60 protein-coding genes (2 of these 60 running past the window's edge) are annotated in these 55,807 nt (G+C 61.4%); 29 read left to right on the forward strand and 31 right to left on the reverse strand.

Going from position 1 to position 55,807, the window contains the following annotated elements:
- A protein-coding gene (locus QXU72_07320) for a radical SAM protein (GenBank protein ID MEM0495048.1) crosses the window boundary here: on the reverse strand, positions 1-639 show its 5' portion. Its footprint begins 321 nt before the window's first position; the window shows 639 of its 960 coding nt (coding positions 1-639); it begins with the start codon at positions 637-639; the stop codon falls past the left edge of the window.
- A gap of 90 nt (positions 640-729) precedes the next feature.
- Here QXU72_07320 and QXU72_07325 point away from each other — a divergent pair, with 90 nt between their 5' ends.
- Positions 730-1,746 carry a Gfo/Idh/MocA family oxidoreductase gene (locus tag QXU72_07325; protein ID MEM0495049.1) on the forward strand — a complete coding sequence of 339 codons (1,017 nt, stop codon included), beginning with the start codon at positions 730-732 and terminating at the stop codon, positions 1,744-1,746.
- Between the two features lie 2 nt (positions 1,747-1,748).
- On the opposite strand, the gene QXU72_07330 is transcribed toward QXU72_07325, so the two are convergent.
- Positions 1,749-4,568, reverse strand: coding sequence for a DEAD/DEAH box helicase (locus QXU72_07330; GenBank protein MEM0495050.1), 2,820 nt, complete (start codon positions 4,566-4,568; stop codon positions 1,749-1,751).
- Between the two features lie 58 nt (positions 4,569-4,626).
- Between QXU72_07330 and QXU72_07335 the strand changes: the two genes are divergently transcribed.
- On the forward strand, positions 4,627-5,400 hold the full coding sequence (locus tag QXU72_07335; protein MEM0495051.1) for a hypothetical protein: 774 nt from the start codon (positions 4,627-4,629) through the stop codon (positions 5,398-5,400).
- On the opposite strand, the gene QXU72_07340 is transcribed toward QXU72_07335, so the two are convergent.
- A complete protein-coding gene (locus QXU72_07340) occupies positions 5,397-5,720 on the reverse strand; it encodes a 30S ribosomal protein S25e (protein ID MEM0495052.1) in 324 nt (107 codons plus the stop codon). The genes QXU72_07335 and QXU72_07340 overlap by 4 nt on opposite strands.
- 47 nt (positions 5,721-5,767) lie before the next feature.
- Positions 5,768-6,847 carry a DNA repair and recombination protein RadA gene (radA, locus tag QXU72_07345; GenBank protein MEM0495053.1) on the reverse strand — a complete coding sequence of 360 codons (1,080 nt, stop codon included), beginning with the start codon at positions 6,845-6,847 and terminating at the stop codon, positions 5,768-5,770.
- A 121-nt stretch (positions 6,848-6,968) separates the two neighbouring features.
- Here radA (QXU72_07345) and QXU72_07350 point away from each other — a divergent pair, with 121 nt between their 5' ends.
- Positions 6,969-7,505 carry a hypothetical protein gene (locus tag QXU72_07350; GenBank protein MEM0495054.1) on the forward strand — a complete coding sequence of 179 codons (537 nt, stop codon included), beginning with the start codon at positions 6,969-6,971 and terminating at the stop codon, positions 7,503-7,505.
- 23 nt (positions 7,506-7,528) lie between these two features.
- Entirely contained in the window at positions 7,529-8,557 is a 1,029-nt protein-coding gene (locus tag QXU72_07355) for a hypothetical protein (protein MEM0495055.1), read from the forward strand.
- Here QXU72_07355 and QXU72_07360 read toward each other — a convergent pair.
- Genes QXU72_07360 through QXU72_07375 form a run of 4 tightly spaced genes read right to left on the reverse strand, consistent with a single transcriptional unit; the run spans position 8,545 to position 10,889 of the window.
- Positions 8,545-9,042, reverse strand: coding sequence for a hypothetical protein (locus QXU72_07360; GenBank protein MEM0495056.1), 498 nt, complete (start codon positions 9,040-9,042; stop codon positions 8,545-8,547). The genes QXU72_07355 and QXU72_07360 overlap by 13 nt on opposite strands.
- Positions 9,032-9,982, reverse strand: a complete 951-nt coding sequence (gene radA / locus QXU72_07365) for a DNA repair and recombination protein RadA (GenBank protein ID MEM0495057.1) — start codon at positions 9,980-9,982, stop codon at positions 9,032-9,034. The genes QXU72_07360 and radA (QXU72_07365) overlap by 11 nt, the downstream gene beginning before the upstream one ends.
- A gap of 5 nt (positions 9,983-9,987) precedes the next feature.
- Positions 9,988-10,539, reverse strand: coding sequence for a hypothetical protein (locus tag QXU72_07370; GenBank protein ID MEM0495058.1), 552 nt, complete (start codon positions 10,537-10,539; stop codon positions 9,988-9,990).
- Positions 10,536-10,889: a hypothetical protein gene (locus QXU72_07375; GenBank protein MEM0495059.1), complete on the reverse strand. Its 354-nt coding sequence runs from the start codon at positions 10,887-10,889 to the stop codon at positions 10,536-10,538. The genes QXU72_07370 and QXU72_07375 overlap by 4 nt, the downstream gene beginning before the upstream one ends.
- A 108-nt stretch (positions 10,890-10,997) precedes the next feature.
- Here QXU72_07375 and QXU72_07380 point away from each other — a divergent pair, with 108 nt between their 5' ends.
- The 5 genes from QXU72_07380 to QXU72_07400 all read left to right on the forward strand — a co-directional run bounded on the left by QXU72_07380 (position 10,998) and on the right by QXU72_07400 (position 14,892).
- Positions 10,998-11,579 carry a phospholipase D-like domain-containing protein gene (locus tag QXU72_07380; protein ID MEM0495060.1) on the forward strand — a complete coding sequence of 194 codons (582 nt, stop codon included), beginning with the start codon at positions 10,998-11,000 and terminating at the stop codon, positions 11,577-11,579.
- 10 nt (positions 11,580-11,589) lie between these two features.
- Positions 11,590-11,889 (forward strand): transcriptional regulator, encoded by a 300-nt coding sequence (locus QXU72_07385; GenBank protein MEM0495061.1) that lies wholly within the window; start codon positions 11,590-11,592, stop codon positions 11,887-11,889.
- Positions 11,876-13,261 (forward strand): thiamine-phosphate synthase family protein, encoded by a 1,386-nt coding sequence (locus QXU72_07390; protein ID MEM0495062.1) that lies wholly within the window; start codon positions 11,876-11,878, stop codon positions 13,259-13,261. Before QXU72_07385 ends, QXU72_07390 begins: the two co-directional genes overlap by 14 nt.
- Before the next feature lie 195 nt (positions 13,262-13,456).
- Complete coding sequence (gene alaXM / locus QXU72_07395) at positions 13,457-14,179, forward strand: alanyl-tRNA editing protein AlaXM (GenBank protein ID MEM0495063.1); 723 nt, start codon at positions 13,457-13,459, stop codon at positions 14,177-14,179.
- 41 nt (positions 14,180-14,220) lie between these two features.
- Complete coding sequence (locus QXU72_07400) at positions 14,221-14,892, forward strand: class I SAM-dependent methyltransferase (GenBank protein ID MEM0495064.1); 672 nt, start codon at positions 14,221-14,223, stop codon at positions 14,890-14,892.
- Here QXU72_07400 and QXU72_07405 read toward each other — a convergent pair.
- The gene (locus QXU72_07405; protein MEM0495065.1) at positions 14,864-15,898 is read right to left on the reverse strand and encodes an NAD(P)/FAD-dependent oxidoreductase; all 1,035 of its coding nucleotides are present in this window, start codon (positions 15,896-15,898) and stop codon (positions 14,864-14,866) included. The genes QXU72_07400 and QXU72_07405 overlap by 29 nt on opposite strands.
- 2 nt (positions 15,899-15,900) lie before the next feature.
- A complete protein-coding gene (locus QXU72_07410) occupies positions 15,901-16,158 on the reverse strand; it encodes a hypothetical protein (protein MEM0495066.1) in 258 nt (85 codons plus the stop codon).
- Positions 16,159-16,251: 93 nt separating this feature from the next.
- Here QXU72_07410 and QXU72_07415 point away from each other — a divergent pair, with 93 nt between their 5' ends.
- The gene (locus QXU72_07415) at positions 16,252-17,598 is read left to right on the forward strand and encodes an L-lactate permease (protein ID MEM0495067.1); all 1,347 of its coding nucleotides are present in this window, start codon (positions 16,252-16,254) and stop codon (positions 17,596-17,598) included.
- Between the two features lie 85 nt (positions 17,599-17,683).
- On the opposite strand, the gene QXU72_07420 is transcribed toward QXU72_07415, so the two are convergent.
- From QXU72_07420 to QXU72_07435, 4 genes are read right to left on the reverse strand one after another with little or no spacing between them, the layout of a single operon-like run.
- Entirely contained in the window at positions 17,684-18,406 is a 723-nt protein-coding gene (locus QXU72_07420; protein MEM0495068.1) for an ABC transporter ATP-binding protein, read from the reverse strand.
- Positions 18,407-18,409: 3 nt separating this feature from the next.
- Positions 18,410-19,156 carry a hypothetical protein gene (locus tag QXU72_07425; GenBank protein MEM0495069.1) on the reverse strand — a complete coding sequence of 249 codons (747 nt, stop codon included), beginning with the start codon at positions 19,154-19,156 and terminating at the stop codon, positions 18,410-18,412.
- A gap of 16 nt (positions 19,157-19,172) precedes the next feature.
- Complete coding sequence (locus QXU72_07430; protein ID MEM0495070.1) at positions 19,173-19,460, reverse strand: PDGLE domain-containing protein; 288 nt, start codon at positions 19,458-19,460, stop codon at positions 19,173-19,175.
- Positions 19,461-19,465: 5 nt separating this feature from the next.
- Entirely contained in the window at positions 19,466-20,080 is a 615-nt protein-coding gene (locus tag QXU72_07435; protein ID MEM0495071.1) for an energy-coupling factor ABC transporter permease, read from the reverse strand.
- A gap of 141 nt (positions 20,081-20,221) precedes the next feature.
- On the opposite strand from QXU72_07435, the gene QXU72_07440 reads away from it, so the two are divergent.
- Positions 20,222-21,121, forward strand: a complete 900-nt coding sequence (locus QXU72_07440) for a UbiA family prenyltransferase (GenBank protein ID MEM0495072.1) — start codon at positions 20,222-20,224, stop codon at positions 21,119-21,121.
- 17 nt (positions 21,122-21,138) lie between these two features.
- On the opposite strand, the gene cyoE is transcribed toward QXU72_07440, so the two are convergent.
- Positions 21,139-22,002 carry a heme o synthase gene (gene cyoE / locus QXU72_07445; protein MEM0495073.1) on the reverse strand — a complete coding sequence of 288 codons (864 nt, stop codon included), beginning with the start codon at positions 22,000-22,002 and terminating at the stop codon, positions 21,139-21,141.
- A 37-nt stretch (positions 22,003-22,039) separates the two neighbouring features.
- A complete protein-coding gene (locus QXU72_07450) occupies positions 22,040-22,684 on the reverse strand; it encodes a hypothetical protein (GenBank protein MEM0495074.1) in 645 nt (214 codons plus the stop codon).
- A gap of 78 nt (positions 22,685-22,762) precedes the next feature.
- Here QXU72_07450 and QXU72_07455 point away from each other — a divergent pair, with 78 nt between their 5' ends.
- Complete coding sequence (locus QXU72_07455; GenBank protein ID MEM0495075.1) at positions 22,763-24,016, forward strand: MFS transporter; 1,254 nt, start codon at positions 22,763-22,765, stop codon at positions 24,014-24,016.
- Here the strand turns inward: QXU72_07455 and QXU72_07460 are convergent.
- The gene (locus QXU72_07460) at positions 24,013-24,819 is read right to left on the reverse strand and encodes an NAD+ synthase (GenBank protein MEM0495076.1); all 807 of its coding nucleotides are present in this window, start codon (positions 24,817-24,819) and stop codon (positions 24,013-24,015) included. The genes QXU72_07455 and QXU72_07460 overlap by 4 nt on opposite strands.
- A gap of 50 nt (positions 24,820-24,869) precedes the next feature.
- Between QXU72_07460 and QXU72_07465 the strand changes: the two genes are divergently transcribed.
- The 8 genes from QXU72_07465 to QXU72_07500 all read left to right on the forward strand — a co-directional run bounded on the left by QXU72_07465 (position 24,870) and on the right by QXU72_07500 (position 32,716).
- A complete protein-coding gene (locus QXU72_07465; GenBank protein ID MEM0495077.1) occupies positions 24,870-25,145 on the forward strand; it encodes a hypothetical protein in 276 nt (91 codons plus the stop codon).
- Between the two features lie 86 nt (positions 25,146-25,231).
- Positions 25,232-26,506: a 2,3-bisphosphoglycerate-independent phosphoglycerate mutase gene (apgM, locus tag QXU72_07470; GenBank protein MEM0495078.1), complete on the forward strand. Its 1,275-nt coding sequence runs from the start codon at positions 25,232-25,234 to the stop codon at positions 26,504-26,506.
- Between the two features lie 55 nt (positions 26,507-26,561).
- Complete coding sequence (locus QXU72_07475) at positions 26,562-27,269, forward strand: hypothetical protein (GenBank protein ID MEM0495079.1); 708 nt, start codon at positions 26,562-26,564, stop codon at positions 27,267-27,269.
- Between the two features lie 55 nt (positions 27,270-27,324).
- Complete coding sequence (locus QXU72_07480) at positions 27,325-28,221, forward strand: hypothetical protein (GenBank protein MEM0495080.1); 897 nt, start codon at positions 27,325-27,327, stop codon at positions 28,219-28,221.
- 45 nt (positions 28,222-28,266) lie between these two features.
- Positions 28,267-28,548 carry an acylphosphatase gene (locus QXU72_07485; GenBank protein ID MEM0495081.1) on the forward strand — a complete coding sequence of 94 codons (282 nt, stop codon included), beginning with the start codon at positions 28,267-28,269 and terminating at the stop codon, positions 28,546-28,548.
- Between the two features lie 2 nt (positions 28,549-28,550).
- Positions 28,551-29,762: a molybdopterin molybdotransferase MoeA gene (locus QXU72_07490; GenBank protein ID MEM0495082.1), complete on the forward strand. Its 1,212-nt coding sequence runs from the start codon at positions 28,551-28,553 to the stop codon at positions 29,760-29,762.
- A complete protein-coding gene (locus QXU72_07495; GenBank protein ID MEM0495083.1) occupies positions 29,755-31,707 on the forward strand; it encodes a molybdopterin biosynthesis protein in 1,953 nt (650 codons plus the stop codon). Before QXU72_07490 ends, QXU72_07495 begins: the two co-directional genes overlap by 8 nt.
- Positions 31,708-31,759: 52 nt before the next feature.
- On the forward strand, positions 31,760-32,716 hold the full coding sequence (locus tag QXU72_07500) for a hypothetical protein (protein MEM0495084.1): 957 nt from the start codon (positions 31,760-31,762) through the stop codon (positions 32,714-32,716).
- 21 nt (positions 32,717-32,737) lie between these two features.
- On the opposite strand, the gene rbsK is transcribed toward QXU72_07500, so the two are convergent.
- Entirely contained in the window at positions 32,738-33,688 is a 951-nt protein-coding gene (gene rbsK / locus QXU72_07505; GenBank protein MEM0495085.1) for a ribokinase, read from the reverse strand.
- 78 nt (positions 33,689-33,766) lie between these two features.
- Here rbsK and QXU72_07510 point away from each other — a divergent pair, with 78 nt between their 5' ends.
- The gene (locus tag QXU72_07510; GenBank protein ID MEM0495086.1) at positions 33,767-34,747 is read left to right on the forward strand and encodes a nucleoside hydrolase; all 981 of its coding nucleotides are present in this window, start codon (positions 33,767-33,769) and stop codon (positions 34,745-34,747) included.
- A gap of 21 nt (positions 34,748-34,768) precedes the next feature.
- Here the strand turns inward: QXU72_07510 and QXU72_07515 are convergent, their stop codons facing one another.
- The 4 genes from QXU72_07515 to QXU72_07530 are packed head-to-tail and all read right to left on the reverse strand — an operon-like array spanning position 34,769 to position 37,948.
- The gene (locus QXU72_07515) at positions 34,769-35,599 is read right to left on the reverse strand and encodes an ABC transporter ATP-binding protein (GenBank protein MEM0495087.1); all 831 of its coding nucleotides are present in this window, start codon (positions 35,597-35,599) and stop codon (positions 34,769-34,771) included.
- Entirely contained in the window at positions 35,589-36,455 is an 867-nt protein-coding gene (locus QXU72_07520) for an ABC transporter ATP-binding protein (protein ID MEM0495088.1), read from the reverse strand. The genes QXU72_07515 and QXU72_07520 overlap by 11 nt, the downstream gene beginning before the upstream one ends.
- A 6-nt stretch (positions 36,456-36,461) precedes the next feature.
- Positions 36,462-37,307: an energy-coupling factor transporter transmembrane component T gene (locus QXU72_07525; protein MEM0495089.1), complete on the reverse strand. Its 846-nt coding sequence runs from the start codon at positions 37,305-37,307 to the stop codon at positions 36,462-36,464.
- 47 nt (positions 37,308-37,354) lie between these two features.
- The gene (locus tag QXU72_07530) at positions 37,355-37,948 is read right to left on the reverse strand and encodes a hypothetical protein (protein ID MEM0495090.1); all 594 of its coding nucleotides are present in this window, start codon (positions 37,946-37,948) and stop codon (positions 37,355-37,357) included.
- Between the two features lie 435 nt (positions 37,949-38,383).
- Here QXU72_07530 and QXU72_07535 point away from each other — a divergent pair, with 435 nt between their 5' ends.
- The 8 genes from QXU72_07535 to QXU72_07570 all read left to right on the forward strand — a co-directional run bounded on the left by QXU72_07535 (position 38,384) and on the right by QXU72_07570 (position 47,346).
- Positions 38,384-39,358 (forward strand): hypothetical protein, encoded by a 975-nt coding sequence (locus QXU72_07535; protein MEM0495091.1) that lies wholly within the window; start codon positions 38,384-38,386, stop codon positions 39,356-39,358.
- The gene (locus QXU72_07540; protein MEM0495092.1) at positions 39,355-40,332 is read left to right on the forward strand and encodes a ribose 1,5-bisphosphate isomerase; all 978 of its coding nucleotides are present in this window, start codon (positions 39,355-39,357) and stop codon (positions 40,330-40,332) included. The genes QXU72_07535 and QXU72_07540 overlap by 4 nt, the downstream gene beginning before the upstream one ends.
- 59 nt (positions 40,333-40,391) lie before the next feature.
- Positions 40,392-41,723: a type III ribulose-bisphosphate carboxylase gene (gene rbcL / locus QXU72_07545; GenBank protein MEM0495093.1), complete on the forward strand. Its 1,332-nt coding sequence runs from the start codon at positions 40,392-40,394 to the stop codon at positions 41,721-41,723.
- Positions 41,724-41,830: 107 nt separating this feature from the next.
- Positions 41,831-43,159, forward strand: a complete 1,329-nt coding sequence (locus tag QXU72_07550; GenBank protein MEM0495094.1) for a M20/M25/M40 family metallo-hydrolase — start codon at positions 41,831-41,833, stop codon at positions 43,157-43,159.
- Between the two features lie 44 nt (positions 43,160-43,203).
- Entirely contained in the window at positions 43,204-44,625 is a 1,422-nt protein-coding gene (locus QXU72_07555; GenBank protein MEM0495095.1) for an alpha/beta hydrolase, read from the forward strand.
- A gap of 61 nt (positions 44,626-44,686) precedes the next feature.
- Positions 44,687-46,231 carry an oligosaccharide flippase family protein gene (locus QXU72_07560; protein ID MEM0495096.1) on the forward strand — a complete coding sequence of 515 codons (1,545 nt, stop codon included), beginning with the start codon at positions 44,687-44,689 and terminating at the stop codon, positions 46,229-46,231.
- Between the two features lie 57 nt (positions 46,232-46,288).
- Positions 46,289-46,597, forward strand: coding sequence for a transcriptional regulator (locus QXU72_07565; GenBank protein ID MEM0495097.1), 309 nt, complete (start codon positions 46,289-46,291; stop codon positions 46,595-46,597).
- Between the two features lie 74 nt (positions 46,598-46,671).
- A complete protein-coding gene (locus tag QXU72_07570; GenBank protein MEM0495098.1) occupies positions 46,672-47,346 on the forward strand; it encodes a metal-dependent hydrolase in 675 nt (224 codons plus the stop codon).
- Here QXU72_07570 and QXU72_07575 read toward each other — a convergent pair.
- The 9 genes from QXU72_07575 to QXU72_07615 form a co-directional block, all read right to left on the reverse strand.
- Positions 47,343-48,467 carry a radical SAM protein gene (locus tag QXU72_07575; GenBank protein MEM0495099.1) on the reverse strand — a complete coding sequence of 375 codons (1,125 nt, stop codon included), beginning with the start codon at positions 48,465-48,467 and terminating at the stop codon, positions 47,343-47,345. The genes QXU72_07570 and QXU72_07575 overlap by 4 nt on opposite strands.
- An 87-nt stretch (positions 48,468-48,554) precedes the next feature.
- Entirely contained in the window at positions 48,555-49,796 is a 1,242-nt protein-coding gene (locus tag QXU72_07580) for a hypothetical protein (GenBank protein MEM0495100.1), read from the reverse strand.
- Between the two features lie 87 nt (positions 49,797-49,883).
- Positions 49,884-50,318: a glycosyltransferase gene (locus QXU72_07585; GenBank protein MEM0495101.1), complete on the reverse strand. Its 435-nt coding sequence runs from the start codon at positions 50,316-50,318 to the stop codon at positions 49,884-49,886.
- 16 nt (positions 50,319-50,334) lie between these two features.
- Positions 50,335-50,604: a hypothetical protein gene (locus tag QXU72_07590; GenBank protein ID MEM0495102.1), complete on the reverse strand. Its 270-nt coding sequence runs from the start codon at positions 50,602-50,604 to the stop codon at positions 50,335-50,337.
- A gap of 236 nt (positions 50,605-50,840) precedes the next feature.
- Positions 50,841-51,806 carry a glycosyltransferase family A protein gene (locus tag QXU72_07595; GenBank protein MEM0495103.1) on the reverse strand — a complete coding sequence of 322 codons (966 nt, stop codon included), beginning with the start codon at positions 51,804-51,806 and terminating at the stop codon, positions 50,841-50,843.
- A 144-nt stretch (positions 51,807-51,950) separates the two neighbouring features.
- Complete coding sequence (locus QXU72_07600; GenBank protein MEM0495104.1) at positions 51,951-52,553, reverse strand: hypothetical protein; 603 nt, start codon at positions 52,551-52,553, stop codon at positions 51,951-51,953.
- Positions 52,522-52,890 carry a glycosyltransferase family A protein gene (locus tag QXU72_07605; GenBank protein ID MEM0495105.1) on the reverse strand — a complete coding sequence of 123 codons (369 nt, stop codon included), beginning with the start codon at positions 52,888-52,890 and terminating at the stop codon, positions 52,522-52,524. Before QXU72_07605 ends, QXU72_07600 begins: the two co-directional genes overlap by 32 nt.
- Before the next feature lie 446 nt (positions 52,891-53,336).
- A complete protein-coding gene (locus tag QXU72_07610) occupies positions 53,337-55,274 on the reverse strand; it encodes a hypothetical protein (GenBank protein ID MEM0495106.1) in 1,938 nt (645 codons plus the stop codon).
- An 81-nt stretch (positions 55,275-55,355) separates the two neighbouring features.
- Positions 55,356-55,807 carry the 3' portion of a sugar phosphate nucleotidyltransferase gene (locus tag QXU72_07615; GenBank protein ID MEM0495107.1) on the reverse strand. The gene runs 358 nt beyond the window's last position, so the window shows 452 of its 810 coding nt (coding positions 359-810); the start codon falls outside the window, past its right edge; it ends in the stop codon at positions 55,356-55,358.

Genomic DNA, 55,807 nt, shown 5'->3' on the forward strand with positions numbered 1-55,807 from the left:
CACCACGTGCCTGGCGCCCGCGGCCGCTACGGCTTCTAAGACCTCCTTCACTGATTCTGGGGCATCGTTAAGGCCTGGGATTAGGGGGTCGACCCTAACCACTACCGGGATGTCGTTCTCAGAGAGTTTTTCAACAGCCCTGAGCCTCCGCCCTGGGGGTGGTGCTCGCGGCTCTAGCCTGGCGGCCAGCGACTCGTCCAGCGTGGTGATCGTCAGCGAAACCACGCTGGGGCCTCTCGCCAGCAAGTCCACATCCCTGATGACGAGGTCTGACTTCGTGACCACCTCGACCACGTAGCTGCCTGAAGCTAGCTCCAGCAGCCTCCTCGTGTAGCCGTGGGTAAGCTCTAGCGGCTGGTAGGGGTCGCTGCTGCTCGAGATGTTCAGTATCGAGCCTCGGGGCACTTTTCTCAAGTCTTCCGCGGCGAGCCTCAGGAAGTTGGCTTTAGGCCTGGGCTCGAAGAACCGCTTGATGTAGCTGCTAGCGTAGCAGTAGAGGCAGCCGTGCGCGCAGCCCGTGTACGGGTTGACAGTGTACTTGAAGGGGCATGTGCACAGGCTGGTGGCGCGCCACGGGTCGAAGGGCTTGAGGTAGCGGGGGGTTCGGGGCATCTTGCGGAAAGCGGCGTTCCGGCTCAACTAGTTTTCTCCCGCGCAGTGTCTCGACTTTTATTTATCCATTTTGAGGGTAGTTTAAAAGTAGTTATATGGAGTTTGGACACGGTTGCCATGAGGCCGATTGGAGCGGCTGTAGTCGGGCTGGGCAGGATCGGTAGAGTTCACGCCGAGATCATCGCTACGAAGCTGAGCGGTGCCCGCCTCGTCGCGGTCTCCGACGTGATCGAGAGTTTCGCGCGGGAGGTTGGTGAGAAGCTCAAGGTGAAGTGGTACACCGACTACGATAAGCTTCTCAAGGATCCTGAAGTGGACGCGGTGTTCATCACTACTCCAACTTACCTTCACGGGGAGATGATAGTCAAGGCTGCAGAGTCCGGGAAACATGTGTTCACCGAGAAGCCTATCACGGTGACGAAGCCCGAGGCCGTTGAAGCCGTGAGGGCTGCAAGGAAAGCGGGAGTGAAGCTGATGGTTGGCTACATGCGCAGGTTTGACGACGCTTACAGCGAGGCTAAGAGGAGGATAGAGCAGGGGGCGATCGGGAAGCCGCTAGTATTCGTTAACGTTGCCCGCGACCCGGCTCCACCGCCCGGCTGGGCTGCAGACCCGAAGCTCAGCGGGGGGATATTCCTCGACATGCTCAGCCACGATTTCGACATGGCGCGCTTCCTCCTAGCTTCCGACGTGAAGAGCGTGTACGTTCTGGGCGGCGCGATGCTGTACGACGAGATACGGCAGAAAGGGGATCTCGACGTGGTCACTGTAAACTTCGAGTTCGAGAGCGGCGCATTCGGCATGCTGCACGGGAGCAGGAAGAGCGTTTTCGGCTACGATCTACGGACCGAGGTTATGGGCACGGAGGGCACGGTATACGTGGGGTCTCAGGTGGACCCCAACCTCGCTGTAGGGTCTAAGGAGGGGCTGGTCTACAGGGGTGTGCAGTGGTTCTGGGCGAGGTTCTACGAGGCTTACGTGCGGGAGGATCAGGCGTTCGTAGACTCTATCGTTAACGATAGGGAGCCTCCCATAACCGGTGTGGATGGGCTGCGTGTCGTGGAGATAGCCGAGGCGTGCTGGCAGAGCTGGCGGGAGAAGAGGCCTGTGGCCGTCGAGAAGACACCGGTGTAGACCTAGTCCTCCCAGTACTTTCGGTTTTTTGTGTAGTTGAGCTCAGCTTCTAGGATGTTCCTCAAGAGGTCTTCTTCGTCCGAGCTCTTGGAGAGGATGTTCCTCGCGGTGGAGGGGCCGATACCGTGCCCAGCCAGTGCTAGCACAGCCCTGTAGCCGTAAGACATGTAGAGGTTGGCCGACTGCCTGACCTTCTCGACGAGTTTTTTCTCCTCCTCGCTCAGCACCCCTCCTCTCCTCCACTTCTTGAAAGCGGTGATCGCGCTTAACTCGTAGCTCCTTAGCACGGCGAGCGCCCTCGAGCCGCACTTCGGGCAGGAGCCTACGCTCTTAGCGTCAGCTACCTTCACCTCTGCCTGCCACTCGTTGCACAGCGCGCAAAACAGCACGACTTTAGAGCTCTCAAGCCTGCGCTTCACCGCCATCAGCACGGCTTCTACCGGTATGCCGGAGGCCATGATGCCGACCCTGACCGCGGGCTTCTCGAAGATGAGCTGGGAGAGGGGGCTGAGCTCAGGTGTCTCGGCTATCACGAAGAGGCCTCTCGAAACTTTCTCCGCGAAGCGCTCTACGCTCTCGAGGTCGAAGTGCTCCACGAAGCAGCTCTGGAGAGCTTCCTCGTCAGCCGGGGTCCCCCTCAGCCTCTTCTTCAGTATTTTTAGGTTGATGTTCAGCTCTTTGAGCCTCCTCCTGTCTATGACCCCCACCCTACCAGCCGTGTGTAGGAGCTCGAGCTCGTAGGCGTAGCTTTCTCTCACAGCCTCCCCGCAGTTAGCGAGAGCTAGCTGCAGCCCGCTCTTAAGGATGCTCTCTAGGTCTGCTCGAGAGAGCGGTCTCTGAGCGATCAGGAGAACCCTGTAGGGGTCTGAGAAGTACTTTACTGTCACTCCGAGTGCGGCGCGCGCAGCGTAAGCGAGCAGGATGGCCAGCAAACTGTTCCCCCGTGTGCCGAGGTACGAGTGAACGACGACGAACACCCTGCCTTTCTGCCGCGTAACCTCGATTGTCGGGTAGTTCTCGTGGGGTACGAAGCCGAAACCCCGCACTTGCTTCTCCAGGAGGCTTACGAGCCTGCTAAACCCCTGCGGCGGCAGCATGTACTCCTTGCGAAGCTTTTCGAGTTTCACCGGGTCGCCTAAGGCCTCCGCCACTCTCCTGTAGAGGGAGCCGACCTCTCTCGCGGCTCTCCACTCCACTGGGAGGGACGCGCCGGTCCAGACCGGAGGCTCCCCGAGCTCTTCGAAGAGCTCGCGCACGATCACCTTACCGCTCTCCACGTCGACATCTTCTACGAGCCACGTGCGCCCCCCGAGGATTACCGATTTCCCGCGGTCTAGGAGGGAGGCGAAGGAGTAGTCCAGGTGCCCGATAGTCCTGCGCGACGCGGCGTCAACTACTTCCAGCGAGGGTGTATCGGGGATCATGGAAGCCGAGCTGAAGTAGTAGCTGATCGTCCTCCTACCCATCTTCACGTGCTCGCCGTCGAAGCGTAAAACCCCCAGCTGCTCAAGGAAGCGGAGCAGCCGGGCGAGCCTGCCCGCGGAAAGGTTCTCGTAAGGGTGGGCTCTGGTCACGATCCGGTAGAGCTTCTCGAAGGGGAGAGGCCCGTGCTCCATGATAAGCCCTGCCACCTGGTGCGCCAGCACGTCGAGGGGCTCCTGGAAGAGCCGGGGCTGCTCCAGGTTCTTCCTCAGAGCTCTCCTCGCCAGCACCGCAGCCTCCACCATGTCCTCGAGTCCCAGCGGGATCACAACGCCCCTGGAGGTCTCGTGAAGCTTGTGGCCCGCCCTGCCTACGCGCTGTATGAGCTTCACGGCTTGCTTCGGTGAACCGTACTGCACGACCAGCTTCACGTACCCTATGTCTATGCCCAGCTCCAAGCTTGAAGTCGCTACAACCGCTTTCACAGCTTCACTCCTGAATAGGTGCTCAGCTTCCTCTCGCTCTGCGCGCGAGAGGCTGCCGTGGTGGACGCGAACCTCGAGAGAGTAGTCCTTAGAGAGCACTCTCCCGAGGAGCTCCGCCGTGTCGCGCGTGTTTGTGAACACCAGCACTCCACCGCTCTTCGCGAGCTCTGCTATTTTCGCTGCAGCCTCGCCGAAAGGATCGAGTGCCTCGCCGTCGCTAGACGCCGGCGGCTCCTCGATGGATATAGCGAAGCTCTTCCTCTCCTCCCACTCGACCACCTTGCCCGGTCTGCTGCCGACGAGGAAGCGAAGGGCAGCGTGGGGGTCCCGGAGCGTGGCGGAAAGCCCGATGACGCGGAGCTTAGGCGCGATCAAGCGCAGGCGCTCAAGCGCTAGCGCCAGCTGGGTCCCCCGCTTATCGTCGAGGAGTTCGTGGAGCTCGTCTACGACTACCCACTTCACGTTGCGCAGAGCGGGCCTAAGCTTCTTGTCGACGAGAAGGTACTGGAGCGTTTCAGGAGTCGTGATCAGCAGGTGTGGTGGCTTCTCGGCTATCCGCCTCCTAGCAGATTGCGGCGTATCACCGTGCCTAATCTCTGCGGAGAAGCCGAGGAGCTCTACCAGCTCCTTCACCCTGTAGTGGATGTCCCTGTTCAGCGCTCGAAGAGGGGTCACGTACAGGGCGTTCACAGGTTCTCCCCCATCCTTCAGCAGGGCCTCCAGGATCGGCAGGAGAGCAGCTTCTGTCTTGCCGGAGCCTGTGGGAGCCACGAGCAGCAGGTTCTCGTAAGCTCTCGCGAAGTCCAGGCTCGCCACTTGCAGGGCGTTCAGCTGCCTGTAGCCTAGCCTTCTCAATGCCTCTCTGAGCCGCTCGGGGATGTCGGCAGCGTCCACCGCCAGCCAGGGAAACGACACGGGAGGCCTGGCGCGCGCAAACGTAAATATCTTGGCTTGCCCGCAGACCTAGCAGGGCATGGCAGAGTTCGAGGGTTACCGGAGCGAGCTCATCGAGTTTGTGAAGCGGAGCGGCAGGGTGTCTGCTGAAGACCTCGTGAGGTGGGCTAGGGACAAGGGCCTGACTATGCTCACCCTCTACATCCTGGTGGAGGAGGTGCTGGAGACCGGGGAGCTGAGGGGAAGCGGTGATAAGCGCGTGATCGACGAGATCTTCAACCTGGAGATACCCTCCACTCTGGAGCCGGCCCAGCCCGCTCCCCAGCTTCAGCAGCCCGCGCTCACGAAGAGGGCGCCCGCAACCTCGCATGCCGAGAGGAGGGAGAAAGCAAGGGGGCGGCGGAGAGCTGTAGCTGAGCGAGGAAGCTTGCTGAAGTTCATCGCCCAGGAGCGTGAAGAGCAGCCGCTGCCCGAGAAGGGTTCTGCCGAGCGCCCGGAGGCCGAGGAAGTTGGGGAGGGTGGCGTGCAGCAGGAGCCCGTTGAGACTTCCCTCGAGCTGGCAGCTGAGCTTAGAGAGCTTTTAGCAGACGAGGACTTAGTAAAGGCTGTAAGGTACCTGGAGCGCTACTGGAGCGTCGGCAAGCTGAGGCTGATAGAGGACTTGGAGAGTATGGGAGTTAAAGACCCGAGGCGTGTTCTCGAAGATCTTCTGAGAAGAGGGCTAGTAGAGGTCGTGGAGCCCGGTATCGACGGAGCGGGTGTGGTGAACGCTAAAGAAGAGCTTCTCGCGCTCGCTAAAAGAGTTCGGCCTAGCTCTACTCAGCTCTCAGAAGTCTTTCGAAGGAAGGATTAGGATGAGGCGGGCACGTATATCGGGACGCGGTGGTTCAGGTCGTAGGGGACCAGCACCCCCCGCGCTGCCAGCTCCCTGAGGACCCTCTTCGCCCTGCTGATGGTGATCCCGAACCTGCTGCTTACCACGTAAGGAGTCACGTACTTCATTTTCCTGACTTCCTTGATAATGGACTCGAGCGAAGCCTCCGAGAGTTCGCCGGTGGAAGCTTGAAGCTTCATCTGGGGCTTACGGCTTTCCTCCTTCTTCTCCTTCTCCTGCTCTTTCTTCATTCTTTTCTCGAGCTGCGAGACCGTGGGCCTCTTCTTCCCTCCACCCACTTACCTCCCCCTCACCACTGCCCCCAATCGGCCTTTAAACCTTTCACCTAGACGTCGACAACGCCGTCCTCCGTGATCGCGAAGGCGACTTCCTTCTCAGCGTGCTTAGGGCTGTCGATGATCCTGGCGATGCGCCGCCCCTCCTTCCCCTTCCTCAACCACACCCTGTACGTGAAGCCGTGTGCCATGATGTTTCCTCCAGCGGGCTTCAGCGGGTTCCCGAAGAATACGTCCGGGGAAGCCATGACCTGGTTGGTGGCTACGACGGCGAGGTTGTAGATGCCTGCGAGCCTGTGCAGCTGGCTGATGTGCCTGTTAAGCTTCTGCTGCCTTGAAGCCAGGTTCTCGCGCCCCGGGTACTCCGACCTGAAGTGGTTGATTAAGCTGTCGATCACCACCAGCCGTATGTTCAGCTTCTCGATGTACTTCTTCGCCTCATCCACCAGGAGCATCTGGTGGTCGCTGTTGTATGCTCTTGCGTAGAGGATGTTTTCGAGGGTTTTTTCGGGGTCGAGGTTGCGGTACCTTGCGATCTGGATGATTCTCTCGGGCCGGAAGGTGCCTTCGGTGTCGATGTAGAGCGCCCTGGCGGAGAGGCCCCCCTTCTCCCTGGGGAGCTGGACCATCACCGCAAGCTGGTGGCAGAGCTGAGTCTTCCCAGCACCAAACTCCCCAATAAACTCCGTCAAACTCCCCACCTCCACACCACCCTCAAGCAGCTCATCCAAACTCCTCACACCAGTAGAGATGTACTCGAGGCTTTTCCTCTTCTCGAAGAGTGTTTTCGCGGTGATGAACTCCTCTCCTCTGCTCACTAGCCTCTGAGCGGCCCTGATGATGGCCATCGCTCTCTCCTCCGACCCCAGGATTACCGCCAGCTCGTGAGCTGACGCGAAGGCGATATCGGTGACAGTGTAGTAGCCCGCGCTGCGAAGCTTCTGCGCAGTTATCCTGCCTACACCTTCGAGGTCCTCGAGCCTGATTTCCTCCCCTTCGGCAGGAGGAGTGTACTCCTCGAGCTCGCTCTCCACCCCCTCTTCCTCCTCCGAGAGTATCATCTCCCGCGTGAGCTCTGTAACGTCCACATCCTCCTCTTGGGGAGCCTTCGCCTTACCCCTCCTACCCATTACCACCCTCTCTGGGTTTATCTTCCCTGGCGGTGATATAAAGGTTGCACGATGAAATATAGGACGCTGAAACTGCAGTTAGCAGCGCAAGGTTTTATGCTAGTGCTGCATTTGAAGGAGTATGACACCCGGTTACCTTGAAGCTGGCGAGCTGAGAAGTGCTCTCACCGTTTTTCTGAGCGAGCTTGTGGAGACAGCCTCGAAAGCGGGCTTGCGCGCCACGCCGGGAGGAGTGGTGAGCGGTATGGGTTTCGACTACGCGGTTCCTTACCTCATCGTTCAGGGTCTCTACGCGAGAGGTATGCTCCGCAGGCGAAACGGTTTCTTCGAGCTCACTGAGAGCGGGCGGGAGTTCGTGAGGATATCGGTAGAAATCGCTGCTATGACTATCGGAGCATCCGAGTTTCCGGAAGCCGACAGCGGCAGGCTCCTGGGCGCCGTGGTTTACGCGCTATTCGACTGGAGTAACACTCGCAGAACGGCTTCAGAGCACCTAGAGTACGCGAAAAGGGTTCGGGACGAGCTGGTCAAGCTCAGGGAAGAGCCTGAGCTCTTCAAGCTCGCAGCCGTGCTTCTCCCCCGCATGTACTACGAGAACGGCTACACTCCTCTCAAGCTCATCGAGTCCATAAGGAGGGTTTTAGGCAACAAGGCGTAGAAGCGCGGGGCGTCGCAGCCGCGATGAAGCTCGCAGAGCTCGAGTACGCGCTTTTAAGGAGTATCCCCCAGGCACGCACAGCGTCTAGTGCTGCGAAGCTCGCCGGAGTATCACCTTCTTACGTGCTGCGGAAGCTCCAAGCCCTGAGGGGTCGCTTCACGCTGAGAGGAGTGTTCGACTACAAGGCGCTCGGCCTCGAAGAGCACATCCTCACGACGAGATTCTCTGCCAGGCTCTGGGAGGAGAGTCTCCCCTACATCTCCCTCAAAGTGGCTCTCCAGACTGGCATGCAGCCCGAGAGTCTGCTTCTCGCGATCCTCGTCCCGCGCGGCAAAGCGGGGGACGTCGCCGACATCCTGGGAGTATCTCAAGACAGCTTAAGGCCAGCAGTGTCCTACAGGCTGAGACTGGATGCAGCGATCCTAACAGAGTACCTGAACGGCGAACTCGTACCGCTTCTAGACAATCTCCCCGAGGTGGTAGACTCCGGGAAAGCTCCACGGCTGGAGGGCATACCCCCGAGGAGAGTCGACGAGATTGACCTCTGGCTCGTGGCAGAGCTCTCCAGAGATCCCTTCGCGAAGCTCTCTCGAGCTGGAGAGCAAGTAGGCTTGAAGCAGCAGGTAGTGAGCTACCACCACGTCTACCACGTGCGCCCGCTGCACCTCTACAACGCTACCATCCCGCGGCTCTACTCGAACCTGCCTGGGAGGCTTCTGCAGCTGAAAGTCAGAGAAGGTTTCGAAGAAGCAGTAGCTTGGGCACTGTCGAGCCTACCATTCTCGTTCACCAGCATCGCCCAGCCGGGTGAGGGCCGAGTAGAGCTTCTAGCTTACCCTGGGGCCTGGGAGCTGAGCTTTCTCAGGAGACTGTCAAGGTGCAGAATCATCCTGGACTACAAGATCCTCGGCTACACTCTCGAGAAGCCACGCGAGTACACAAACCCCTTCGGGAAGGTGATGAGTCGCGGAGAGTACCGGCTAGACATCCTTTACGAGGCTCTCTACACGCCTGAGAAAGCGGAGCGATCCTGGAGGATCTACGAGCTGTGAGCCGCGCGCTGCAGAGCGGAGAGGGCGATGCTCTCCCAGTCGAGGACCTCAACGAGCTGCTCAGGAGTCCTCAGGTAAGCCCTGGGCTTAGAGAGGAGGTTCAAAGACGCGAGGAGCGCGTAGAGCGAAACCTGGACACGCTCGCTACCTCGCACACCCACATAGCTCTTCACCTCGATCACCGCGGCCAGCTCTCCTCTAAAGAACAGGACGCGGTCCGCCACCCCGTAGAGCCAGCCGAAGCGGAAACGCCAGGCGAGGGGGAAAGGCGCCTCAGCGACCTCGCGCTCAAGGAGCCAGTCCGGCTCGCCGAAGAGCTCCGCGTGAACCTGCACCCCCTCCCCAGCTCCCCGGCCCCGCCCCCTCCCGAACCGGCGCGCCACTTGGGTCACAGTGTACTTCGGCTCTCTGGACTCCAACGCGGCGAAGAACCGCTCCACAGCCGCTCTCAGGAGCTGCAAGCGGAAAAGCGTGTCACTTGACATCTCGAAGCCCGTCATCCGCTATGAGGAACGAGGCCGCCGCCCCCCTCGGGATACGGGGGGAGTCTAGGCACTCTACAGCCCACACGTCACCTGCTTTCCTCATGAAGAAGCGGTGGGTAGAGGCGTGCGCTATGATGTTCCCTCCAGCTGGCAGCTTAAGCGTCACGCCCCAAGAGCTCGGCACCGCGACAACCTGGTTCGTTACCACGACCGCAGCGCTGTGGACTCTAGCAGTCCTCTTGAGCCAGTCGAGAAGGTAGTTGATTCTCTGCTGCCTCGCTGCCAGCCACTCCCGCCCCTTGAACTCGGCCCTGTAGAGCGCTATGATTGAGTCAACGATCACCAGCCGCACACCCTCCCGCATGAGCTCCGGCAGTTTCCTCACAACAAGCTCCTCCATCTCGTCAACGTTGATGGGTCTCCCCACGAAGATCCCGGAGAGAGGGTCCTCGACGCCGAACCGCCTCGCAATTGCCTCCACCCGCTCCGGGCTGAACGTCCCCTCAGTGTCGATGTAGACCGCCCCTCCCCCCAGCCCTCCCCTCGCCGGAGGCAGCTGGACCGTCACGGAGAGCTGGTGGCAGAGCTGTGTCTTACCGCTGCCGAACTCGCCTGCGAACTCGTAGATATCGTAGACAGCGATCCCCCCGCCGAGGAGCTCGTCGATATCCTTAACCCCGGTGGTGAAAGTGTCCCGCCTCGCGAGCTGCTCAGCGTACTCCCTGCCCCTCACCACCCTGGCTTCCCAGCCCAGCAGGCGCCTAGCAGCGCGTATAACCTTCGCAGCTTTCTCACTCTCGATTCCAGCGAGCTCTTCGAGCTCCTCCGGGTTGTAGACTACTAGATCCTCAAGGTAGTTGATGCCTGCGCTCTTCAGCCTCGCGACAGTCACGCGGCCTATGCCTTCGATGTTCACGAGTTCGTCTACGCTCCTCGACATTTGCATCACCCGCAGAGCTTTTCCCCGTCCACGAAGCAGAGCACCCTTCCCTCCTCCTTCGTGCAGATGATCCGCTTCACGTAGCCCCTCCATTCCTCGCTTGCCCGCCCACCGAAGACGACTACAGGAACCCTGTAGGCGGAGGCCACGCGGGAAAGTATGTCTAGAGCGTAGCGGATCCCCTGCTCCTCATGCTGGGTGAAGCGGTCGTCCAAGTCCTCCACCAGCACCGCGCGCCTCCCCTCCTCGAGCACTCGAGGGAGGTCGAAGAGCAGGTACTCTAGGAAGTCAGCGTCAAGGAGCCCCGGCACCGTGAGAGCTCCAGGCACCGCGAGCGCAGCACCCCTGACGTAGGTTAGCCCCGGGGCGAGCAGCACCTCCCTGCCGCACACCTGAGCCCTGACCGCTAAGGGTGCGAGGAGCAGCAGGGCCCGGCTAAGCTCCCTCTCGATGCTTGGAGCCAGCTCGCCGAAGATAGCTTCCAGCTCTTCGCGCCTGAACACCTTCAAGTGCCGCAGAGTGAACGCCTCCTTCCCGACAACCACCACCAAGCTCATAGCCCCACCCGCGACCTACCCCGCTGCGCGAGGATGCTGAACCACGGGTTACCGGCGACGAAGCTCGGCAGCTCGCCCGCCGCTTCCGGCTCCACGGCCACGGCAGGAAGGGGGCCCTGGGTTTCGAGAAGCTCCCGAGCGCGCTTCAGCAAGCTCAGGATCTCGAGCCCCTTCTCGTTAAGCGAGACGATAGTTAATCGCCCCTTCTTCCTCACGTTGACGACGCCGCGAGCCCTCAGGAGCTCGAGAACCTCGTGAGCTTTCCTCGAGTTACGGGAGATCTCGCTCAGCAGTACTTCCTCCTCACCAATCTTCATCACCCAGCCGAGGATCCTCAGCAGCTCGTTCACACTAACGCTGTGATGATGGAGTATAAAGCTGTTATGCTTTACTGCCCGGCGAGCTGAGCTTTAGAAAAAGTTATCAGATCATGCCTCGAGCGTTACACAGTGGCTGTTATGCCTCGGAGGCGTTCCGAGCAGAGTCTGCAAGCGGTCGCGTACGCCATGATCTTTCTCGCAGTCGCCGCCTTCGCCGCCGGGTACTTCCTGGGGAGAGGCTCGGCAGCCCCGTCGCCCTCTGCAGCTGTTCAGGGCGTCAGCGTGGAGCTGCTGAACGACCGGGACTACTACCCCACCTTGCTCGATCTAATTTCGCGCGCAAACCGGTCAATCTACATCATGATGTATGTTTTCAAGAGCGATACCGACACTATCATGAGGATCACGAATCTCCTCGTGAGCAAAGCCAAGCAGGGGCTGGACGTGAGGGTGATTCTAGAGAACTCGATAGAGGATAACTCGTACGCCTACCAGTTGCTCAAGGAGGGCGGCGTGAGGGTAGTCTACGACTCGCGCTCAGTGACAACGCACTCCAAGCTTGTGATCATCGACGGCTACATCATTCTCGTGGGCTCGCACAACTTCAGCTACATGGCGATGATGCGCAACCACGAATCAAGCGTCTTGATCATCAGCCCCGAGCTGGCCGCGAGGCAGACAGAGTACTTTATGAGCGTCTGGACTGAGAGCACAGGCTGAGGTGGCGAGCGTGGATAAAGACAGGCTTGCCGGCGCCATACTGCTTCTCACTGCCCTCACCCTGGGGGCGGCGTACGTCTACTTCCTTTTCTTCGGCAGCGACTCCGTCAGCATCTTCGTCCTCAAGCTCACAGCGCTGGGCACCGTCGGGTCTTTTCTCCTGCTCATGGGCTGGATAGGCTTCTCGCTCCTTACATCACCCCCGCGAAAGAAGATCGAGGAAGTTGAGCGGAGGCTCGCGGAGGAGCTGAAGAAGCTGCGCGAGAAAGGCTACCCCTTCCCGTGGGTCGATGCGAGTGGAGGTGGGTAAGCTCGGCTTAAGCCGCCTGCGCCCCCTTCTCGAGAGAGCCGGCGTGAGAGCCGAGCTCGACGCGAACGAGGTAGAGGGCTTTCTCGTCACAGTGAACCCAGCGGTTGGCGTGCCCGACGAGCTGCTCGGCTTCTTCGCTTTTCACTACTCTGCCTCCAACATCGCTGCTGCATTCGGCAAGCCTGAGTACTCGCTGCTGGATCTCACCCTGCCGCCCGGCTACCCCCCGGAGAAAGCGGAGCTAATCCTATCCACCTTCATTGAGGAGTGCCGGAAGTACGGCGTCAAGCTCGTAGGAGGCCACACGGGAAGGTACGAGGGAGTAGAGTACCCTCTGGCCTCGTCCACGATGCTGGGCCGCAGGCTCCGCCCCAGGCTGGCTCCAGAAGAGGGCGACAGAGTCTACTTGCTAGGTAAGGTGGGCTCTGAAGCCGCCTGGCTCGCTGGCGCGCAAGTAGAGCTGGAGGAGCTTACCCCTCTACCTAAAGCTCTGAAGCTGGCCGAGATCGGTGGGGTAAAGCTGGCTCACGATGTCTCCGAGGGAGGTTTGCTCGGCGCCTTGCTCGAGGTGAGCGCGTTTTACAGGCGAGTCATAGAGGTGGATAGGGGTAGCGTTCCAGTGGAAGAGCGCGCGCCGCGTGTGAGCGAGCCTCTAGCGCTGCCATCCTACGGGGCTCTGATCGCCGTGGGCGATGCTACCGTGAGGCGTGACGCGGCGAGCCTAGGCTTAGAGTGCTACGAGATAGGCCGTGTCCTTTCGGAAGGCACCGGAGTCGTCGTCGACGGAGCCCTCGTGCAGGAAGCTCCCATAAGCGAGGTCGTCGCCCTCTATGCTCCTGGCGTGGCCGGGAAGGGAGAGCTGGCGGCGGTGGCGCTCGCAGCTGAAAGGTTCTGCAGTCTGAGAGGGGTGGAGCGCCTCATCCCAGAAGTGGGAGTGAACATCGCTTACGCTAGACCGGGAGCGGAGTCGCCCGACGATGTTGCTGCGATCGAGGGCCGAATAGTCAGGACGTCGAGAGGGGTGCGAGCCTGCGGGAAGCCTGCTTTCGGGGCTTCAAGGCACCTTGCGGGGGTTCTGCTCGCAGTCTCGGCTCGGAGACCGCACATCAGGGCTGCTCTCAACCTCAAGCCGGAGCGGGAGCTCCTCGAAGCTCTAGGGCGGCTCGGCCTTAGAGTTGCGAGAGTGGAGCCAAGCAGCGCCTGCCCTATCGCTGAAGCCGCTAAGAAAGGCTTGGAGGCTGACGCCTACTATTACGAGGCTGCGCCGGGGCTGGAGCCCTCGCTGGTCATCCTCGCTGAAGACCCGCTAAAGCTGATCGAGCTGCTCGAGGAAGCGCTAGCGCTGCTGGAGCGGCGGGCCAGCGGCTTCTGAGGTTGCTGCCGCTGCGAAAAACCCGCGCCCTCAGGCCTCAAAAGGCTTTAATTACCCCTCAAAGCAGCTTCCCCGGATGATGTGAGCTTGCCCCCCGGCGAGCGGTGAGCCTCATTACCGCGTGCTGACGCACCTCAAACTTCTCCCTCATCGAGCGGGCAACGCTCAAATACGGCCTAGGGCTCAGTCTACGCGATGTCAAAGCTCCTCTACCAGCTCGACAGCTATCTGCGCGAGTTTGAAGCCCAGATCACGCGCGTAGAGAGCGGTAAAGTCTACCTCACCAGCACCGCCTTCCACCCGGGCCCCAGCGGGGGGCTGGACACGGATAAGGGATGGCTGATACTGCCGGACGGCTCGAGAGTCGAAGTCCTCCAGGCTGTCGAGGAGGCCGGGGATGTTGCTCACGTAGTCAGCGACTCGTCGCGGCTTACAGCGGGGATGACTGTGCGCGGAGTGATCGACTGGGAGAGGCGGTATCGCATGATGAGACTTCACACCGCGAGCCACGTTCTCGCGGCAGTTCTCTACAGAAAGTACGGCGCGCTCGTGACGGGAGGCCACATCGAGCCGGACGCCGCTAGGGATGACTTCGACCTGCCGGGCGTGGAGGATTGGAAGGCTGCGCTTCTGGAGGCCGTTAGGGAGAGCAACGAGATCCTGAAGAAGTGCATCGAGGTGAGGGTCTACTGGCTCCCCCGAGAGGAGGCCTTGAAGATCCCCGGCATAGTGAAGCTCGCGGAGCGGTTACCGCCCGATGTGGCTGAGATAAGGGTAGTCGAGATACCGGGCGTCGACATACAGGCGGATGGAGGGCCTCACGTCAAGAACACGTGCGAAGTTGGCGAGATCGTGGTGCAGAAGCTCGAGAGCAAGGGTGCCAGGCGGAAAAGAATAACCTATACGCTCTCCCCGTAGCCGCAGCTTAAGCGATATAAGGGCTACAGCCTATTGCAGCCGTGCCTCACCGCGCCAGGATTATCCAGCTGTTTGACTCAGTCGCGAAAGCTTACGACGCGTGGTACGCTCAGCCCGCGGGTAGAGTAGTCCTCGAGACGGAAGCCCGCATGCTGGGCTCCGTGCTCCCGGCCGGGGTGGGGGCGGAAGTCGGCGCAGGGACTTGCGTTTTCGCGCAGGTGCTCTCCAGAGACCGCGAAATCGTGTGCTGCGACCCCTCTCTGGAGATGCTCGAGCTGGGCAGGGAGAGGTGCCCTCACGTGCTCGCGTCGACAGCCGAGGAGCCGCCCCTGCGCCCTCGCTCGCTGGATTTCGCGTACCTGGTGACGGTCATCGAGTTCCTGGAGGAGCCGGGGCTGGCGCTCGCGCAGCTCAGCAGTCTCGTCAGGCGGGGCGGCGTTCTCGCCGTCCTTTTCATCGAGAGGCAAAGCCGCTGGGGGCGGCTCTACGAGGAAGTGGGGAGGAGGGGGGAGGACCCCGTGCTGGCTTCAGCCCGGCTCTACAGTTTCGAGGAAGTTGAGGATCTACTGCGCCGGTCAGGCTTACGGGTGAGGAGGGTGCTGCAAGCTCTCGACTACGAGCCGCTCTCCGTGCCTTCAGAGGAGCCGAAGATTTACGAAGGGTTATCTTGCGCTGACTGCGGGGTCACTCTGATCGCTGCCGAGCCGCAGTGAGCCACCTGGGACCCGCTACCTTGGCGAAGAAGCCGGGCCACTTAGCAGCTGCCCTGGCGAGGTAGCTGGGCGTCAGGTTGCCGGCGGTCACCCGCTCGAGAATCTCTCTTGGGGCTGTGCGGTAGAGGTTGGCCCGTCCCTCAGGGGAGAGGCTCTCCAGCCTGCGCACTATCGCAAGCTGCACCTTGATGTTGAAGGGTAGCCCCGTCCTTCTCAGCTCCTCACTAAAGCTGCGCTCACTCCGCAGCGACCTGAAGAGGGCTAGCGAAGACAGCATACCGGGCCTGATGCCCTCACCGCTCAGGGGCTGCACAGCGCCGAGAGCCTCCCCGATCTTCACAGCCCCTGCCCTCCAGATTATGCCTCCCGCCGCTATGCTCCCTCCTTCGAGCCGCCGAACCTCAGGGTTACCGTGAAGCTTGAGCAGCCAGCTAAGGTAGCTTCGAAGGGTCTCAAAGTCCGCCAAGCCCCCCACCCCGGCCTTCGCCCTGGAGCCCCCGAGCGGGAAGATCCAAGCGTACCCGGTGAACCCCGTGAGCAGGTGAACCTCAATGCTGTCGGAGCTGGCTACCCCCTCAACGATCGCCTGCAGCGCGCTAGCCCGCCTCCCAGGGTAAGATGAGACTCCCCGCGCGTCGACGACGAGGTCGTAGCCTTCCAGCTTCCCGAGCTCTCTAACTCCTCTCCTGACGACCTCGACCCCTTCCAGGAAGTGCTCGAGCAGCCTCTCCTTGTCGACAATATACCCGTACTTCACTCCCTTGCTCTCCAGGAGCTTTTCCTCATCGATGTACACTCTGTACCCATGCACTTCGCTGATGATGTAATCCTCGGGAATCTTGACGACTCTATCGATAGTGAAGGGCACCCCCCAGCCGCACGGCTTCACCGCCAGTTTCGGCAGCGCTTCGAACACGGTCACTTTGTACCCCGCGTCGCTGAGCAGCCTTGCGAGAAACGCGCCCGAGGGGCCGGCGCCGACGATAGCTACTCGGTCTGTCTGCATCATCATCCCAGCCCGCGTAGCTCGCTCTCCAGCTCTTCGATCGATATTTTCGCGAACTGTAGAATCACTTGAAGCTTGTCCGGCTTCACCAGCGTGACTATAGCGTCCTTGTAGACGCCTTTGAGCAGGGGGCCGTACTCGGCGGTGACTCTACCTTTAGTCTTCAGGAACTCGGCCACCTTGTCCACGCAATCCTCTCTTATCTTAAGCACGTAAGTCTTAGAGGAGGCGCAAACAAGGCTTCTCGAGATTACGCACATGCTTTCCGCTATGTACTCTCATTCTCTCTTATTTATTTCGCAGAAGCACCTAAGGTAACGCTAATTTACCATGCTGTCTACGTAGCTGCTTCTGTGAATGCTTCAGCGCTTCACGGGGTAGCGGTACTGCTGCTGCCTGTGCTCGTGATCGCTGTCCTGAAGCGGGATGCTGCTCAAGCATCGGTAGTCACGCTCACCTACGCGCTTCTAGCTTTCACTTCGAGCAGGGGTTTAGCCGGAGTCGTGGATGCTTTGCGCAGCGGCCTGACGACGGGGCTCCAGATATCCTCCATCATCCTTTCCGCGATATACTTCTACAACGTGCAGAGGGAGCTCGGCACGGAGGACAAGCTGAAAGCGAGCATGGGTAGCGCGGCAGGGTCGGCACTGTACCTAGCGGTTTTCTTCTCAGGCTTTGTCGAGAGCTTCTCAGGTTACGGCGTTTCTCCAGCTGTCGCAGCACCCCTGCTCCTCAGCACTGGGCTTCCCCCGCTCAGCGCAACCGCGAGCGCTCTCGTGGGGCACACGTGGGCGGTCCCCTTCGCTAGCGTAGGCGTCCCGACCGCTGTGCTCGCGGGGCTAGCTGAAGTGGATGTCGGCGCGCTGGCTGAGCTCACCGCAGTTTTTGCCTCGTTTTCCTTAGCTGCGATAGTGTTTCGCGTTGGCCGCGGGTACATCAGCTGCAGCTACAAGGAGCTGGTCCCCGCGCTGCTTCTCTCTCTTTCACTCGTCCTGCTCGCACCCTTCACGAGGATTTACTCGGCAGCTGTCATGGGCTTCCTGGGGGTGGCTGCAGGCTTACTGCTGGCTAGTGGAGCGCATAAAGTGGCAGAAGCGCTGAGCGTGCTCAAGTACTACCTGCTGCTAGTGGCTATGCTTCTCCTAGCGAATCTCGCCGGCTTCGGCGGACTGCAGTACACCTTCGTCGTGATTCTCGCTGCAGCCCTGCTCTCGCAGCTCATCGAGCGCAAGCTGGCTAGGGAGGCTCCGAGGAGGACGGTCGCCATGACCTTCCGCTCAGTCGTGGCTGTAGTCTTGTTCGCGATCGTGGCGGAGATCGTCAAGCGCGGCGGCTACATGAAGAGCCTAGCCATCCTGCTCGCTCAGAGCACGGGGACGCTCTACGCACTTTTCGTCCCCGTCGTAGGAGCTCTCGGAGCATACGCTACAGGGAGCGCGACCACGAGCAACTTGATCTTCTCAGCCCTGCAGAAGAGCTACGCCGAAGCTGTGCAAGTCAACACCTACGCTCTACTTGCCCTGCAGAATGTGGGGGGCGGCTTAGGCGGCATGGTGTCGCCAGCAAAGATCTCTGTCGCGGCGTCAACCACCTCAGGGAAAGAGCTCGAGCAGCAGCTCTTCAGGGAGGGCTGGAAGTCGCTGATAGTAGCCGTTGCCCCTCAAGTGATTATCGCAGGGTGGATCCTCCCCCAGCGATAAGCCAGGCAGCGTTAAGCCCTCTCTTTCTCCCGGCTGCGGCGTGTGTCGTCTACAGCAGCCTCCGACACTAACGGAGAGCCGTTTTCTACCTTTCTTTGCAGGAAACGGGCGAGAAGCGCAGCCCCGCTATCTCAAGCACTTCCTGGGGCGGCGGCGAGCATCCCGACCAGACCACCGACCCCGAGCTGAGGACCACCGCCTCGTCCGCTACCTCCTCGGCGAGCTTAACATCTTGAGTTGCCACGAGGACCCCTTTCCCCTCAGCTTTAGCCTTGCAGAGTAGCGAGAGGAAGAGCTCCGACGATTGCGGGTCGAGGTTGGCTGTCGGCTCGTCTAGGAGGAGCACTTCGGGCTCGTACACCAGAACCGATGCCAGAGCAACTCTCTTCTTCTCACCCATGCTCAGGGCGAAAACCGGCCTCTCGAGAAGGTGCGCTATGTGCAGGAGCTTCGCCACGCGCTCAACTCTCTCGCTCTTCTCCCGCTCCGCCAAGCCGAGCTGGTTCAGCGCGAACAGAAGCTCGTCCCGCACCGTGGGGTTGAAGAGCTGGTCGTCGGGATCCTGGAAGAGAAGCCCTAGGTGGCGGCGCGCCTCGGGCAGCTGCTTCCTCAGCTCCTCCCCCTTGAAGAGCACTACTCCCCTCTCAGGCTCCAGCAGTCCCGCGAGGGCTAGGAGCAGCGTAGTCTTCCCGGAGCCGTTAGGCCCCAGAAGCGCAGTTACCTTGCCGAGCTCAACTCTCACGGTCACCCCGCGCAGAACGGTGCCGAAGCCAGGGTAGGCTACCCACAGGTCTCTGCACTCGAGCATATCTCACGCGCCAGCGAAGAAAAGGAGCGTGCATAAAAGAGTGTAGGCGGCGAGCGCTGCAGCACCCCGCTTTTCACCTAAGCTCGCCGCGGTTCCCGCGGAGCTTCGCGCGAGAGTCCTAGCCTCAATAGCCATCGAGAGCACCCTCGCCCTCCGGTAGCTCAGAACCAGAATATCCCCCACCGTGCTCGCAGCTACGAGCCTCGCGGGCACCCCTCCCTTGGCCACTAGGCGCGCCTCCCTGGCAGCCAGCATTCGCGCAATGTCCCTTGCCTGCAGGGGGATCATCCTGAGCGTCAGCCAAAGCTCCCAAGCGACAAAGTTACCCAGTTTCAGCCGCCGCAGCCCCTCGAGCGCCCAGAACCAACCTAGAGCTGCGAAAGCCCCGGTGAACGCTCCCGCCCCTCCTGCTGCGCGCGCGACGAGGAGAGCAGCGGGCACGCAGCTACCGGACACGGCAGCTGGAGCGGCGACAACAGCCGAGAAAGCAGCGACGAGAAGCGTTGTTGAGAGCCAGCTCCTAAGCTTACCCGAAGCCGCGGCGAGAGCGCCTCCCAGAGCAGCGGCGGCAACCGGTACTCCGAACCCCCGCGAAAATGAAGCTTCCACGCTTAAAACCAGGCCTGCCGCCAGCACCGCGGAGGGGTGCGCGGGAGGTGCTGCGGTTTCGCACAGCTTGTCGAAGATTCTGCTGAGTGTTTTCAGGTAGGCGGCTGCGATGGAGGAGAAAGAGGGAGAGAAAGGTGTCATGGTTGCGCTCCGCTCGCTACTTGACGATTAGGTAGCCTAGGGCGAGAACTAGGGCTACACCGATCAGCCCCGAGACGATGTACCCGAGCCAGCTCGGCAAGCCTGGCACCGTGTAGTCCAGGAAGGGAGTCCAGTTGACTTCTTCCGTCACTTCGCTCAACCCCAGTATCTCGGCAGCTATGTCCAGCGGCTCGTGGTAGCCGGTAAGCTCGGCTAAGTAGATGCCGAAGAGGGGGCTGACAACAACTAGAGCTAGAGCCACCAGGAGCGCTCTCTTGTACTTCCGGTAGATCTCCCCGAGCATGCTTCTCACCCCCTCAGCAGGGCCGGCGCGCGCTGCCTGAGGTACGAGTAAACAGCAGCTGTTATCGCTCCCTCAATGATTCCCAGCGCGGCGTGCCACCCAGCCATGACGGGGACAGCGACCCCTAGGCCGTAGAGGAACTGGCTGGACAGCCCGAGCTCAACTCCGCAAGCTAGACCTGCCAGCGTTACGCTAAGCCATCCAGCAGCGAAAGCCCCCAGCGCTTTCAAGCGCGCTGGAAAAGCCCTGTACACCAGGTAGCCCGCCAGCACCGCGATAATAGCCATGTTGAGCATATTCGCGCCTAGAGCAGTGATCCCCCCGTCGTGGAAGACGAGCGTCTGGACCAGCAGGACGAGAGCCATCGCGAGGAAGCCTAGCCAAGGTCCCAGCAAGATGCCGGCCAGGGCCCCTCCAACGAAGTGAAGAGACGTGCCTCCAGGCAAAGGCCAGTTGATCATCTGCGCTGCGAAGATGCCCGCTGCGAGAACCGGGACCAGGTGCCTGCTCTCCCCCTTCTCGATCCTCGCTTTTCGTACAGCGAGCAGGCCGTAGCCGAGAAACAGAGCGTACGTCGCAGCACTGGTCACTGGGTCGAGGAAACCATCGGGTATGTGCATACGCTACACTTTACGAGGGACTGCTTATTAATTTATTACTGTATTACCAAAAAGTAAGAACAGGGGAAGAGCGGAAGCCGCAGCCGCCCTGGTTTTCTTCGCCGAAAGCTTTTAAGGAGTACCTCCCAGTTGCTTGCGCGTATGGGCAGGGCAAAGGGCTGGTTCATCGCGACCAGGCCATGGTCCTTTACGATGACGTTCGTCTCGGTGACTGGAGCCGCCGCTTACGCCTACACCACAACCGGTGTTTTCGACGTGCTCCTCTATCTCGCGACGCTCGTGGGCGTGCTGCTGCTTCACGCTGCCGCGAACGTCCTCAACGATTACTACGATACAAAGAGGGGTGTCGACGTCCCCGGCGCACCCACTACGGTTTACAGACCCCACCCCGTTATCACGGGCTTCGCTTCTCTCAGCGAGGTGAGGAACTTCGGCCTCGCCCTGCTCGCTGGCGGGCTCAGCATCGCTCTAGCTCTAACTCTGCTGAGAGCCTACGTGGTTCTCCTGCTTGCTCTCGTGGGCGTAGTGCTGCTATTCACGTACTCCGGCCCTCCGGGCTTAAAGTACAGGTCTCTCGGCGAGCTGGGCGTGTTCCTGAGCTGGGGCGTGTTCATGTGGGTAGGCACGTTCTACGTGCTCACTGGAGTGCTCGACGCGGCGCCAGCTCTCGCAGGGGCCCCTGTGGGGGCTCTCGTGGCAGCTGTGCTCACCGCGAACAACCTTAGGGATATCGAGTTCGATAGAAGCCGGGGAGCTATAACGCTCGCAGTGCGCTTAGGTAGAGAGCGGGGTCTAGCCTTCTACACGGCTGAGATACTTCTCGGCTACGTGGCGGTCCTGGCTCTCGCGCTGGCAGGCTTGGTGCCCCTCTACACTCTTCTCGTGCTTCTAACCCTACCCAGCGCGCTAAGAATCATCAAGGAGTTCAGGAAGAGGATACCCGAGAACGCGGACCCCATAACGGCGCAGCTTACACAGACGTTCGGCTTACTCTACATCGCGGGTATTCTTCTCGGGAAAATCTTCCCGGTGGCTTTCTAAACCCTAATCCCCTATTTTTAAAACATTAAAACGCTGTTGACAGCTACGCACAGGAACACGACAGCCATGTACATGTTAACCACCTTGAACGCCTTGTAAGCGTGTACTTTGAACTCGCCTGTCTTCAAAGCCTTCGCCAGCAGCCCAGCGCTCAAGGAGAGTATTGCGAGCGAAACGACAGCCCCCCCAGGTCCGAGGAGGCCTGCGGGCACAAGCAGAAGCGTTACTATAGCAATTGCGAGGACGGCGGCAAGCGAGCCCACGACGCCGGCTTTGTCGCCGTAGACCACCGGCAGCATGGGGACACCCGCTCTCCTGTAATCCTCGGAGTAGTAGGTCGCGAGGGACCATATGTGCGCGCAGCTCCATAAAGCTACCAGCAGCATCAGCAGCAACCCCCCGGTGCCGAAGCCTCCCGTAGCTGCGGCCCACCCACCTAGCGCCGGCATTCCTCCCGCGAAGCCCCCTACCACGACGCTCCACGGGCTACTACGCTTCAGCAGAACAGTGTAGGCTAGAATGTCGATCAAAAACCCCATGAGCCCGGCTACCAGCACGAAAGGGTTCACGGCATAGGCGAGCAGCAGCCCCGCGGCCAGAGCGGAAGCGCTCGCAGCTGTTGCCTCCCGCTTCGTCATTCTGCCCGCTGGGAGGGGTCTACCGCGCGTCCGGAACATCGCCGCGTCAATGTCCGCGTCGAGAACCATGTTAAAGCCGGTAGTCCCCGAAACCGATAGGAAAATTGAGAGCGAGGTTAAAAGCAGCGTGGTGAAGTCGATTCTCCCGTGGCTGCCTGCAACGTACGCGAAAACCCCCGTCAAGAGCAGCAGAAGCGTCTGCTTGATCTTGAATAGCTGTGAAAGGTCTCTTACCAGTGTCATCGCGCCGTGTTGACTGCGCTACTCTAAAAAACTACTGTTAGGGTTTAACGCTCACCGGTACATCGAAGCTAGTGACCTTGTAGTTCAGCTTCGCGATACTCCCGTTGCTCTCGAAGTCTAGGGTGAGCTCCAGGGGGGTGCACCCGCTCGCGATAAATCGACCAGAGTAGCTTTCAGGTTCTGGAGCAGAGGACTGGGCGAGGCTTCTAAGCTCGGAGAACAAGCTCAAGCAGAGGCTCCTGCAGGGGCCTCTGAACTCGACGACTCTAGTATCTCCCAGAGCGTGCGCACTCCTCTCGGGCGAGTCCCTGGCGAGAAGGAGAAGCCTGTAGAGAACAGTGTCCTCTAGGCGCCAGCCCCCGCGGCGCGAAACCCAGCCTCCCTCGACGAGAACCATGGAGTGCGTTGCGTTAGAGTACACGATGCGGTTTTCGGCAGCCGCAGCCCTCCAAGCTGTGATGCTTGTGAGTAGCTCCTGCGTAGCTAGGCTCACGTTTCCGACAACGAGAACTTTCACGTCGCCGAAGTCGATGATCTCCTCAAACCTCCACCCCCTAGCGGAAGCGAGCCTCTCGAGCGCGCACGATGCGGGATCCCGCCCCAGCGTCGTCACGAAGACCACGGCTAGAGCAGCGGCCGCCAGCAGAGCGCCCAGCGCTAGCGCTACTTTCACAGGCTTCACGCTACATACGCTCAGCGGCTGGTTATAACCGTTCTTTAGGATCAATGAATTTAAGTTTCCCGGGTGCTGCGCGAGTCCGTGACCCTGAGAAAGCTCGCGGACAGCTACAAGAGGCTGCCGAGGAACATCAAGGTTCTAGCGCTCGGCTGGCTGGTGTGGTCCCCCACCCAGGCGATGGCGGGACCCTACACTCAGCTGTACCTGAGCGAGCTGGGAGCGAATCCCGAGAAGATTTCCGCGGTTCAGTCGGCGCACAACGTGGCTAACGCTATCGCTAGGCTCGTGGGAGGCTACTACGCGGACAAGCAAGGTAGGAAGAAGCTGATCTGGCAGGGAACAGTTCTCGTAGCGCTAACATACGTAGTTATGGCTGCCGTGGCTAACTGGGCTGTCTACGCTGCCGCCTTTATCGCTAACGGCTTCGCTCTCTACTACCAGCCAGCGCTTGAGAGCATTCAAGCCGACTCGGTCAGCATGCTGCTGAGGGGCCGCACTTACGCTCTGCTGAACTTTCTCTCAGGAGCGCTAACGTCGGTAGCACCGGCGGCGGGAGCTGCGCTCGTCAGCACCTTCGGGTTGATGGACGGCGTGAGAATCGCTTTCGCAGTATCAGCGATAACGGGATTCGCGATCGCGGCCGCCAGGTACGCTTGGCTCGAGGAGACGCTGAGCGAGGCGGGAACCAAGGAGTCTATAGTTCGTGCGTACGTTGAAGCCCTGCGCGAGACGAGGAGAGAGGTGAAAGGCATCCTTTCGGTGGACCTCGCGTTGAACTTCACGGGAGGGTTAACGGTCCTCTCAACCTACTACACTTTCTACCATCTCGGCCTAGATGCGGCCTACGTCGGCCTCCTCTCGGCTGCCGGCGGGCTAGCAGGGCTCGCGGCAAACATCCCTGCAGGCTACGTGGTGGACAAGAAGGGGCGCGGCTACGCGCTGCAGCTGGGTCTTCACCTAGGGACGCTCTCGCTCCTAATCTTCGTCCTCACTCCTCCGAGGAGCAGCGCAACCCTCGCGCTCCTACTCGCCAGCAGCCTCGTGGGCTCGGTCGGCGGCCCCTTCTACGGGCTCGCCTACTCGGCGCTCCGCGCCGACCTGGTGCCGGAGAGGAGCAGGGGGAGGGTTTACGCCATACTTGGCCTTCCGCCCGCCGCAGCCTGGTCTATCGGCGCGCTGCTCGGAGGCTGGCTCTACAGCGCAGTAGGGCCCCGGGCCCCCTTCGCAGCATCTCTCGCTTTGAGAGTCGCGCTGACCCCCCTCCTACTCACTGTAGTGAGAAGCCTGACCAGGAGCGTCGACTCCGTGGTAGTTGCGGCTAACGGAGCACGCTAGAAGTCGAGGACGTCCGGCAGGGGCAGCGGCAGCACGGGCGGAGGCCTCCTCTTGTGCTCGCTCCTCCTATGCATCTCCATAACCCGCTCGACAACCTCCTCGCTGACTCCGGCTTCTCGCGCCGCCTCGCTCGGCTCCAAGCCCCTGTCGAAGACTAGGTACAGCACCTCGTCGATAACCTCGTAGCTCAGCCCCAGCTCCCCTTCCGCGGTCTGCCCGGGCCACAGCCTAGGGCTGCTCGGCTTGAGCGCAATGCGCTCAGGGATGCCTAAGTGCAGGGCGAGCTGCCGGACCCAGGTCTTGTAGAGGCTCCCCAGAGGCATCACATCCACCCCTCCGTCACCGTACTTCGTGAAGTAGCCTATCAGCAGCTCGCTCTTGTCGCCGCTGCCTACGACGAGGTAGCCTCGCCTGTACCCCCGCTGGTGGAGGATGATCATACGGATCCTCGCGGCGACGTTCCCCCTCTCGACGGGAGTCATGCTGCCCAGCCTTTCGTCGAAGCTCCTGAGCAGGGGCTCGATGTCGATTACCTCGATGTTCCGCTCTGGCACGCCGGCTACTTCAGCTACGCGCATCGCGTCCTCGATATCCTCTCTAGGGGTGGCAGCCGACGGGAGTACGAGCAGCAGGGTGTTCTCGGCTCCGAGGGCTCGAGCAGTGAGAACTGCCGCAACTGCGCTGTCTACACCACCGCTTACGCCGACGACGCCACCCCTCTTCCCGGCCTCTTCGAGCACGTACCTGCGTAGACCAGCGGTGAGCAGCCGCTCAACCTTATCCGCCTTGATCCTCGGCAGCATGCCCTCTCTACTCGGGAGAGGTTAATATACGTCGTGCGCATTAAGCTATCGTGAGCGTTTCGAGAGCCAAGCTCTACTCCTTCCTGAGGAGCGTCGGCCTCTACGAGGCCACCGAGAGGGAGGGGGTGGTGACCATCAGGTTCTCCTCGATGGACCTCGAGGGAGCTATAGGGGGAGTAGCTGAGATCGTCATCACTGGGCTGGTGAAGGGGGAGAGGGTGGAGGTAGCGAGAGTGGTCATCGTGAAGAACGGTGCCTCCGAGGACGTGACCCCGGAGGTTCTTGGAGGCTGGCTCAACTACATTGAGCGCTACGAGCATGCCTAGTGTGCCGGCCGGGCTCTTTTAGACTAATTGAGTGTATAACCGTAAGTACAATAAGTGCCCGCTCCTCAGTGTGCTGGGCCTGCGAGATGAAGCTAGTTTACCTGGTATTGGACGGAGTGGCGGATAGGCCGGAGGACGGCCCCACCTCTCTAGAGGTTGCGAAGAAGCCCGCGCTCGACGCGATTGCAAGGCGGGCCCGCTGCGGCCTCATGTACGCGATTGAGCGCGGAGTAGCTCCCGAAAGCGATGCGGCTGTCATGTCGATTCTCGGCTACAACCCCCACGAGGAGTACACCGGCAGGGGTCCTCTGGAGGCTGTCGGCGCCGGGCTCTCGCTCCGGGAGGGCTACGAGGTCGCTTTCCGCGCCAACTTCGCGACGGTGGATCCGGATACGCGGAGAATCGTCGACAGAAGGTGCGGCAGGAACCTCTCCAGCGAGGAGGCGAGAGAGCTCGCCAGGGCGCTGGACAACCTCCAGCTCAACGTGTACGATGCTTACGCTCGCGTGATTGCGACGGTTGGGCACAGGGCTGTAGTTGTCATCGGGAGCAGGAGCTTCCCCCTCTCCGACGCGGTCGACAACACTGATCCAGCTTACGAGAAGAGGGGGTACGTCTCCGAGGCGAGGTCCTCCTTCGAGCCCTTCATCGCCAGGGCAAGGCCTCTCGATAAGTCTCCCGAGGCGCTTCGCACAGCGGAGCTCGTCGACATGTTCACTGAGCTGTCGATCAGCATCCTGAAGAACCACCCTGTCAATCTCAGGAGGGCTGCCGAAGGCAAGCTCCCGGCTAACGCTATACTGCTGAGAGACGCCGGGGGGAGGCTGCCCAGGCTGCAGAGCATCAGCGCCAAGTTCGGCCTTAGGTTCGGCGCAGTTGCCGAGATGCCTGTCGAGGTCGGGATCTCCAAAGTGCTGGGGATGGAGATTGCCAGCGTCCCGCCGCCTACAGAGGATAAGGCTGCCGACTACGCGGTCAGGCTCGAAGCCACATTGAAGCTCCTCGACAGGGTTGACGCCGTGTACGTGCACCTCAAAGGTCCGGACGAGCCGGGCCACGACGGGGACCTTAAAGCGAAGGTCAAGGCGATCGAGCTCATCGACCAGCACTACGTCTCGAAGCTTGCGAGAGAGCTGCCGAGCGACGCTGCGATCCTCGTCACGGCCGACCACGCGACGCCTTACACGAGGAAGGCGCACAGCGGCGACCCGGTGCCCGTCGTGCTTGCACACGAGAAGCTGGAGCCGGACGGCGTGAAGGAATTCACCGAGAGAGCTTGTGCCGGCGGTTCCTTGGGTGTGATCGAGCACGGCTACCAGCTCCTACCCACCGTGCTGTCCCTGCTGGGGTTGAGAAGGTAGAGTAGTTTAGCTCTCTAAACGAAGAGAATTTTCTCGACGTCCCCTACTCTCCCCCGTGAAGAGGAGGTTAAAGTCCCTCGAAGTGGCTCTCAGCGCTATTTGCGCAGTGCTCTACGCGCTCGTAGGCTGGCTTAGCTACCTGGGCATCTTCACTCCTGTTTTCGGCGTTGTGCGCTTCTGGCCTTCAGTCTTCATCCCTGCAGTCTTCGCGGTGGCTTTCTCGCCGCTTGTGGGAGGGCTTGGAGCAGCGGTGGGGATCTTTATCAGCGACATGCTCATCCACGGCAACGCTCTTCTGAGCCTCACCGTCGGGGTTCCGGCGAACTTCCTCGGCTTCTACACCGTCGGCGAAGTTTACCGAAGGTTGAGGAGGGGGTCTGTCCCGCTTCTCGTCGGCGAGCTGGTGCTGTCCCTCGCTGTGCTAGCCATCCTGCACGCTTGGGGTGTCGTGCCGACAGACCTGCTGGTGGCAGGCTCGCTAGCTGGGGCTGTAACGCTAGCTTTCGCCGCGGTTTTCAGAGGAGATGACAGGAGCGTCGTTCTGGCCGGCTCCACCGGGCTGCTAGTAGGGTCGGCGGTGATCGGCGCAGGGGTGTGGGCGTTCAGCCAGTTCTTTACGCTGCCTACGGGTGAGAGCTCACTACCGCTCACGGCCGCGGCCGCCTGGTTCGTCTGGACGTACTTCACTGAAGTTCCCTTCATCGCGGTGCTCACTCCCCCCATTGTCAGAGCGCTGCGGCACGCGAAGCTCGCGTGGGGCTAACCTGGTTAACTATCGATTTTTAAGCGGTTTTCCCCACCCTCTAGGTGAGCTTTCCGTGAGCAAACGCTGCGCTGAAGCCTGGAGCCCCGCCGGTCTCTCCGGGCTATTCGAGGCTCACGTAGTGCCCGGCGACCTGCTCAGGACGGGAGCGAGGGGCGCAGGTCTCGCCCTGTCCGCTGGAGTCAGAGCGCGAGTCTGCCTCCGCGAGGAGCCTGGTATCGTAACGCTGCTTAACGGCGTGCAGGGGGATTACTTTGTAGCGAGGAGTGTTGCTGAGCTACTGCTGAGCAAAGCCTCCGAGGAAGCCGGACTGCTGGTAGAGCAGGAAGCTCAAGCTCCAGTGGGAGGAGGGCTCGGGACGAGCGGTGCTAGCGCTCTCGCTGTCGCACTAGCCTCGGCTAAAGTGCTCAAGCTGAAGCTCACGTACCGGGAGGTCGCGCAGGCTGCCCACATAGCGGAGATCAAGTGCGGGACGGGTTTGGGGACGGTTTCCGGCTTGGTGGTGGGCGGCGCGGTGATAGTCGAGAAGCCTGGAGCACCGGGCTTCGACGAGGTTAACCGCATCCTCTTCGACCCGGCGCTCAAGGTCGTCGTGGGGTTCTTCGGGCCGATCGTGAAGAGCAAGGTGCTCCGGAGCGATGGCCTCTCGCTGGTCAACGAGCTGGGGAGGAGCGCGCTGCAGGAGCTCGTGCGGGAGCCAACGCTGGAGAAGTTTCTCGAGGTTTCGAGGAGCTTCACCCTGAAAGCGGGGCTCGCTACACCTAACGTTCTGCGAGCGTTCGAGGCTCTAGCGAAGCTCGACGTGGTGGGCTTCTCCCAAGCGCAGGTCGGCGACACAGTTTTCGCAGTAGCGGACAGCAGCTCCGCCGGCGAGGTCGAGAGCGTGCTGAGAGCTTTAGGAGCGCGCACCCTTACTGCTGAGATCTCCTGGGCTCCAGCGCACCTGGTGTAGCTCTGAGCGGGAAAGCATTTTACCGCGCGTTTTCCTCTTAAAGGCGTGGCAAAGCTGGTACGCGCGCACGTGTACGTTTCCGGCTACGTTCAGGGAGTCTTCTTTAGAGCTTCAATGCGCGAAGTCGCTCAGCAGTACGGCGTGAAAGGCTGGGTCCGCAACCTCCCCGACGGGCGCGTCGAGGCAGTGCTCGAAGGCGAGGAAGATAAAGTGCTGAAGGTTATCGAGTGGGCGAGGCGGGGACCGCCCCTCGCCAGGGTAGAAGACGTGCAGGTGGTTTGGGAGGAGTACAAGGGAGAGTTCAAGGACTTCAGGATAAGGTGGTAGTTTTGCGGAAGCTCCACAGAGTATCTGAAGTTCTCCAGCAGGCGCGCTCCTACGCAGCGTTACCGCCTACAGTGCGCGTACCGGTGCAGGAGGCGCTGGGCCGCTACTCAGCCGAGCTCGTGGTCAGTTCGTTCAAGCTGCCCCCGTGGCCGAAAAGCGTGGTTGACGGCTACGCTCTCAGAGCTGAAGACGCGGAGGCTGCGGGCCCCTCCTCTCCCGTCGCCCTGAAGCTGAAGCCGGGCGTGGTGAGGCCTGGGAGCGAGCAGCGGGAGAGGCTGAGCCCTGGGGAGGCTCTCATGGTCGAGACGGGCGCGCCACTCCCCGAGGGGGCGGACGCTGTCCTACCCGTCGAGGACGCTGAGGAGAGAGAGGGCAAACTGCTCGTTTTTAGAAGAGTTGCGAAGTTCGAGAATGTTTCGCTGCCGGGTGAGGAGTACGATGAAGGCTTAGTGATCGCTGAGAAGGGGTCGAGGGTGACGCCAGCCGCGCTCGGCGCGCTGATTCTCGAAGGCAGGCGGGATATCCTCGTCTACGACCTGCGCGCTAGGCTCCTGAACGTTGGCGACGAGATCGTGAGGGGAACCTACTTCAGGCCTTTCACCCACTACGTGATCGCGGCGTGGCTGCAGCACCACGGGATCCGCGTGGAGGAGATCTCGGTGGCTGGCGACGACGAGGAGGAGGTGAAGCGCTGGATCTCGAGAGGGGAAGCCTACCTCACGCTGCTGGTGGGCGGCACGTCGATGGGGGGCCACGACGTCACTGTGAAAGCGCTCGAGTCGCTGCACCCCGAGTTCCTGGCTCACGGCTTCGCCGTCCAGCCCGGGAAGACTGCTTGCCTCGCGATCCTGAAGGGCAGGCCCATCCTGGCGCTGAGCGGGCTACCCGTGGCAGCGATGTCCACGCTCGAGATCGTCCTCAAGCCCTTCCTCAGGGAGCTGGGGCTCAGGCTCCCGGAGTACCCGCGCGTACGCGCTCGGCTAACTAAGAGGCTAACCGTGAAGACGGGCGTGGTGGGCTTCGCTCGAGTCAGGGTCTACGAGGAGGGCGGCATACTCTACGCTGAGCCCCTAATGGTCGGCGGCTCGGGCTCGCTCGCGAGCTTGCTCCGCGGAAACGGGTTTGTCATCGTCCCGGAGGACGTGGAGGGATTCGACGAAGGGGAAGCCGTGGAGGTGCAGCTCTACGGAGAGGTGGCGAAGCGGCATGGCTGAGCGTAAGATCTACCGGAAACTCGTCGCGGTTGACGACGTGCTCCCCACGATCGAGAAGTATGTGCCGCTGGAGCCGCTCGGAGAGGTGGAGGCGAGCCTGCAGGAAGCTGTGGGCCGCGTGCTAAGCAGGAACGTTTACGCTCCTACCAACTACCCTCCCTACACTCGCTCGCTCGTCGACGGCTACGCGGTGATCAGCGAGGACGTCGCCGGCGCCTACGAGGACAGGCCTAAAGAGCTGAAGCTCGTGGGTACTGTCAAGACGGGGGAGACGGTCCTGCTCCGGATCGGGAGAGGTGAGTGCGCCGGCGTGTCCACTGGAGCCGTGCTACCCTACCCTGCTGACGCCGTTGTCCCGGTGGAGTACACACACGCGCGCCCGGGCGTAGTTGAGATCTACAGGTCTGTGGCGAAAGGCGAGAACGTCGACCCAGCTGGGTCGGACATCGCTGAGGGTGAAGTGCTTGCCTGGAGAGGGGATATCGTAACGCCAAGCCTTGCAGCTCTGCTGGCGGCGGTGGGGGTCAGCAGAGTCCACGTCTTCAGGCCGGTGAGGGTCGGGGTCGTCCCCACGGGCAACGAGCTGCGGGAGCCGGGGGAGGGGCTGGAGTACGGCCAGGTGTACGACTCGAACTCGTACCTGGTCTACGGTGTCGCGAAGATGCTTGGGGCCGACGCGCGAATCTATCCCCGTGCCCCCGACGTCCTGGAGGAGGTCGAGGAAGCGATCCACAGGGCTCTCGGGGAGAACGATATCGTGGTCACCATCGGCGGGACATCGGCCGGCGAGGAGGACCTCGTGTACAGGGTGCTGTCCAGCCTCGACCCGGGCCTCATCATCCACGGCGTGAAGCAGCGCCCGGGCCGCCCCCTCGCGGTCGCTGTGCACGGCAGGAAACTGGTCCTGGGGCTTCCCGGCTTCCCCCTCTCCTGCTTGCTCTCGATCAACCTCTACCTCGCACCTCTGATTGCGAAGCTTCAAGGAGCACGTGCTCACGAGAGCAGGTACGTCGAGGCGGTAGTCCCCGTGCCCATGCGGGGGGATCCTGGCTCGAGGGTTTTCGTGCCCTGCGTCATAGTGGAGCGCGGAGGCATCTACACGGCGTTCCCGCTGGCGGGTCACAGCGGCCGTGTCTCAGCGCTGCACCTGGTCGACGGCTACCTAGTTATTCCCGAGAGCGACGAGAGCCTCCCCTCAGGGAGCCGGGCGCGCGTGCTTGTGAGCCCCTTCTGGAGGCCTTTCGAGGCTAACGTGATCGGCAGCCACGACCCTCTCCTCCAGGAGGTAGTGGCGGGTCTCCGCAGCAGAGATAGGGTGAGGCTCGTGAGCACCGGCAGCTTAGCCGGCCTCCAAGCGGTGAAGTCCGGTGTGGCGGACGTCGCTGGGACACACCTCCTCGACCCGGAGACGGGCGAGTACAATACTCCCTTCTTGAAGTCGCTGGGGCTCGAGGGAGTTGTCCTCGTCAGGGGTTACCTCAGGGAGCAGGGCTTCGTCTACAGGGAGGACTCGGTCTCCAGCTTCTCTGAGGTTATCGAGAAAGGCTTGAAGTTCGTTAACAGGAACGCGGGCAGCGGTACGCGAGCCCTCATCGACCACCTGCTGAAAGCTGAAGCGGGGAGGCTCGGCGTGGGGTTCGAGGAGCTCAGAGAGCGGCTGCAGGGGTACACGTGGGAGGTGAAAACGCACGAAGCTGTCGCCTACCTCGTCGCGAGAGGGGTAGCGGACGTCGGCGTAGCTATAAGGTACGCTGCCGAGAGGTACGGGCTCGGCTTCACACCCATCGGCTTCGAGCGGTACGACCTAGTCGTCAGGAAAGACTCCCTAGGCAAGCAGGCTGTGAGAGAGCTTCTCGACGGTTTCTGCTCGGAGGGGCGGAGAAGGGCTTCGGAGACTCGAGGGTACGCGGTGGACAGCGCGATGTGTGAAACACTCGAATTTTAATCCGCTCCACGGGGTCCGAGAGTACTCCGAAAGTGAACAGAGGTGCTCCGGCGTGGGGGAGGTTTGGAGAAGTATTCGTCTCGCCGCCTCAATGCTGGCCGTGACAGCGCTGCTACTGCTCGCAGCGGGGATCATGCTCCTCTCCCTCTCCCCACCCGAGAAGCGAGAAGGGCTCCTCCAGATAGTCCCCTGCGCCAGCGGAGTCGAGGCTGTTGCCAACGCTAGCACCCGTTTCGCGAGAAAGCCCTTAGGGGTGGCTTGGGTGGATCCCAACGTCTGGGGGGCCGGGCTCGCCGGAAGCGAGGGGCTTGAAGGTCATGCTCGCGTGCTCTGCGAGCCGGGAGGCCCGCTGAGGATCGAGGTGGACTTCAGGTCTCCAAGGTGGGGGAGCCCTATTGAGGTTCTAGCGTACCCTTCGGTCGCGTACGGGCTGAAGCCCTGGAACCAGAGCGCTGACCTGCAGGGCGGGGTCGAGCCCCTGCCTCTACCGCTTCGGCTGCGTGAGCTCCCGACGATCACGCTCTCGGTCGAGTACCGGGTTCTCGAGCCCTCGGAGAGGTTCAACGTCGCTTACGACCTCTGGATCGTGAGGAAGCCAGCCGCCGGTGTGAGGCCGGGAGACCTCGAAGTGATGGTCTGGCTCAGCTGGAGGAATTCGACCCCGCTCGGCTACTTGGCTAAGGTCGTCAAGATCCCGGTTTTTGTCAACGGGAGCGCGCGGGAGCTGGAGTGGGAGGTCTGGGTCGCGCCTCGAGAGGGAGAGGGCTGGGACTATGTCGCTTTCCTCCCGCGGCAAGCTCTCGCGGGCGGAGCGGTGTCCCTTAACCTCAACCTCTTCATCGATTACTCGCTCAGCACGCTGAGCGAGCTTCGGCCGGGCCGGTGGTACCCGAACTACGCCGAGGAGCTCTACCTCGCCTCGATAGAGCTAGGTAGCGAGGTTTTCCGCTCGCCCACCATGCTCCTGAGGTGGGAGATACTCCGCTACGAGATCGTGGTCCAGCCCTAGCCGCGAGCCCGCTGAGCTGCTTCAAGCTACTCTCTCGGGCTGAGTCTGCTGGTAGAAGCGAGATGCAGCCTCCTCCAGCTCGCTCAGCCTCGGAAGCCCCTCCTGCGCCCCAACCCTAAGCACTTTGAGAGCAGCTGAAACGTTGCCCAGCCTCGCAGCCTCCAGCAGCGGCAGCCCTTTAGCTAGCCCGTACGCGAGCCCCGCGTTGAAAGCGTCTCCAGCGCCTGTGGTATCCACGGGCTTGACCTTCACTGCGGGAACCTTGTACACAGCCTCCCGCGTCGCGACGAGAGCGCCTTCCGCACCCATGGTCACTACGACGCTGCCTACGCCTGCTTCGAGCAGCTTCTTCACGGCGGCGGTAGCGGTCGCGAGGTCGCTGACCTCGATGCCCGTCAGCATCGAAGCTTCAACCCTGTTGGGCGTCAGAACGTCGACTCTGCCGAGCAGGGAGGCTGGGAGCGGGGCGGCGGGCGCCGGGTTGAGAATCGTGAGAACTCCGTGCTTCTTAGCCAGCTTGAGCGACTCGTCAACAGTCTCGAGCGGTATCTCCAGCTGAGTTAGCAGCACCTTGCTGCCGCTTACCGCGTCCTCAGCCCTCCTGACGTCCTCCGGCCTCAGTTTGTAGTCCGCTCCAGGGTCGAACGCTATCATGTTTTCCCCATCGTCGCTCAAGAGGATGAAAGCTACACCAGTGCTCACCTCATCATCCAGGTAGATGTAATCGGTGCCGACACCGTTAGCTCTGAAGTTGTCGAGGAGCAGCTCTCTGAACTCGCGCCCGATCTTCCCCACCATGTACGTCCTCGCACCCAGCCTACCGCAGCCCACAGCCTGGTTTGCACCCTTGCCGCCCGGCTTCACGAGAAAACCGTGCCCCTTCACCGTCTCCCCGGGCCGCGGCAGCCTCGGCACCCTGATGAAGAAATCCACGTGAATGCTACCTACAACTGTTACCTGCGGCCTCTCCACGCGCTACCATGCGGGAAGAGGCTTTTAACCTTGCCGCGCTCACTATACCTTTTTATTCGCTGAGCGCGGAGAACTTGCGTGAAGCGGATCATCATCGACACAGACCCCGGTGTCGACGACGCGCTCGCTATTCTCGCAGCGCTCAACCACCCTGAGGTCGAGCTCCTGGGAGTTGTCTCGGAGCCCGGCAACGTCCCCTCGGACGTCGGAGCGAGAAACGTTATCAGGCTCTTTGATGCTGTCGGGGCTCCGCGCCACCTCTACAGCAGGGTTTACAGGGGGGCTGTGAAACCACTCGTGAGAAGCCTGCAGACTGCTGAGTGGGTGCACGGGTCGGATGGGCTGGGGGATGCTGGCTTCCCACCGCCCTCCTCCGAGCCGAGGACGGGGGGAGTACGCTTCCTGATAGAAGTCCTCGAGTCGTCCTCCCGGGGGGAGGTGTCCATCCTGTGCCTAGGTCCTCTAACGAACATCGCCCTGGCGGTAGCCTCGGAGCCCGACATCGCCGGCAAAGTAAAGGAGGTGGTTAGCATGGGAGGGTGGTTCGGGCTCACGGACTTTTCCAGCGGGAACGTTACGCCGGTCTCGGAGTTCAACATCTACAACGACCCCGAGGCGGCTAAGATCGTGTACGAGGCCTTCAGCGGGAAGCTGAAGGCGGTCGGCCTAGACGTCACGACCCACCCTGACGTTGCGCTCACCACGCGGGAGTGGGAGCTCCTCAGGAGCAGCAGCTCGAGGACCGCCCAGGTGGCCGCGCGAGTTATCGAGAAGACGCTGAAGCTCTTCGGCGGTAGAATGTCCCCCCACGACCCCCTCGCCCTGCTCGCCCTGCTTAAGCCCGACCTCTTCACGTTCAGGAGGTACCCGGTGGTAGTCTCGCTGTGCGAGGGTGTAACGCGGGGGCAGACCGTCCCCGAAAGGCGGGAGTGGCTTGCCTCGCTTGGAAACGTTCCGGAGGCTCACCCGTACGTGCCGCACCCGGTCATTGAAGTAGCAGCTGACGTCAAAGCTCGGGAAGCTCTATCCTACATGCTAAGCCTGCTGACGCAGCGGTGAGAGAAACAGAGGGCCGGGAGGCTAGCCTCGAAGAATCTTCTTTACCTGCTCCACAGCCTCCTGCAGAGTCAGCGCGTCGAGCTTGAAGCCTCTCCTCTGGAGCTCGAGCGAGAGCTGCACGATCTGCGGCGGCTTTATCGCGTTCTCCTTCAGCACCTCCACTGCCTGCAAGACAGAGCGCGTGGGGCCGTCGAGAACCACTTGACCGTTCGCGATGAGAACCGTTCTACCCGCGTTCTCGGAGACGAACTTCATATCGTGCGTGATTATTATGATCGTGAATCCCTCGCCGTGGAGCTTTCTCACCAAGCTCGCCAGCGTCCGCCGCCCCGCGTGGTCCTGCCCCGTCGTTGGCTCGTCGAGTACAAGCACGTTAGGCTTCATCGCCAGCACGGACGCGATGGTGAGGAGCTTCATCTTCCCGTAGTCTAGGTCGTAGGGGTTGTGGTCCTCGTAGCCCGAGAGGCCTACCTCGCTTAAAGCCCACCTAACCCTTCTCTCCACCTCGTCGGGGGGCAGCCCCAGGTTCCGGGGTCCGTACGCAACTTCCCGCCACACACTGCTCTCGAAGATCTGGTGCGTCGGGTTCTGGAAAACGTAGCCAACCCTCTTCACGAGCTCGTGCGTAGGAGTCGTCCTCGTGTCGAGGCCCTCCACGAGAACTCTCCCCCGCGTCGGCTTCAGGAGCCCGTTAAGGTTCTTCGCTAGAGTCGTCTTGCCACCACCGTTCTGCCCGATGAAAGCGATTACCTCCCCTTGACTTACCCTGAGGTTCACTCCCCGGAGCGCCCACGAGTCGGAGCCCGGGTACCTGAACCAGAGGTCTTCAACCCTAATTACCTCACGCTCCACCTGCACCACCCAGCAGTTTCGAGAAACTTTCCACTCCTTCCTCCAGCGTGATCGGCGCAGGGACCTTGACGCCTAGATCTCTGCTCAGCAGGTACGCTAGCTCGGTGACGGAGGGCGGGTCAACCCCCCTGCTCTTAAGCTCTTCCACGCTGGCCAGAACCTCGCGGGCTGGGCCGTAAGCAACCACCTGCCCCCTGTCGAGGAGGAGGATCTTGTCGGCGAAGTAAGCTATCTCCTCGATCTCGTGCTCTGCGATGACGATCGTAGCCCCCTCATCGGCCAGCCTCTTAACAACGCTGAGCACCTCGAACTTCCCCAGGGGGTCGAGCTGAGCTGTAGGCTCGTCGAGGACTAGGATCTCAGGCTTCAGCGCCAGCACCGTCGCGATGGCGAGCCGCTGCATCTGCCCTCCCGAAAGCTCGAAAGGCGACCTGGCCTCCAGCCCCTTCAAGCCGACGTAGCTTAGAGCTTCCTCCACCCGCTTCGGGATCTCCTCCCTGGGGAAGCCCAGCATCATCAGCCCGAAGGCCACTTCCTCCCACACTGTGAGAGCTAGACCAGACATCTGGTCCTCAGGGTCCTGGAACACGAACCCCACCTTCGTCGATAGCACTGAGATAGGAGTCTTCAGCACCTCGTAGCCCGCGACCACAACCCTCCCGCCGTACTTCCCTCCGTAGAAGTGGGGGACTAGCCCGTTCAGCGCTTTGAGCAGCGTCGACTTACCCGCGCCGTTAGGCCCGATGACGGCGAGCACTTCTCCCCTGTGGACCTCGAAGGAAACGTTCCTGAGGACGAAGTCCCTGCTCGTCGGGTACGCGTACGTGAGGTTCTCAACCCTGATTACCGGCTCCAACCCCGCTCACCCCGCCCACACCCAAGGCAGCTTAGAGATCGGCGAGTACCCGATGTTCACGTAAACCCAAGCGAGCAGAAGCGTAGCGAGCAGCATCCCGCCGAGGAAGAGGTAGTCTGCGGCCGAGAGCCTGGCTTCGTAGATGAGAGTCTTCCTCACGGGGGCGCTGAAGCCTCGGGACTCGAGAGCTATCGCCCTCACCTGCACTTTGTTCAGCGAGCTGAGGGTTAGGGGGATGATCACGGCGAGGTAGTTTCTAATCCTCTGAAGCACGCTCGCCTCGGTCCTCAACCCTCTCGCGGTTTGAGCCTGGATTATCGTCTCTGCCTCCGCGGCGAGGAGTGGGATAAACTGCAGCGTCGCGATAACCGCGTATATCACCTTGAATGGAAACTTCAGCTTGAAGAGAGTCGCGGCGAGCTTCGCCTGGTTCGTCGTGAGGAAGAAGAGGAGCGCTGAAGCGATAGCTACAGCTATGCGGAGAGGCCAGGTGAGCCCCCACCCAAACCCCTCGAGGTAGACGGGGTACTTTCTCCCGAAGAGCTCGATGTAGCCTATGACAGTCTTGTTCCACGGGAAGCCGAGCGGAAGGGAGAGAATGGGCACCGCGAACAGGATCCAGGGGGCGATTATCACGAGGAGCGTGATGAGGATGGGCTTCGCCGCCTTCGCGTGAGCCGCGAGCAGAAGTGTTGCAGCTAGGAGCACGAGGTTGAGCACCGGGTCGTAGAACACGTAGACGAGAACCGAAGCCCAAATGAAGTAGAGGAACTTGACCCTACCGTCAAGCCTCTGCACGAACGTGTCGGCTTCCACAGCCGTCTTCTTGAGAAGAGAAGCACCGATAGGCAAGCTAAACCCCTCAGCTAAAAGAAAACCCTCCTTTTAAGGCTCTCCTCCTACCTGGCAAGCACAAACCTCTTCGGTATCCTGGAGGCGATGATGACGGAGATTATGAAGCTCACAGGCTTATCGATAATCTCGGTGAAGACTGCTTGAGCGTAGTTTGCGAGGAAGAAGTTCCCGGTGGCGGATAGCGTGGCTGCGTAAACCGCGGCGGGGAGAGGCTTCCACAGAGGTCCTCCGCCGAAGAGGCCGATAGAGACTAGCGTTGTGAAGACCGGGTACAGCAGGCCGTAGAGAACGATCATCATCACCCAGGTGATAGGCTTCTTGAGGTCCGTCCAGCCCATTCTCATCATAAGCCAGGTGATCAAGGCAATCACGACGTTAGCGAAGCCCCACACCCACTGCGGCAGACCCCATACCGTCAGAGCCATGATGATGTTGTAGAGGAAGCCTCCCGCAGCCCCCACCCAGAAGCCAGCGATCAACGTCCCCAGGATAGTTGCCCACGTGTCGCCCCAGATCGGCGCCTTCAGTGCCTCGACGATCACTCCTCCAACGTAGTTTAAAGCGGCGATCGTCGGGACGAGAACAGCGGCGATAACAGCCTTGCCTGCGGGCGAGATTTCCTTAACTTCTGCTCCCATTTAGACCCCCGCTTGAGGGCACGTCTTAGGCGGCATTCGAATATATATTACTTCCCCGCTTCTCCTTTTACTAAGAACTATTTTCCAAGCCCCTCCAGGAGCTTTTAGGCTCCAGCTAGGTTTGCTCGAGGAGTCTGTTAACAGCGCTGCACTGCCGCGGTGAACCTTAACCAAGCTATAGGCCACTGCGGAGAGTCGTGCTCAAAGCCAGAAGGCAGAGCTCTAGGCAGTCTCCCCCGCGAGAGCCGGTTGCCCAGCGCGCAGCCCGCGGAAGCTGGAGGGTGGGCGCTGCGGACTAGTGGAGCGGGGAAAGAGGGCACGAATGGCGAAAAGCCTTATAGTGCTCGTGGAGCAGCCATAGTATGGTGCTTTGCTCGCTTCGGGAGTTTTGCTGCGCGCTGCGCCGGAGAGAGGCTCTAGTGCGGGGTGCTGAGCATGCGGGCGGGCTTGCCTGAGTTCTACGCTAGAGCTGTCGACGATATTCGGAGAGGGAGGGTTAAGAGCTCCTCCGAGAGTGTCTTGTACGCGCTGTCACTGCTCTCGAGGGCTCTGCAGCGCGAGAAAGATCTCGCGCTCTTCGCGGCGCTAGCTACCGAGATCGTCAGGTCTAGGCCGACGTCCGCTCTGATGCTGAACATGGTTCGGGAGGTTCTGCGAGCGGCTGTAGCGAGCGTGGAGCGCGGGCTCGACGAGGTATCTGCGGCTGTTGAAGAGCGGCGCAGCGAGCTCGAGAAGACTCTGCAGGATCACGTGGCTCGGGCCGCTCTCATCGCCGAGAAGAGGCTTGAAGACGGGGACGTCGTGCTAACGAACACTTACAGCGTGTTCGTCAAACAGACTGTCCTCAGTGCTGTGAAGAGCGGGAAGAAGCTGAGCGTGGTGGTGGCGGAGTCGCGGCCGGGAGGCGAGGGAGCGGAGCTTGCAGCCGAGCTCGCGGACGCGGGGGTGCCCACCCAGCTGGTCGTCGACTCTGCAGTGCGCTTCATCATGCGGGAAGTGGACAAGGTGCTGGTAGGGTCGGAGGCGATCGCGGCCAACGGCGCGAACATCAACAAGGTTGGGACAAGCCTTATCGCGCTAGCAGCCCACGAAGCGCGCGTGAGGGTCTTCGTGGTCGCCTCCTCCCTGAAGCTGAGCCCGGAGACCCTGGTGGGGGAGCTTCTCGAGATACCGGAAGCCGACTACGAGTGGGGGCCGGAGAGCCCGGGCGGGCGGGGGAAGCTCAAGGTGAGGGCCCCGCTCTTCGACGTTACACCGCCCCAGTACATCGACGCTATCGTGACGGAGAGGGGTTTGATCGCCCCGCAGTTTGCCGTGATGCTTGTAAGGGAGATTTACGGCTGGCCGCCGGCCTTGCAGAGCGTATCCGAGCTGGCTGAAGAGCTCCTTCGGAGAGGGTTAGGCGGATGATTCCGGAGAGCGTTGCGAGGGTGGCGGACGACATAAAGGCGATGCGCGTCAGGGGTGCGAGCAGGATCGCGAAAGCTGCAGCGGAGGCGCTCCTGCTCGCGGCCCGGGAGTACCGGGGCGGCTCGGTGGAAGATTTCTCCAGGTACATGGTGAGCGTCGGAAGGCTCCTCGTGTCGACGAGGCCCACCGCTGTCTCTCTGCCGAACGCTGTCCGCTACGTGCTGGCAGCTCTGAGGGGGGGCTTCTCCAGCGTTGAGGAGGCGAGGGCCGCCGTTGAGAAGCGGTGCGAGCAGCTTGTGAGCTACATTGACAGGGCTGTTGAGCGCATAGCTGAGATAGGCAGCGGGGTTCTCCGGAGCGGGGATGTTGTTCTCACTCACTGCAACAGCGTAGCAGCTGTAAGCGTGCTGGTGCGGGCGCAGCAGAAGGGTAGGGCGGTGAGGGTTTACGCTACGGAGACTCGGCCGAAGTTCCAGGGGCTCGTGACGTACAGGATGCTGAGCGAAGCGGGCGTGGACGTGACCTTGATCCCCGACTCGGCTGTCAGGAGCGTGATGAGGGAAGTGGACAAGGTGATCGTGGGCGCCGACGCTGTGGCTGCGAACGGCGCTGTCGTCAACAAGATAGGGACCAGCCTGATCGCTCTCGCCGCCTCGGAGAGGGGGGTGGACTTCTACGTGGCTGCTGAAACCTACAAGTTCAGCCCCTACACCGTGGTGGGGGAGCTCGTCGTGATCGAGGAGAGGAGCCCTTCGGAGGTTGTCGAGGAGAGCTTTATCAGAGCTCACCCGCGGCTAGCGGTGAGGAACCCCTCCTTCGACGTGACAGCCCCCGAGTACATTACCGCGATCATAACCGAAGTGGGGTTGATACCGCCGACTGCAGCCGCGATAGTTCTCGAAGAGGTTTACGGGAGCGGGCCCGTGAGCGGCGAGCCCCTCCTTTGGAGCCCGGAGGAGGATGCTGCTCTCTGAGCGCGCGGAGCAGCGCTCCGCTTCGATACCGATAAAAGGAGGCGCGGCTCTTCTCAAGTATGTCTAGGGACTTCGAGCCCTACCCGGAGTTCCTCAAGCTAGGCTACGTCCCCGACCCTCGGAGCGAGGTTGTCGCCTCTTTCAGAGTGATGCCGGCCGAGGGCTTCACCGCTGAGGATGTGGCCGGCGGGATCGCCGCCGAGAGCAGTACGGGAACCTGGACGACGCTCTACACGTGGTACGATAAGGCGAGGCTGGAGACGCTGAAGGGTAAAGCCTACGAGATCAGGAGCCTGGGGGACGGTTCTTACCTTCTGAGAATCGCCTACCCTGTCGAGCTCTTCGAGGAGGGCAACATGCCGGGTTTTCTCGCCTCCGTCGCCGGCAACGTCTTCGGCATGCGGCGCGCGAAAAGCCTCCGCCTCGAGGACGTGTACCTCCCGAAGAGCTTCCTCGAACACTTCAAAGGCCCGCTGAAAGGTCTCCGAGGAGTGCGGGAGGTCTTCCGCATCTGGGATAGGCCTATCGCGGGCACGGTGCCGAAGCCGAAAGTCGGGTACTCGCCGGAGGAGGTGGGCGTGCTCGCGCGCGAGATCCTGGCGGGGGGCCTCGACTTCGTGAAAGACGACGAGAACCTCACCAGCCCCAGCTTCTGCAGGTTCGAGGAAAGGGCGAGAGCCATCATGAAGGCTATCGACGCCGCTGAGAGCGAGACAGGTGAGAGGAAAGCTTGGCTCGCCAACATCACCGCGGATGTCCGCGAGATGGAGCGCAGGCTGAAGCTCGTCGCCGACTACGGCAACCCCTACGTGATGGTAGACGTGGTTGTCGCCGGCTGGTCCTCGCTCACCTACATCAGGGACCTAGCGGAGGAGCACGGCCTCGCAATCCACGCTCACAGAGCGATGCACGCTGCCTTCACGAGAAACCCTGCGCACGGCATCTCGATGTTCACGCTCGCGAAGCTTTACCGCGTCATCGGAGTGGATCAGCTCCACGTGGGGACTCCGGAGGTCGGCAAGCTTGAGGCGAAAACCGCAGACGTCGTGAGGTGCGCGAGAGTCCTGCGGGACGAGGTCTACGAGCCGGACCCCGAAGACCCCTTCAGAGTAGAGCAGCCGTTCCACCACGTTAAGCCAGCGCTCCCGGTCTCCTCGGGCGGTCTCCACCCCGGGACTCTGCCCGATGTTGTCAGGGTGATGGGCCGCGACGTAGTCATACAGGTCGGCGGGGGAGTCGTAGGCCACCCGGACGGCCCTAGAGCGGGTGCCGCGGCGGTGAGGCAGGCTCTCGAAGCAGTAGCGGCGGGCATACCCCTCAGCGAGTACGCGAGGGAGCACAGAGAGCTCGCTAGAGCGCTCGAAAAGTGGGGCTTCCTTAAGCCCGCCTGAGCCCCTCGGCAGAGCTCCGGCGAGCACAGCCCTTCGGCGGGCAGCGCGGGAAGCGTTTCAACCGCTTGCGCGACAAGCAGATAAGCTCCGCAGAGCCTTCCTGGCGCGTGGAGCTAGCTAGTAAAGCCCGGTGGGTAGCCGACTTCCTCTCACGCTTAATCCAGGTGGATACCACCAACCCTCCCGGGAACGAGACACCAGCTGCGAAGCTCGTGGCTGAAGAGCTCGAGGGCCTCGGGGTCGAGTACAAGCTGCTCGAGAGCGCTCCGGGCAGAGGCAACGTGGTAGCCTGGGCTGAGTCGCGGGAGCCGGGCCCCTCTCTGCTCCTCCTCTCCCATCTCGACGTTGTGCCCGCCAACCCTGAGGAGTGGAAGGTGGACCCGTTCTCGGGGGCCGTCAAGGATGGTTTCATCTGGGGTCGCGGAGCGCTGGACGACAAGCTCTCCGTCGCAGTGTTCCTCAGGGTTTTCGCCGACCTGGTGGAGTCGGGGAAGTTCAAGGGGAGGCTCATCTACGCGGCGACAGCGGACGAGGAGATGGGCGGTAGGATGGGCGCCGGCTGGCTTGTTGCTAACCACCCCGAGCTGGTGAGAGCGGATTACGTGCTCAACGAGGGAGGAGGCTTCGAGGTCCCCGGCAGGAGGAGCCTCTTCCTCGTCCAGACCGCAGAGAAGGGAGTGTACTGGTTTAGGCTGAAGTTCAAGGGGAGGCCTGGGCACGCTTCGATGCCGCGCTCCGGCGTCAACGCTGTGCTGAAGGCGTCGGAGGCTGCGAGGAGGATAGCGGAAGGGAGCCCTCCGGTAGACCTCAAAGCCACGGTGAAGCTTTTCCTCCGGAGAACCCTGGAGTCTAGAGGGTTTCCCACACCGCTCGCGAAGCTGCTCTCCACGAAGCTTCTCGCACCTCTCGTCGTCGAGTTTTCCGGCGATGCGGCACCCATGATTGATGCAATGGTCAGGAATACGCTCGCACCCACGGTTGTGAGGGGAGGGGATAAGGTGAACATCATCCCCTCATCCTGCGAGCTGAGCGTCGACTGCCGCCTCCTGCCCGGCTACGGCGAGGACTGGGTGCGCCGGCACCTTTCAGCTCTCCTAGAGGGGCTCGACTACGAGCTGGAGTTCATCCACAGGGATTCGGCGACCGAGTCGCCGGTCGAGACACCGCTCTACAAGGCTATCGAAGCCGCAGTAGCTTCCGAGGTCCCCGGTGCTCTGACAGCACCCTACATGTCTACCGGTGGCACCGACTCGCGCTTCTTCAGGCTCTCGTTCGGCTCAGCCGCCTACGGCTTCGTCCCGCTGCGCAGCGACCTGCCTGTGAGCGAGATGCTGCGGCTGCCCCACGGTGTCGACGAGCGAGTGTCGCTGAAGAACATCGAGTTCTGCTACCGCTTAACAAGCAAGACGCTCGAAGCCTTCTACTCGCCCCGCTGAAGCGCGGGGGAAAGAGTTATAGCGCAGCTGTACGTGAGGGTAGAGTGCAGCGCAGGCTGCTAGCAGCAGTGCTCCTGCTGGTCGCGTACGCGCTCCTCACAGTCTACCTCGAGCTAGGTCTAGGCGTCTCGCGGCAGGAGGGCTACGTGGAATCCGGGGGCGCGTTTCTCCGCTACGTTGAGTGGAGGCCAGCCTCCGCTCCTAGGGGCGTTGCAGTCCTGTACCACGGCTTCGGGGGTAGCTCCGAGATGATGGGCTGGCTCGGGATGGAGCTCGCGCGCAACGGCTTTCACGTACTGGCTTTCGACAGCAGAGGGCACGGGAAGAGCTCTTCGAGCTTCAACATCACCGCCTCCACCCTCCTCAGCGACCTCGACGCGCTGCTCACAGCCGCGAACCTCAAGGGGGAGCCGCTGGTCCTGGTGGGCCACAGCATGGGCGGGGCAGCTGTCCAGACGATCGCGAGCAGGGGGGTGCCTGTCGAAGCCCTGGTGGTCATCGCTTCAAGGCCTGCTGCGGAGGCTCCCGCGAACCGCTCCCTGCTAGTTCTCGCAGGGCTAGACGAGATATTCCCACCGTCAGCCATCCAGCAACAGAGCCTGAGAGGCTGGGACTTGCTCGTGCTCCCGCTCGACGACCACCTCTCGGTGCTCTACAGCCCGGCAGCGGTGAACGGGATCCTCGAGTGGCTCCTCGGGAGCTACGCGTCCCTTGTAGGGGAGCGCCTCCTCGCCACTATTGCGCGCAGCGCCACCGCGCTCCTCCTGATGGTAGTGGCTTCCTCTCTACTGGCAGCCGGCAGCCCTGGAGGCACCTTTAAAGCGTCTTTCAAGCGCTGCGTTCTTCTCGCCGTGCTGCTCGCTCCGCTCGCCTTCCCCGCCTACCTGCTCCTCTCGAGAGCGGTTCCGGCGCCGGTTGCTGTATACATCCTCTCGGTGCTGTACACTCAAGCTGCCGGCGCGGCTATCGCTTCGAGGAAGAGCCTCGGAGAGCTTACCGGGAGCTCTCTACTCATGACGCCCAGGGTCGCCGCGTCGAGCCTAGCTATGAGCGCTGCCGCCTACCTGCTCCTCCACGAAGCGCTTCAACCCTTCTTCAACGTGGAGCCCAGCCTCTACCGCGCACCGCTCACCCTCCTCCTCTTCCTCCTAGCTTTCCCGCAGGCGTTTGCCTTCGAAGCCTTCGCGAGGCCAAGCTTCACCGGGGGCTTCGCGGCACGCTTAGCCAAGTCTATAGCTCTACGCGCAGCAGGCTTCCTCGCGGCGTGGGCAGCAGCGGCAATCGCGCTCGGGCCGGCAGGCTTCTCAGGCTACCTCCTAGTGGTCACCATGGTGAGCTTGCTCCTCCTAGTGCCTATAGACGCCGCCGCGACATCGTGGGCTGCTCGGGGCTCGCCTCTCGGGAACGCGCTCTGGACCTCTCTAACCGTGTCGCTCCTCATCTCAGCAGTCACCCCGATCCTGTAGAGGCGCAGCTTAATCCGGAAAAGTTTTTACAGGTAGTTCTCGAGAGGCGCTTGCTCGCCCGATGACCAGCGACCTAGCCGCTGCAGCACGAGAAGGTGGCTTGCGCGCAGTCTCCCTCCTCGGCGGCCAAGCGGTCTCCTACCTCATCGCGGGGATCGGCTCGATCATCATCGCAAGGCTCCTAGGCCCCGAGGGCTACGGCCTGTACAGCCTCGCGCTCGCAGTGCCGACGCTGGTAGCGCTGTTCACCGACTTCGGAGTCTCCCAAGCGCTAGTGCGCTTAACTGCTCGAGAGCGCGGGAGCCCGGATCTCCCCGGCAAGGTTGCCTCAGCTCTACTGTTCGCGCTGTTTACAGCGCTGGCTGCAGCCTCCGCAGGGGTCCTGGCGGCCCCGCTCCTCTCGGAGATCGTCGTGAGGAGGAGCGCGGTGGCTTTCGCCGCAGCTGTAGGAATGGCGTACGTTGCTCTCAACAGCGTAGCTTTGGCCAGCTACTCAACCCTGCTGGGTCTCGGAGACGCTCGAGGGCTCGCGCTAGCCCCAGTAGCGCGCGAGACTGTGAAGACTCTAGCAGCTCCAGCTCTCATACTTCTCGGCCTCGGCTACCTGGGAGCTGTGGTCGGCCACGTTGCAGGCTACGCGGCCTTCGCCGCCTTCACGGTAGCGAGAGTGGTGAAGCAGCTAGGTGTGGCTAAACCCGCTGAGCCTGCTCAAGTGAGGCTGCTGCTCTCCTACGGCTTACCGCTCTACGCGGGGACCGTTGTCTCCACGCTCATTAGCACGTACCAGCTGTCAGTTCTAGCGTGGCTCGTGAGCGATGTTGAGATCGGCAACTTCCGGGCGGCTTCGAACTTCGCCGCCCTGCTCAGCGTCCTCTCAGCCCCGATAGCGTCCGCGCTCTTCCCGATGTTCTCCATGATCGACGGGCCAGAGACCGCGGCAGCGTTCCGCTACTCTGTGAGGTACACAGCCCTAGTCCTGGTGCCAGCCGGCGTGTTCACCGCTCTCGCAGCACCAGACCTCGTCCGCACCGTCTACGGGCGGGAGTACGCTCTCGCCCCCCTCTACCTCTCGCTCCAAGCCCTAGCGTACCTCTACGCTGGGCTGGGCTCCGCGGTCCTCGGGAGCTACTTCCAGGGGTTGGGGAAGCCTGAAGTGAACTTCAGGGCGGCGCTAGTATCGTCTGCAGTGATCCTAGTGCTCACACCTCCTCTAGCGGCAGCCTTCCGCGTTGCGGGAGCGGTCGCAGCTACCCTCGCTGCAGCTCTAGCATCGCTGCTGTACCTCCTCAGGGAGGCTGGGAAGCTTGGCGCGAAGCTCGACTTGAACTACTCGCGGCGAGTGTACCTCGCCTCCCTCCTGGCGGGGCTGGCTCAGGCTCCTCTGCTGCTCCTCGAGCTGCACCCGCTGCCGAGGCTAGCTCTCTCGGCCGCAGTCTTCCTCGCAGCGTACCTCGCCTGCTGCGTACTAGTCAGGTGCTTAACGCTGGAGGACGTTGAGAGGCTGAAGAGCATCCTCGCCGTACCGCTCCTCAAGCCTCTCGTGGATAGCGCGGCGAGGCTAGCAGCGCGGTTCATCGCTTCCCTCGAGAGAAGCGGGAGCGGCTGACCTCCGGCCCGCAGCCGAAGCGAAGTATTTTTATAAGGAGCGTGTCAAAGCGTCTCGATGAACAGGGATCAAGCTATTGGAGCAGCGCTGATGGTGGGCTCTATCGCCGGTATAATCATCTACGGCTGGCTTCTCACCTCCCCCTACAGCTTCTTCATACTTCAGCTCACGGCTTTCGTCGCTGTGGCCGGGGTTCTCGCGATACTAGCCTGGATCGGGTACACCCTAGCCACTACCCCGCCCCCGAAGCCCATCGAGGAGATAGAGAAGGAGATCGAGGAAGAGCTGAAGAAGCTGGAGGAGGAGGCGAAGAAGGAGGGGCAGGGGTGCTGCCAGGAGAGCCAGTCCGCGCAGCAAGCTGCGTGAAGGCGCTTTCACCCTAGCTTCTTCTTTTGCGCGAAAGGGGTAAATCGCCCCGCGCGCCCTCAGAAGTGGTCGTCATGGGCTACGTGCGGTACCTGGGCCACGCGGCGTTTGAGATCTTCTTGAGCGGCAAGAGAGTTCTCGTCGACCCCTGGCTCACGAACCCTCTCTCGCCCGTTAAGCCCGGAGAGCTCACGGGCGTGGATATCATCGTGGTGACGCACGACCACGGGGACCACGTCGGCGAAGCAGCTGAAATCCTGAAGAGGAATCCCGGCTGCAGGCTCGTCGCGGTTTACGAGACCGCGGAGAGGATCGGCAGGGAGGCGCGCAGCGGGCAAGCGATTGGCGCGAACATCGGCGGAACCGTGAAGCTCGGCGAGGTCGAGGTCGTGCTGGTGCCCGCGGTGCACAGCTCCTCCACCGGCTCCCCGGCGGGGGCGGTGATCGTCGGGCGCGAGGGAGCGGTCTACCACGCCGGCGACACGGGACTCACGATGGATATGAAGCTCGTCGGCGAGCTCTACTCGCCGCGCGTAGCTCTGCTACCTATCGGCGGCCACTTCACCATGGGGCCTAGAGAGGCTGCGAAAGCGGTGGAGCTCATCCAGCCTGAGATCGCGGTGCCGATGCACTACGGGACTTTCCCCGTGCTCTGGGGCAAGCCTGAGGAGTTCAAGAGGCTCGTCGAGGAGAGGGGCTTGAGGACCCGCGTGGTTGTGCTCAAGCCGGGGGAGAAGCTCGAGCTCTAAACCGGGTAGTCGTGCCTGGTTAGCAGCCAGGGGTTACCGATGTGAACGCTGGATAGCCCCTCCTCTCTCGCTGCTTTCAGGGCTTCGAGCGCGTGCCTCCTGCTCGTCGCGGGCAGGTCCCGCATCCGGAAGTCCGGGTGGAAGGCTAGCAGGGAGTAGGGGGTCTCGGGGTTCACCGAGGCGATGAACTTGGCGATCGCGCGCACCTCCTCCACGTCCACGTATCCCGGAACCAGCAGCGTGCTCGCGGTGAACAGCGGGACCTCCGGCCGCTCCCTCGCCAGCTCCATAGCGCGCTTCGCGTTCTCGAGCACTGCCCCCACATCCCTCCCCGTCAGAGCCTTGTATATGCTGGGTGTCCACGCTTTCAAGTCGAACTTCACGATCCCCCCGCTCTCCAGGGAGGTTTTGAGCACTGCGCTGAACACGCGTGCACTGAAGTGCCCGTTAGACTCCCAACAAACCCTCATCACCCTCCCCTTGAACCTCTCTCTGAGCAGGCTGGCTACCCGGAGCGCGTGCGAAACCTGCGGCGAGGGGTCTCCGCCGAAAAAGCAGACGCAGGTGGTCGGCCTCCGCAGAGCAGCTTCGACGAGCTCTTCAGCGCTCACGCGGGGGCTGCGGCTAGATAGCAGCCGCCTGTAGAACCAGTTCTGGCAGAAGAGGCAGTTCGAGTTGCAAGCACCGTAGAACACCGCGAGGTTCGCGTAGCCGTCCTCGCAGCCCGGGCTCACCGCCCACTTCGGGTAGCCCAGCCCCGTAGCCCCCGGGCAGAACCAGAAGGCGACGCAGTTCGTCGGGTGGGGGTCGTAGTAGTACTCCAGGATCCCTGTGCGCGGCGCGCCAGCAAGGTTCACCAGCCTTCCCTCCTCGTTGCGCACGAGCCCGCAGTAGCCGACACCACCCTCCGGGATCTCGCAGCCCGCGTCGCATAGCCCGCACCTCAGCCCCTCCCTGCTCCTCGGCGGCTCTGGCGGAAGGCCTAGCCTGGCCCGCTCGGCCCTGTGAGCCTCCATAGCTACTTCCACAGCCTTCGGGTCGCTCCTCAAGCACTCAGCGCACACCCCCAGCGCTGAAGAGATCAGCATGGAGCGGCGCCCGCAGACTTTACACTCCCCCACCTCCAGCTCCGTAGCATCCCCGAAGAGCTCACCCTTAAAGCTGACCGTGCCTGGAGGCGCGGAGCTCCGCCGGCCGCCCCTAAGCCCCTAGGCGAGGGAGGGGTAGTGGAGGTAGCGCAGCCCGAGGAGCTTAGCCACCGCTCTGAGCTCTTCGACGACGTTGCCCGGGATGAACACGTGGTGGTTTGCAGGCGCGGCGCGCGGCAGCTCTTCAGCCCAGGGCCCGAGCTCGACGAGCGCTTGCGTCCTGCAGGCTGCCCCGCTCAGCAGCCCGGACTCCACAACCTTCGCTAGCCCTGCACCCAGCACCGCGAAGTCTGGGGAGATCGAGGCGATCGTGTAGGTGCTGTGGGCCAGCTTCCCCGAGAGAGCGTGCGGGTAGCCGGACTCGAAGTGCGGGAGCACTCTACCGCTCTCAACCATGTTGAAGGCGATCGTGCAGTGGGAGAAGACCCCCCGGGTCCCGCTGAACGCGGTAGCGTTAGCGATCCACCCCGCGTACCCTGTCAGCTCCCTCGAGACCAGCATGAGCAGCACTGCCTGAAGGTCCGCTTCGCACGCCGTGACGAGCCCTTCCGCGTTCAGCTTCGCGAGCGCGAGGCAGGGCGTCACCCCGCGCTTCACAAGGTAGTCGAAGCAGTCGATCGCCACGGCGTCAAACCTCCCGAAGAGCTCCCGCAGGGCCGCGTACACCCTCCCCACTTCGAGAAGCTTCTCCCCGGAGACGCCGAACGCTTCCCCCACCTCCTTGGCCAGCGCCCGGGAAACTGCCTCGTCAGCCTGCTCCACCATGCGCTCGAACTCGCTTTGAGTGATCAGCTCCACCCTGGCGCCCAAGCGGCGCTCGAGAGCCTCCGCCTGAGGAGGTAGAGCGTCTTGGATCACCGCCACCCTGACGCCGTGAAGCTTCGCAGCGGCGAGCACCGCTCTTGCTAAGCGCCGCCCCCGCTCCGCGCAATCCCCGCTCCACGGGCTGTAGCAGGGTGAAAGCCAGACCCGAACCCCCCTCGCCTCCAGCTTGTACCGGGCGGAGATCGCTGAAGCGAGGCTGTTGTGCTCCCCGTGAGCAAGCATAGCGACTGCAGCGAAGCCGCCCGCGCTCACGAACTCCTGGGCCAGCTTACTCGTCCCACCGGTCAGGAAGAGGAGGATCGGCAAGCCGCCGGCAGCCGAGGACCCAGCCCTCCTAGCCTCCTCGACGCTAGTGACCACGTCTACCTCCTCCACAGCGCTCCCGAAGGCGGTGCGCAGCGCAGCCAGGAGCTTCGAGTAGTACTCCTCGCCGTGCAGCCTCGAAGCTAGAGGTACGAGGACTGTTCTCACCGGCATAATGGCCTCATGGAGGGCAGACAAAAATCCCTTGCTTAGCTGTTACCTCCCAAGTTCTCGTACCGGCCATAGCTTTCAAGCGAAGGCTTAGCCAGTTAAACTGCCGGCAAGCTTTTTCGCTTCCTCCAGCGACCTCTCCGTGCGCCTTCTCAGCTCTTCTCTCGCAGCTTTGTCGACACGGACCCTAAGCAGCATCTCCATGGTCTCTGAAATGCTTTCCTCATCGTTAAGGAAAAAGAGCGCGTAGCCGCCGAAAAGCTCGCGAAGCGTTTTAGTCGAAGACACTGCGAGAGGCTTCGCTAAGGCTACCGCCTCCCAGGCTGCCATCATCGCAGTGTACTCCCTCGTGGTTGCTGCCACAACCCCCCTCGCGCACGCCAGGAGCCTGTAGTACTCATCATCCGGAAGGAATCCGGTGAACTTAACGCGCGGGTTTTCGTAGCGCTTAAGCCAAGGCCTCCTCCCCCAATTACCCGTTACGAATAGCTTGACGTCTCCCCTAACCCTGTGGAAAGCTTTCACCACCTGCTCGACAGGCTCAGGGAGCGAACGAAGCAGGCATAACTAAGTACTCTTCCCCCTCCGGGCATTTCCAGGCGTAGCGGCTGCGGAGCCGCTGCTCGAGCAGCGGCCAGGGATCGTAAACGACGAGGATCCTATCCTCCCAGCTGTGCGGCAGCAGTTCTAAAACCTGGTTGTTGTGTACGATAACAGCATCGCATCTTTCGAGAAGCTTCTTGAAAGGCGCGTTGAGGACGAAACTTTTCCAATCGTCGTGCACGAGAAACCCGCTGTGTACATCAGCCACCAACCTAAACCCGTATACTCTCTTAAGGGTCACAGCTTCAGCGAGGAGGGGACCCTGGGGGAGTTGAATCCACACGTTCCGTGCTGTCGAGCGCCGCAGCAGCTGAGCTGTTCCCGCCATAGCCCTTAAGTAAGGCGGGAATCCCGGAAGAAGCCACTTTCATCCCGAGCAGCTCTGCGAGCAGCTCTGTTCTTCTAGAGAGGCGCCGCCAAGCGATAAATAAACCGCATCATCTGCTACAACTCTGCGTGGTAGTTTTTAATAGCTTCACAGACGTCGGGAAGATCCCCCCTTAGGCTGCGGGCAACGTAGTACCTCCACATCAGCTTCACAAGCTGCTTCTTCACAGCTATCGGCACCCCTTGTGCGCCGTACACGCGCAGGTGAACCCAGACCGTTGGTGCCAGGCCAACCACGGGCCTCACAAGGGAGAGCCACGCGCCGAGCCGCGACCGCGGCACACTGTAGCTCTCTGCGACTATACCGTACTTCAAAGCTACTTTGAGCGCTTGCTTTATTTGCTGCTTCTCCCTGCTGAAAGTCAGCGGCTCTGGAGGGTGGAGGTGCGTCACGCCCACCGGGTTGACCACGTACCTGTACCCCCTGCACCGCACGTAGTGGTGAAGCCACGCGTCCTCGAGCACGTGCAGCTCCGGCGGGATTCTCACCCCTTCCACTGCCTTCCTCCTAAGCAGGGTGTCGTGCGTCCCACCCCTACGCTCGAACGCCTCGACGAGGTAATCCCCGTAGTCCCGCCCCAGAGCCTCGATGTAGCGTTTCTTCGAGATATCAGCGTCCCAGTTGATACCCCACACCTCTCCCACACGCTCATCCTCTAAGGCTTTATTCTCCTCGACCCACTTCCACCAGCCCTGATTTAGAACGCAGTCGTCGTCGAGGAACATTAACCACTCCTCGCTGAAGTTCTCGAAGAAGGTGTCGAGTGCCGTCTGCCGCGCCGTCGCCCGGGTGGGGTGGCTCCAGCCCTGTGGGAGCCGGGAGCGCGTCGCAACAAGCTCTTTGCCATTTTCCTCTGCGAACCTCCTCACAGCCTCTGCTGTCTTCTCCGAGGAAGAGTCATCCACCAGGATGACGCTGTAGTAGGGAACCTGGAGCGATGCTTCGAGAACTTTCAGAAACACATCCTCGCCAACGCGCTCAACACTGTCCTTCACGATCATTGAGAGCACAGCTTTAACCATGCAACTCAAGGAGTAAGGGGAGAGGAATAAAAAAAGTATCACTGGCGATTCTCCGTAAGAGGATCTAACGTGTTGTGTCTCCGAGTTAGCCATCTGAGGCTGCTGAGAGCGCTGTATACAGAACGAAGATGTTTATCAGAAGCCCTACGTTTTAAACCTCTTTTTGCGACTTGAACTGCAGCATATCCTAAGAATGTAGCTCGCAGCGGTTAAGGCGAGGAGAATATTACACCGAACTACCGCGTAGACCAGGAGAGATAAGACGGGCGCGTACCCGAGGTATAACGCGTGTCTCGGGTTGCGAGCAAGGTAAGTTATAAAGGGCCTAAGCCCTGGCTTCAGGTCTAAGCATAGGGCTTTAGCCTTACCCTTCTTCCTCAGCCCTTTCATAAGCTCTGAAAGCGGCTTGCCAGTGAAGATATCAACTCCAGGGTCGCTTGTGAGGTTCAAGTCTATGGCGCGCACTCCCTCATCGAGAAATACGCGGAAGCCCAATGCCCTCGCTCTCCAGCAGAAGTCTAAATCTTCGTAGAGAGTGAGGTCAGGATCGAAGCGCACCTTTTCCAAGGTCTCCTTCCTTATTAGAGTGGCGCTCATCGTTACAGCCGGCACTTCTACTACTCCTCCGGCAGCGCCACACCGCATTTTGTCGAGCTCCCGCCACCCCTCCTCAGCGTTTCTCACAGCGAGAAAACTCACCGGGGCCGAGATGATGTCAGCCCCCCATTTCGATCGCCGAGCCGACAAGCCTCTCCAGAGCGCAAGGCTGCATGATAACATCGCTGTCCCAGAAGAAGGCGAAATCCCCTCGCACACGTGATATGCAGATGTTCCTTGCCTCCGGGATCGTGCTTGGCTGAACGATTATCTTGTAGCCTGAGAACCCAGCTGTGGAAAGCAGATCCCTGCAGATCTTAACCGTTCTGTCCGTGCTGCCACCATCAACTACGACGACGTACAGCCTATCTTTCGGGTAGCTCTGCGAAATAAGGCTGCGCAGAGCTTCGCTGATAACTCTTTCCCTGTTGAGCGTGATGATGCAGACGGTAACGAGCGGTTTGCTGGCAGGCATTTCGCTGGCCATCCAGCCACCGGCGACAGTTGTAATGTATCGGTAAATATTTAGCTGAAACATTGCATACCTTTCCGCTCCGGCTTTGCCTATTTGCACTAAACGCCGGTTGCTCGATTAACTAATAAGCTTCTAGTCTCTCTCAGGAGAATATAGCTTGCTAGAAACTTCTCCAAAAGCTTTCTCTTTTGCTAGCTCAGCTGCCTGGCTTGGGTGTATTTCTCTCTATTTTGCTGCCTAATCCGATCGCGAACAGCCGCTGTGCCCGGTGGGAGCTCCAGCACTCCAAGTCCTACCTCTTGCTTACAGGTTCTCACGCGCTTCGATGGAGGCTTCGATTCGAGTTCAGAAGAACCAGAGAGTGCAGGTCAGAGTTCTAGCGCTCTTCTCAACCAGGAAGAGAAGCAGGGGGAGCCTACTGCTGCGAGGTTTTCTTCGGGGCGGGCGGCTTAGACGCGCTAGCAACGCTCACCTTCTACATTCTCTGCTTTCTGACAGCCCTGGGCCTGGAGGAGGTAGATTTTGAAGGATCCTTCCTTCAGGAGGTAGAGGTCTCCACAGTCGAGCTCTAGCTCAGCGAAGGTCACGAGGATAAGCTTGCCAGTACTGTTGAGAAGGCTGCACGCTTTCACGCTCAAGGGTGTAGCATCCCAGATCAGTGCGGAGGGGGTGGGGTTGCGCACCGCTAAGTGCACCCACCTAGCCACGTTCCCGTTTTCAGCGAGGACCGGAGCTCCCGGCGGGTTCTCCAGGAAGTATTCGGCCACTTCTGCCAGCTGCTCTGCGCTGGGAGGGCTGGGTCCGAAGAACGAGGGAACCTCTCTGAGGCTTGAAGTGTATTTGGCTGCCTGGCCTAAGGAGAAGGCGTTGAGCGTGCTGGGCAAAGCCACTAGAAGGAGGTAGGCGGCGATAATCCTCCTATCTTTTGTAGCGCCAACGAGCCCGGCGGCTGCTAGGGTGGAGGCGAGAGGTGCTGCGCCGATCAGGAACCTGTACCACGTGGTCACCGCGGTGTAAGGAGCTATCAGCGGAGATAGGCCGGCAGACATCAGAGCTGCTAAAACCAGTTTAGTGTACTTCAAGCCGGGTCTCGCGAGAGCCAGAGCCGCGAAGGGCAGAGTTAAGCCGTAACCAGCCGCCAGGTAGCTCGCAGCCTCGCCTGTAACTGCCACAACGTCCGCGTAGGCCGCCATGCCTGGGAAGGCGACTCCAGTATACTCGCTGGGAGCTACGAGCCGCGTGAAACCCCAGTACCAGAGCTCGAGGGCGGTCGAAGCGGCCAGAGCCGCGGCACCGGTCGCAATCGACGCGGCATCGCGGCGCCTCATAGCGCTTACTACGTAAGCTAGGGACAGAATGATAGCGGCGAACGCCGTCACCTCGTGGCTCATCGCAGCGAGCACGACGAGCGCAGCCGCAGCGAGGCGGCTACGTGAGCTCTCGCGTAGATCGTCGATGTCGAGGCAAGCAACTGCGGAAACCAGGAAGATGGAGCCGAGAAGCTGGCGGTGGTAATCCCACGAGATCCTAAAGTTGAGGAAGTAGAGCGCCGTCAAGGTACCCGCCAGGAGGCTGGCCTTCCAGCCCAGCCTGAGGACTCTCTGAGCGTAGAGCACCGTTGAGGCAGCTAAGGTGGCGTACGCCAGCGGCGGGTAAAGCTTGAACGCTACCCAGGCGTGGCCAGCTAAGGCGGCCGGCAGCAGTACGATGTCGAGAAGCGGGGGAATGTTGCGCAAACCGCCCATCCAATAGTAAGAGGTGAAAGGGTTCAGCTTCTCCGCGAAGTCAAGGAGGTGAGCCATGTATTCGACGGTATCCCACCCCACTGGCCAGGGCCACCAGAGAATCTCAGGAGTGATCCTCCACGCGAACGCGAAGAGGAAAGCTAGGAGCACAGCCGTCCAAGGCCTCGCCGTGACCGCGCTCGCAACCGACCTCAGCCCACTAGTAAGCTGAGCCTCCACTTCCGCGAGGGTCGGGCCGCGAGCGAGTTCAAGCGGAGAGCCAACCAAGGCGTGAAGCGCGGAAGACGCAAAGATGAGGAGCGAACCCGGGAACACCCAGAAGGAGAGGCTAAGCCCGAGGGTCGTATACGGCCCGCCGAGAGGCGGGATAACGATGAAAGGAACCATGTAGAGAGCGTTAACGGCGAGCGAGCCCAGCCTACCTACAGCGACCAGCACAAGCCCCTCCAGCTCGAGCATGAGGGTTGAGTAGATGCTCGCCCTACCCCAAAAGAGCTTGAAGTCGGCGGCTGCTGTCAGAAGCGAGAACGCGGCAGCCCCCCAGATAGCGTAGTCGTAAAGCACGACATTGAATTCCGTTTCAAAGAGAGGCTTAACAGCAAACACGAGCATGAAAGCAGCGAGCGCAGGCAACGGGCGAGCTTTCATCATTATCGAGCTGCTCGAGCTATCAGGGTGCACGGTCTCCCACCAGAGAAGAAATATTTCTTTTTATCTTCAGACTAGCGAGTCTTAGTCCCCCGTACCCCAACTTTCCTTCAGCGGTACCTTTTTCTCCATCTCTCTGGCAGCCTCCTCCGCCTCCTCCAGCTCCTTAAGGGTATTAACGGACATCCAAGCCCCCTGTGGAACTACGAAGGCGTTAAGCCTCCTCCTATCCGCGAGAAGAGGCAGGAGAGTGTTCTCGAACTCTACCGCGCGCGGTGCGCTCATATCCACGACCTCCGAAAGGAGCTTCAAAGCCTGAGGCTCGAAGATGTAGAGGCCCGTGCTCGCGTAAACCCTCAGTGATGGCTTCTCCTCGAACTTTACCGCTAAGCCTAGGGCATCCACCTCTACGACACCGTAGGGAAGCTGGAGCCCCGCGACGACCGCGACGCTAGCCCAAACACCCAGCCTTCTCACAGCTTCAAGGTGGCTCGCGAGGAACCGGAGAGGCAGCGTCCCATCTAGAAAAACATCAT

It is taken from the genome of Thermofilum sp., from assembly GCA_038741495.1.
In the GTDB taxonomy this organism is placed as follows: domain Archaea; phylum Thermoproteota; class Thermoprotei; order Thermofilales; family Thermofilaceae; genus Thermofilum.

Excerpts from the sequence above, each read along its gene's own strand:
- QXU72_07530 (MEM0495090.1), bottom strand. The coding sequence starts at position 37,948 with ATGGGAGCAGAAGTTAAGGAAATCTCGCCCGCAGGCAAGGCTGTTATC.
- QXU72_07535 (MEM0495091.1), top strand. The coding sequence starts at position 38,384 with ATGCGGGCGGGCTTGCCTGAGTTCTACGCTAGAGCTGTCGACGATATT.
- QXU72_07460 (MEM0495076.1), bottom strand. The coding sequence starts at position 24,819 with ATGCTGCCGAGGATCAAGGCGGATAAGGTTGAGCGGCTGCTCACCGCT.
- cyoE (MEM0495073.1), bottom strand. The coding sequence starts at position 22,002 with ATGACACTGGTAAGAGACCTTTCACAGCTATTCAAGATCAAGCAGACG.
- QXU72_07380 (MEM0495060.1), top strand. The coding sequence starts at position 10,998 with ATGCCTCGGAGGCGTTCCGAGCAGAGTCTGCAAGCGGTCGCGTACGCC.
- QXU72_07335 (MEM0495051.1), top strand. The coding sequence starts at position 4,627 with ATGGCAGAGTTCGAGGGTTACCGGAGCGAGCTCATCGAGTTTGTGAAG.
- QXU72_07370 (MEM0495058.1), bottom strand. The coding sequence starts at position 10,539 with ATGAGCTTGGTGGTGGTTGTCGGGAAGGAGGCGTTCACTCTGCGGCAC.
- apgM (MEM0495078.1), top strand. The coding sequence starts at position 25,232 with ATGAAGCTAGTTTACCTGGTATTGGACGGAGTGGCGGATAGGCCGGAG.
- QXU72_07595 (MEM0495103.1), bottom strand. The coding sequence starts at position 51,806 with ATGGTTAAAGCTGTGCTCTCAATGATCGTGAAGGACAGTGTTGAGCGC.
- QXU72_07325 (MEM0495049.1), top strand. The coding sequence starts at position 730 with ATGAGGCCGATTGGAGCGGCTGTAGTCGGGCTGGGCAGGATCGGTAGA.
- alaXM (MEM0495063.1), top strand. The coding sequence starts at position 13,457 with ATGTCAAAGCTCCTCTACCAGCTCGACAGCTATCTGCGCGAGTTTGAA.
- rbcL (MEM0495093.1), top strand. The coding sequence starts at position 40,392 with ATGTCTAGGGACTTCGAGCCCTACCCGGAGTTCCTCAAGCTAGGCTAC.
- QXU72_07435 (MEM0495071.1), bottom strand. The coding sequence starts at position 20,080 with ATGCACATACCCGATGGTTTCCTCGACCCAGTGACCAGTGCTGCGACG.
- QXU72_07570 (MEM0495098.1), top strand. The coding sequence starts at position 46,672 with ATGGGCTACGTGCGGTACCTGGGCCACGCGGCGTTTGAGATCTTCTTG.
- QXU72_07565 (MEM0495097.1), top strand. The coding sequence starts at position 46,289 with ATGAACAGGGATCAAGCTATTGGAGCAGCGCTGATGGTGGGCTCTATC.
- QXU72_07355 (MEM0495055.1), top strand. The coding sequence starts at position 7,529 with ATGAAGCTCGCAGAGCTCGAGTACGCGCTTTTAAGGAGTATCCCCCAG.
- QXU72_07440 (MEM0495072.1), top strand. The coding sequence starts at position 20,222 with ATGGGCAGGGCAAAGGGCTGGTTCATCGCGACCAGGCCATGGTCCTTT.
- radA (MEM0495057.1), bottom strand. The coding sequence starts at position 9,982 with ATGTCGAGGAGCGTAGACGAACTCGTGAACATCGAAGGCATAGGCCGC.
- QXU72_07425 (MEM0495069.1), bottom strand. The coding sequence starts at position 19,156 with ATGACACCTTTCTCTCCCTCTTTCTCCTCCATCGCAGCCGCCTACCTG.
- QXU72_07580 (MEM0495100.1), bottom strand. The coding sequence starts at position 49,796 with ATGCCGGTGAGAACAGTCCTCGTACCTCTAGCTTCGAGGCTGCACGGC.
- QXU72_07540 (MEM0495092.1), top strand. The coding sequence starts at position 39,355 with ATGATTCCGGAGAGCGTTGCGAGGGTGGCGGACGACATAAAGGCGATG.
- QXU72_07560 (MEM0495096.1), top strand. The coding sequence starts at position 44,687 with ATGACCAGCGACCTAGCCGCTGCAGCACGAGAAGGTGGCTTGCGCGCA.
- QXU72_07605 (MEM0495105.1), bottom strand. The coding sequence starts at position 52,890 with ATGGCCAGCGAAATGCCTGCCAGCAAACCGCTCGTTACCGTCTGCATC.
- QXU72_07610 (MEM0495106.1), bottom strand. The coding sequence starts at position 55,274 with ATGATGAAAGCTCGCCCGTTGCCTGCGCTCGCTGCTTTCATGCTCGTG.
- QXU72_07430 (MEM0495070.1), bottom strand. The coding sequence starts at position 19,460 with ATGCTCGGGGAGATCTACCGGAAGTACAAGAGAGCGCTCCTGGTGGCT.
- radA (MEM0495053.1), bottom strand. The coding sequence starts at position 6,847 with ATGGGTAGGAGGGGTAAGGCGAAGGCTCCCCAAGAGGAGGATGTGGAC.
- QXU72_07410 (MEM0495066.1), bottom strand. The coding sequence starts at position 16,158 with ATGTGCGTAATCTCGAGAAGCCTTGTTTGCGCCTCCTCTAAGACTTAC.
- QXU72_07420 (MEM0495068.1), bottom strand. The coding sequence starts at position 18,406 with ATGCTCGAGTGCAGAGACCTGTGGGTAGCCTACCCTGGCTTCGGCACC.
- QXU72_07350 (MEM0495054.1), top strand. The coding sequence starts at position 6,969 with ATGACACCCGGTTACCTTGAAGCTGGCGAGCTGAGAAGTGCTCTCACC.
- QXU72_07495 (MEM0495083.1), top strand. The coding sequence starts at position 29,755 with ATGGCTGAGCGTAAGATCTACCGGAAACTCGTCGCGGTTGACGACGTG.
- QXU72_07360 (MEM0495056.1), bottom strand. The coding sequence starts at position 9,042 with ATGTCAAGTGACACGCTTTTCCGCTTGCAGCTCCTGAGAGCGGCTGTG.
- QXU72_07405 (MEM0495065.1), bottom strand. The coding sequence starts at position 15,898 with ATGCAGACAGACCGAGTAGCTATCGTCGGCGCCGGCCCCTCGGGCGCG.